35 protein-coding genes and 1 tRNA gene are annotated in these 52194 nt (G+C 39.0%); 21 read left to right on the top strand and 15 right to left on the bottom strand.

What is annotated here, in order from left to right; genetic code table 11:
- Positions 1-1636 precede the first annotated feature (1636 nt).
- On the bottom strand, positions 1637-2317 hold the full coding sequence (locus tag LB450_RS13250) for an SCO family protein (RefSeq protein ID WP_224489720.1): 681 nt from the start codon (positions 2315-2317) through the stop codon (positions 1637-1639).
- Positions 2318-2466: 149 nt separating this feature from the next.
- Between LB450_RS13250 and rseP the strand changes: the two genes are divergently transcribed.
- Entirely contained in the window at positions 2467-3831 is a 1365-nt protein-coding gene (rseP, locus tag LB450_RS13245; RefSeq protein WP_224489719.1) for an RIP metalloprotease RseP, read from the top strand.
- 93 nt (positions 3832-3924) lie between these two features.
- A tRNA-Asn gene (locus LB450_RS13240) sits at positions 3925-3998 on the top strand.
- 375 nt (positions 3999-4373) lie between these two features.
- On the opposite strand, the gene LB450_RS13235 is transcribed toward LB450_RS13240, so the two are convergent.
- Positions 4374-4880 (bottom strand): hypothetical protein, encoded by a 507-nt coding sequence (locus LB450_RS13235; protein ID WP_224489718.1) that lies wholly within the window; start codon positions 4878-4880, stop codon positions 4374-4376.
- 422 nt (positions 4881-5302) lie between these two features.
- Here LB450_RS13235 and LB450_RS13230 point away from each other — a divergent pair, with 422 nt between their 5' ends.
- The 7 genes from LB450_RS13230 (at position 5303) to LB450_RS13200 (ending at position 20200) form a co-directional block, all read left to right on the top strand.
- Complete coding sequence (locus LB450_RS13230) at positions 5303-5722, top strand: DUF2141 domain-containing protein (protein ID WP_224489717.1); 420 nt, start codon at positions 5303-5305, stop codon at positions 5720-5722.
- Positions 5723-5852: 130 nt separating this feature from the next.
- A complete protein-coding gene (locus LB450_RS13225; RefSeq protein ID WP_224489716.1) occupies positions 5853-6299 on the top strand; it encodes a ferritin-like domain-containing protein in 447 nt (148 codons plus the stop codon).
- A gap of 165 nt (positions 6300-6464) precedes the next feature.
- Positions 6465-7739 (top strand): metal-dependent hydrolase family protein, encoded by a 1275-nt coding sequence (locus LB450_RS13220; protein ID WP_224489715.1) that lies wholly within the window; start codon positions 6465-6467, stop codon positions 7737-7739.
- Positions 7740-8029: 290 nt separating this feature from the next.
- The gene (locus tag LB450_RS13215; protein ID WP_224489714.1) at positions 8030-10903 is read left to right on the top strand and encodes a glycine-rich domain-containing protein; all 2874 of its coding nucleotides are present in this window, start codon (positions 8030-8032) and stop codon (positions 10901-10903) included.
- A gap of 42 nt (positions 10904-10945) precedes the next feature.
- Complete coding sequence (locus LB450_RS13210; protein WP_224489713.1) at positions 10946-14809, top strand: glycine-rich protein; 3864 nt, start codon at positions 10946-10948, stop codon at positions 14807-14809.
- Between the two features lie 440 nt (positions 14810-15249).
- Complete coding sequence (locus LB450_RS13205) at positions 15250-15981, top strand: DNRLRE domain-containing protein (RefSeq protein ID WP_224489712.1); 732 nt, start codon at positions 15250-15252, stop codon at positions 15979-15981.
- Between the two features lie 376 nt (positions 15982-16357).
- On the top strand, positions 16358-20200 hold the full coding sequence (locus tag LB450_RS13200) for a T9SS type A sorting domain-containing protein (protein ID WP_224489711.1): 3843 nt from the start codon (positions 16358-16360) through the stop codon (positions 20198-20200).
- Between the two features lie 205 nt (positions 20201-20405).
- Here LB450_RS13200 and LB450_RS13195 read toward each other — a convergent pair whose 3' ends face one another.
- The 6 genes from LB450_RS13195 to gldJ form a co-directional block, all read right to left on the bottom strand.
- Positions 20406-20582: a hypothetical protein gene (locus LB450_RS13195; RefSeq protein ID WP_224489710.1), complete on the bottom strand. Its 177-nt coding sequence runs from the start codon at positions 20580-20582 to the stop codon at positions 20406-20408.
- A 117-nt stretch (positions 20583-20699) separates the two neighbouring features.
- Positions 20700-22163, bottom strand: a complete 1464-nt coding sequence (locus LB450_RS13190; protein ID WP_224489709.1) for a magnesium chelatase — start codon at positions 22161-22163, stop codon at positions 20700-20702.
- 1 nt (position 22164) lies between these two features.
- Complete coding sequence (locus LB450_RS13185) at positions 22165-23274, bottom strand: vWA domain-containing protein (RefSeq protein ID WP_224489708.1); 1110 nt, start codon at positions 23272-23274, stop codon at positions 22165-22167.
- Positions 23275-23352: 78 nt separating this feature from the next.
- Positions 23353-24699, bottom strand: coding sequence for an MATE family efflux transporter (locus tag LB450_RS13180; protein ID WP_224489707.1), 1347 nt, complete (start codon positions 24697-24699; stop codon positions 23353-23355).
- Positions 24689-25972 carry a UDP-N-acetylmuramoyl-tripeptide--D-alanyl-D-alanine ligase gene (locus LB450_RS13175; RefSeq protein ID WP_224489706.1) on the bottom strand — a complete coding sequence of 428 codons (1284 nt, stop codon included), beginning with the start codon at positions 25970-25972 and terminating at the stop codon, positions 24689-24691. Before LB450_RS13175 ends, LB450_RS13180 begins: the two co-directional genes overlap by 11 nt.
- Before the next feature lie 60 nt (positions 25973-26032).
- Entirely contained in the window at positions 26033-27685 is a 1653-nt protein-coding gene (gene gldJ, locus LB450_RS13170) for a gliding motility lipoprotein GldJ (protein ID WP_224489705.1), read from the bottom strand.
- A gap of 170 nt (positions 27686-27855) precedes the next feature.
- Here gldJ and porU point away from each other — a divergent pair, with 170 nt between their 5' ends.
- From porU to LB450_RS13120, 10 genes are all read left to right on the top strand, one after another.
- Positions 27856-31689: a type IX secretion system sortase PorU gene (gene porU, locus LB450_RS13165; RefSeq protein ID WP_224489704.1), complete on the top strand. Its 3834-nt coding sequence runs from the start codon at positions 27856-27858 to the stop codon at positions 31687-31689.
- 31 nt (positions 31690-31720) lie between these two features.
- Positions 31721-32887 carry a type IX secretion system outer membrane channel protein PorV gene (gene porV, locus LB450_RS13160; protein WP_224489703.1) on the top strand — a complete coding sequence of 389 codons (1167 nt, stop codon included), beginning with the start codon at positions 31721-31723 and terminating at the stop codon, positions 32885-32887.
- Between the two features lie 78 nt (positions 32888-32965).
- Positions 32966-33448, top strand: coding sequence for a cytidine deaminase (gene cdd, locus LB450_RS13155; RefSeq protein ID WP_224489702.1), 483 nt, complete (start codon positions 32966-32968; stop codon positions 33446-33448).
- A gap of 90 nt (positions 33449-33538) precedes the next feature.
- Positions 33539-34537: a pyruvate dehydrogenase (acetyl-transferring) E1 component subunit alpha gene (gene pdhA / locus LB450_RS13150; RefSeq protein WP_224489701.1), complete on the top strand. Its 999-nt coding sequence runs from the start codon at positions 33539-33541 to the stop codon at positions 34535-34537.
- A gap of 4 nt (positions 34538-34541) precedes the next feature.
- Positions 34542-36287: a pyruvate dehydrogenase complex dihydrolipoamide acetyltransferase gene (locus LB450_RS13145; RefSeq protein WP_224489699.1), complete on the top strand. Its 1746-nt coding sequence runs from the start codon at positions 34542-34544 to the stop codon at positions 36285-36287.
- Between the two features lie 79 nt (positions 36288-36366).
- Positions 36367-37335: a M20/M25/M40 family metallo-hydrolase gene (locus tag LB450_RS13140; protein WP_224489698.1), complete on the top strand. Its 969-nt coding sequence runs from the start codon at positions 36367-36369 to the stop codon at positions 37333-37335.
- Entirely contained in the window at positions 37335-38018 is a 684-nt protein-coding gene (locus LB450_RS13135; protein WP_224489697.1) for an SDR family NAD(P)-dependent oxidoreductase, read from the top strand. Before LB450_RS13140 ends, LB450_RS13135 begins: the two co-directional genes overlap by 1 nt.
- 136 nt (positions 38019-38154) lie before the next feature.
- Entirely contained in the window at positions 38155-38751 is a 597-nt protein-coding gene (locus LB450_RS13130; protein WP_224489696.1) for a SprT-like domain-containing protein, read from the top strand.
- Positions 38752-38755: 4 nt separating this feature from the next.
- Positions 38756-39838, top strand: a complete 1083-nt coding sequence (locus LB450_RS13125; protein WP_224489695.1) for a mannose-1-phosphate guanylyltransferase — start codon at positions 38756-38758, stop codon at positions 39836-39838.
- 3 nt (positions 39839-39841) lie between these two features.
- Positions 39842-41284: a DUF389 domain-containing protein gene (locus tag LB450_RS13120; RefSeq protein WP_224489694.1), complete on the top strand. Its 1443-nt coding sequence runs from the start codon at positions 39842-39844 to the stop codon at positions 41282-41284.
- Here the strand turns inward: LB450_RS13120 and LB450_RS13115 are convergent.
- Entirely contained in the window at positions 41281-42045 is a 765-nt protein-coding gene (locus tag LB450_RS13115; protein ID WP_224489693.1) for an ABC transporter ATP-binding protein, read from the bottom strand. The two genes, LB450_RS13120 and LB450_RS13115, sit on opposite strands and share 4 nt — an antisense overlap.
- A 1-nt stretch (position 42046) precedes the next feature.
- The gene (locus tag LB450_RS13110) at positions 42047-42790 is read right to left on the bottom strand and encodes an MlaE family ABC transporter permease (protein ID WP_224489692.1); all 744 of its coding nucleotides are present in this window, start codon (positions 42788-42790) and stop codon (positions 42047-42049) included.
- A gap of 121 nt (positions 42791-42911) precedes the next feature.
- Between LB450_RS13110 and pafA the strand changes: the two genes are divergently transcribed.
- Positions 42912-44543, top strand: coding sequence for an alkaline phosphatase PafA (pafA, locus tag LB450_RS13105; RefSeq protein ID WP_224489691.1), 1632 nt, complete (start codon positions 42912-42914; stop codon positions 44541-44543).
- On the opposite strand, the gene LB450_RS13100 is transcribed toward pafA, so the two are convergent.
- From LB450_RS13100 to gcvP, 5 genes are all read right to left on the bottom strand, one after another.
- Positions 44535-45383: a glycosyltransferase family 2 protein gene (locus tag LB450_RS13100; protein ID WP_224489690.1), complete on the bottom strand. Its 849-nt coding sequence runs from the start codon at positions 45381-45383 to the stop codon at positions 44535-44537. The two genes, pafA and LB450_RS13100, sit on opposite strands and share 9 nt — an antisense overlap.
- The gene (locus tag LB450_RS13095; RefSeq protein WP_224489689.1) at positions 45383-45910 is read right to left on the bottom strand and encodes a class I SAM-dependent methyltransferase; all 528 of its coding nucleotides are present in this window, start codon (positions 45908-45910) and stop codon (positions 45383-45385) included. The genes LB450_RS13100 and LB450_RS13095 overlap by 1 nt, the downstream gene beginning before the upstream one ends.
- 7 nt (positions 45911-45917) lie before the next feature.
- Positions 45918-46979, bottom strand: coding sequence for a 3-oxoacyl-ACP synthase III family protein (locus LB450_RS13090; protein ID WP_224489688.1), 1062 nt, complete (start codon positions 46977-46979; stop codon positions 45918-45920).
- 106 nt (positions 46980-47085) lie between these two features.
- Entirely contained in the window at positions 47086-47814 is a 729-nt protein-coding gene (locus tag LB450_RS13085; RefSeq protein WP_224489687.1) for a hypothetical protein, read from the bottom strand.
- Positions 47815-48041: 227 nt separating this feature from the next.
- Complete coding sequence (gcvP, locus tag LB450_RS13080; RefSeq protein ID WP_224489686.1) at positions 48042-50885, bottom strand: aminomethyl-transferring glycine dehydrogenase; 2844 nt, start codon at positions 50883-50885, stop codon at positions 48042-48044.
- 126 nt (positions 50886-51011) lie between these two features.
- On the opposite strand from gcvP, the gene LB450_RS13075 reads away from it, so the two are divergent.
- Positions 51012-51824 (top strand): UbiA prenyltransferase family protein, encoded by an 813-nt coding sequence (locus LB450_RS13075; protein ID WP_224489685.1) that lies wholly within the window; start codon positions 51012-51014, stop codon positions 51822-51824.
- Positions 51825-52194: the final 370 nt, after the last annotated feature.

Here is a 52194-nt window from a genome sequence, read left to right as displayed (position 1 = left end):
GGTGATTATCTCAAGGGCGATATACGTAATTGTTATCAAGGGAAGAACCATACTCTTATTGAGACCCTTTATAATTGATTCTTTAAATTTATAAATCTATATTTATATGAAATCAAACATACGAGGGGAGTGATAATTCCCCACCTAACCTCCCCCGAGGGGAGGGATGGTTCCCCACCTAACCTCCCCCAAGGGGAGGGATGGTTCCCCACCTAACCTCCCCCAAGGGGAGGGATGGTTCCCCACCTAACCTCCCCCAAGGGGAGGGATAATTGTAAATACCTCAAATAAAAATGTGGTGCTTAAAGATTTATTCTGATCCTGCCTTTTAAGGAACGTATGCAGGTTTATACGTATTAATTCAACATGTGATGATATCCAGCTTAGATCTAAAAGTCAGCTTCATGCCATTGTCCTGAGTGTTAAGATTCAACTTCAGCTAAACAGTTTCTCCTGCTTGCCGGCATAATGCCTGAGGACTTTTGAGATTGTAAGAGTTTAAAATAAATTGTGCAAAGATTATCTATATTGTTGATTTTTTACACTTAACAGGTTAATATGTTTTATTTTTTTTAATAATTTTATATTAACCTAAACATCTGCTAATGAGATAGTTAATTAATTTAAAAAGAGAAAGCTCCTGCTAGGCAGAAGCTTCTCCCGTAAAGGCATGAACGCATATACTTCAGTGTGGATTGCAAATGTATTGGTTTTCATGAGATATAACTTCTGAATTATAACGTCTGAATATATATAAGGGAATTCTAATCATATAGGGGATTCCAGATGCGATGCGATATATGACGAATCAGGAAAAAATTTAAAGGATAACGCTAAATAATATGAAAAATTTTTTAAAGTTCATCGGAATATATTTATTGGCTTGCTTAAGCTGGGGAAAATATATGTGGGATAAAAGTCAGGAAGTGTATTCACCCTTTTTTAAATATCTCGCCATAGCAATTGTTGTCTTCTCCTTTTTTTATTTGTTTTATCTTTTAATCCAAAGGAAGAAAAGATCGTGAAATTTTATTAATGGCTCTACGATTGAACCGGAAACACGCTTAATCATTTTTAGCAAATGAAAAAACCCTCCATGTTTTGGAAACAGGGAGGGTTTTATGATTAAAAAACCGACAGAGCATTCTGAAAAGTGTTTTCAATCTCAGGGCTACTATAAAAGCCCCACCTTTCCCATAGTCCCGATATTTATCGGGATCGGAACCCTCAAGGGGAGGAGTAATTCCCCTCCTAACCTCCCCCGAGGGGAGGGATAATTGTAAATACCTCAAATAAAAATGTGGTGCTTAAAGATTTATTCTGATCCTGGCTTTTAAGGAACGGAGGTAGGTTTATACGTGTTGGCTTTAAGTTTAACGATATCCAGCTACCAGTCTCAAACCTCACAGTCCCAAAACTTCGGGACTGTGAGGTCTGAGTGAGATCTGATTTTTTTGACTACCCAAAGTTTTCTCCAGCCTAAGAACACCCGGCTTCAGGTGAACGATGCTATTTATTTTTAACTCACGGTTTGAATCTTTCTCGACAACGGACGCTCACTTTTAAGCTAACTACGCCGTAAAAGTTTACTGTCGTATAACATTTAATTTGGCAGGGGCAAAGTCAGAAGAAAAATTTAGTCTTCAGGGAGGTACTCCAGCCTTAAGATATCGATATCCTTGATCAGCTTTTCGATTTCCTTGGAATTAGTGCCGTCATAGAAACCACGGATGCGTTTTTCCTTGTCGACCAGCACGAAGTTTTCGGTATGGATAAGGTCGTATTTGCCGCCATCGCCTTCGGTTTTGGAAGCCAAATACTCCTTTCGGGCCAGGTTGTAAATCTGTTTTTTGTCGCCTGTGACCAAATTCCACTTGCTGTCGATGACGTCTTTTTCCAAAGCATAGGATTTGAGTTGGGCGACATCGTCAATTTCTGGTGTAACGGAGTGGGACAGCAGCTTGATGTCGTCGTCCGTTTTAAACTCTTTTTGCAAAGTCTGCATGCTTTTGGCCATGTCTATGCATATGCTTTGACAGGTCGTAAAAAAGAAATCGGCCACATAAATCTTGTCCTCGTAATCTTTCTGCGTGATGGTATCTCCATTCTGATTCACCAGCTTAAAATCATCCACTTTATGGTATTTTCTAACGTATTGAACCGTGGTATCCACGAGCTCGGCCGTCACCATGCTGGGCTGATAAACGGGAAGTTGAGGCGTGGGTTTCAACTGATTGTAAATGACTGTGATGATAACTGCCGAAAGCAGGAGCATGACCACGAAAAAAAACTTGTATTTAGCGAAAAACTTAAGCATTTTGAATTTTTATACTGCAAAAATAAGCCGAATGTGGATGTTGTAGAGTCTCATGGGTTACAATTATTTGTTAAGTCTAAGCAGTAGCTTGTCAAAAATTTTTTATGCACCGATAAAAGATTACTTTTGCGGTTGAAAATTACTGATTAATGGATCCATTTTTTATAAAAGCTATTCAGCTCCTTTTGAGTTTGTCTATACTTATTGTTTTACACGAGCTTGGTCACTTTATCCCAGCCAAACTTTTCAATACCAGAGTTGAAAAATTTTACTTGTTTTTTGATGTAAAGTTTTCTCTTTTCAAAAAGAAAATAGGAGACACCGTCTATGGAATTGGCTGGCTGCCACTTGGGGGATATGTCAAAATTTCGGGTATGATCGACGAGAGCATGGATAAAGAACAGATGTCGAAACCGCCCGAGCCCTGGGAGTTTCGTAGCAAACCGACCTGGCAGCGGCTCATCATCATGCTGGGTGGGGTGACGGTTAATATTGTACTGGGGTTCTTGATCTATATGATGGTTTTGTTTGTGTATGGTGAAAACTACCTGTCTCCCAAAGTATTTGATGACGGGCTGGAAACCGCTGAGGTGATGAAAGACTATGGTTTTATGGATGGTGATAAGATTTTAACTGTAGACGGGGAACCGCTGCAAAGCCAAATCGACATCAATAAATACCTGTTGCTAAGAGATGTGAATACTGTAGAAGTGCAACACCCAACAGGTACTACAGAAACTATTGCTTTACCGGAAGATATCGGTCAGCAGTTATTCCAGTCTGGAAGCATGCAGCCTTTTTCTCCTGTAAAAGAACCTCTTATAGACAGTGTGCTGGCAGATTCTCCAGCTGCAAAAGCAGGTCTCAAAAAAGGAGATTTGATTACTTCGGTTAACGGCGAAAAAGTAAAGTACTGGCATGAGTTTAGAAAAAAAATCCAGGCCAGCCAGGGGCAGCCTGTTGAGCTGACTTATGACTCCACATCTGAAGCCAATCCTGGGCTTGATAAAGAATTGAGCGGTGATGGGTTTGGAAAGGTGAGCATCTCTACCAACGAAGACGGTAATATAGGGGTCTTTACCTCGTCGATTACTGCAGAGGATATCCTGACCAAGACTTACAGTTTTGGAGAAAGTATTGGGGCTGGTTTTGATTTTGCCTACTGGACGCTTCACGATTATGCAGCCCAGTTTAAATATGTATTTACCAAAAAAGGAGCCACACAAGTTGGTGGCTTTGGAGCGATAGGGAGTTTGTTTCCTGAGGCCTGGGACTGGAAAGCCTTCTGGACGACAACTGCTTTTATTTCTATCATTCTTGCGTTTATGAACATACTTCCTATTCCAGCCTTGGATGGAGGACATGTGATGTTTCTGCTTTACGAAATGATTTCTGGTCGGAAGCCCAACGAAAAGGTGATGGAATACGCCCAAATGATTGGTTTCTTTATACTTATAGCTTTGGTCTTGTTTGCTAATGGTAACGATGTGTACCGCTGGCTGACAGGCAGCTAAAAATTAATATTTTTTCCAGAAAATATTTTGTGAAACTAAATATTGGTTTATATTTGCAACCGCAAAACACGAGAGTTTTTGCATAACCTAAATTCCCCCTTAGCTCAGTTGGTTAGAGCATCTGACTGTTAATCAGAGGGTCCAAAGTTCGAGTCTTTGAGGGGGAGCATTAAGAGCCTGATACGCAAGTATCGGGCTTTTTTGTTTTGTGGGATTTGTGAAAAGTCCAAAGTTCGCTCTCCTGATAACTATCGGAGTTGAGGAGCTACTATCCAATGCGGGTTAAGATTTTTTAAGCCCCTTTTTCATGTGTGCATCACTGCTGAAACTGTTTCTTGTTTTATTTGAGGGAATAGTTTGACTTAAAGCAACTGTTGACTTACAAAACACATTTTCAAGTCATGATATTAAAAGCTGATGTCTGAATTCATTCGAAAAGTAAACAATGCTTGAAAAAACAGATGTTTTACATACCTAAAGTAGCACAACTGTAACGTATATAAAAGGTTTTCAGGGTTAAAGCAGTTTTAGATAAAAAACTCCTAGAATGAACTGATAGCTTTTTCTTGAGGATTCAATTCTTCCAATTTAAAATTTAGCCTATATCTACTTGTTGACTGGTCGCTGGTTCTATTGAATAGCATCGTGTATTGTCCGGAACTCGAAAAGGCTGACATTATCTCAGTAAAATTTTCTTCATCAAAATACAGGCTTCCTTTTTTGGTAAAGGAAACATCATTAATAGTTACAACGTTACAGTTGGGTTGTTTTATTTTGACTGTTACAGTCCTATGTTCTAATGATGTAGCTAAATTATACCCAAACTCATAGACTTTTACTCTAAAGGCATTTTCTTTTTTGATAAACTCAAAAACCGCATCCCGATCTGTGCTCACTGAGTTTGTAAATGTACCGGTGACCATAAAAGACTCATAGGTTTTGTCAGTTTTGTCTCCAAAATCATCGACATAATGCTTTTTCTCCCATTGTGCATAAATACTTCCGTAAGTGAGAAATGTAAACAGGAATAGTAATTTCATTTTTTTCATAAAGGCTTGGTTTTGTAATCGATATCCAAGTTAAGTCTCTTTATCTATAATAGCTTTATTTTCTTAAATATTGCTAATTTATTAACATTTATTCATGAGTATAAACATCATGTTTTCATTCGTTTGGCTTATAAGTTGCTTTGTAAACCATTGGAGTTGATTTGTTTTTAAAATAAAACCCTAACAATTACGGGTTTTTAAGCATACCACACTGCTATTTCAAAGTATTTACGTTAAAATCATTTCCGAAAACGATAAAACCACCTCTACAGATCAGAATATTTTTTTAAATAGGACTTAAAGACAGCTCATATGATTTAAATTGTTAACAACATAAAATTCCAGGACGAGGCAGGTTAGGGTTACTCTGGTAATAGTCATCCGTAATGCCTTGGTTTTTTGGATCCAAAATCGATATTCTCATGAAAACAATTGTATTCACAGTATTAGTAAGTATGGCGAGCTTTACAGGATTTTCTCAGGACCTCAGTTTAAAGGTGAGTATTCAGGATATAGAGAAAAGTGAAGGGGTGATATACCTTTCTCTACATGACAATGAAAATAGTTTCCCTAGTGGAGATAAGGATGCTCTGCAAACGGGTAAAATCGAAAATTTTGACTCCAAAGCTGAGTTTAGGTTTACAGGCTTAGCACAAGGCGAGTACGCGGTTTCTGTTTTTCAGGACTTGAATGGAAATGCTGAGCTCGACACCAATTTTTTAGGAATTCCTAAGGAACCCGTTGGTGCTTCAAAAATGACTTCCTTTGGCAGACCTAAATTTGCGAAGTGTAAGTTTTTGTTGAGTGAAGATTCGACGATTAGAATTGAATTTATGAATTGATATCGGAGATGTTTTTATAGGTTCATCAGGCCGTTTATTTATAACTCACCTAAGGGTTAAATTCTGTTAACCAGGATGAATTTGAGCGATGTATATGTTATATTAAGGCATAATTTTTAAAAAAATCATTATGAATTATACAGAAAACGTCTCTAAAAAACTCAACGAACTATTAGAAAAGAATTACGATGCAGAAGCCGGATACATAGCAGCCAAGGATAATGTAAAAAGCAGTAGTCTCAAAAATTTCTTTAAGGAACGGGCAACCGATAGATATGATTTTGGACATGAACTTAAAGAAGAAATCAGATCTTTTGGCGAAAAGCCAGATAAAGGAACAAGTTTAAAGGGGGATGCCCACCGCGTTTGGATGAACCTTAAATCTACATTTTCCAGCGATAGTGATGAAGTTGTCCTGAAAGAAGCCATCAGAGGAGAAAAAAAGGCTTTGGAAGATTACAATGAAATCTTGAAAGAAGTCGACCTTCCTGCTTCTACCAGATCACTACTCGAAAAACACCGCAGCAGCGTACAAGCAGCTCTTGACTATGTGAAAACCATTAAGGATTTTGCTTAAATGTTACCAACACACTATTTTAAGTTAAAGGCTGTCATTTGATAGCCTTTTTTATTTTAAAAAACTGATTTATGGCTAGTCGATTATGTGAGTCAGTCATTAATTTGTTGCGACTGTGTTCAGGATCGATTTATTTTCCTATTTTTAATCCAAATATAACTTCCTATGAAATCACTACTAGCCCTTAGCGTATTATTACTGAACCTAACGCTTTCAGCTCAACAAACTTATATTTATTGTGGAAATCTGGTAGATGTCAATAAAGGGGAAGTGGTTTCTGAAAAAACCATCATTGTCGAAGAGGACCGTATTGTTGAGGTTAAAGATGGTTTTGTGGATGTTCCCGAAAATTCGAAATTGATAGACCTCAGTAGTTCAACAGTTCTTCCGGGTTTATTCGATATGCATGTGCACTTAGAATCAGAGACGTCTAAAGACAATTACATCAAACCTTTTACGCTAGATGAAGCCGATGTGGCTTATGAAGCGCAAAGCCACGCCAGGACAACCTTAATGGCGGGGTTTACCTCGGTGAGAGATTTGGGGGGAACGGGTGTCAATTCGAGTTTAAGAGATGCAATCAACAAGGGTTTGGTGATGGGGCCAAGGATTTATTCTGCTGGTAAATCTATTGCGACTACCGGAGGCCACGCCGATCCAACCAATGGGTACAAAGCAGATTTAATGGGAACTCCCGGGCCAGCCGATGGGGTGATTAATGGAACAGCTGCAGCCAGAGAAGCCGTGAGGCAACGTTACAAAAACGGCTCAGATGTGATTAAAATCACTGCTACCGGAGGCGTGCTGAGTGTGGCCAAAAGCGGTCAGAATCCTCAGTTTTTTGAAGATGAAATCAGAGCTATTGTAGAAACGGCCAATGATTATGGTATGCTAACCGCCGCCCATGCGCATGGCGATGAAGGCATGCAACGCGCCATTAAAGCGGGCATCAAAACCATTGAGCATGGAACGCTGATGTCTGAGGAAACCATGGAGTTGATGATAAAACACGATACTTACCTTGTGCCAACCATCACAGCAGGGAAAAGTGTTGCGGAGCTAGCTGAAATCGAAGGTTATTATCCGGATTTGGTAGTCCCTAAAGCAAAGGCTATTGGTCCAAAACTCCAAAATACCTTTGAAAAAGCTTATAAAAAAGGAGTCAATATTGTGTTTGGTACGGATGCCGGCGTGTTCAAGCATGGAAACAATGCTAAAGAATTTGGGTATATGGTAGAAGTGGGGATGCCTGCAATGGAAGCTATACAATCCGCGACTTTGATTCCTGCAAAACTACTGAATGTCGAGGATTTATATGGATCGATTGAGGAAGGTAAAATGGCAGATCTTATTGCTGTTGAAAAAAATCCAATCCAGAATATTTCTACACTTAGAAATGTCATTTTCGTCATGAAAGGTGGCGAAGTCGTGAAACCATAGTTTTAAATTACTCCTGGTTTTTTTAACAAAGCATTTTATCACTTATAGCAGCAAATTTTCAAAACACCCTAGGTGATTTCAAATCAAGGTGTTAGAGATGAATTGAGTTCAATCTTTCAAAATTCGGAGGCTAAAAAGCTTATTCTGCCTGTTAAAAATTACATTTTAATACCTTACATCTATTAAAGTAATGTTAAAATAGCAATTGTCGCTTATCGGTCGCAATTATTAAAATTTCTCTTTTTTGTTTATAGTTAATATTATACTAAACAAGTAAAGAGCTCCACATTTTGATTAGTCATTTTAATTACCAAAGGCTAAGATTTGCGTTTTCAGTGATTCTATTCTTTGGCTTTTTTTGTTTTGCTAGTTACGCCCAGGAAGTCACAACATTCGATACCCCAGGAACCACGACATTCACCGTGCCCGAAGGGGTTACAAGCATAGAATATCTGGTCATTGCCGGTGGCGGTGGCGGTGGTGCCTGGTTTGGTGGTGGTGGCGGTGCCGGCGGGTTGCGACAGGGCATCCTGCCTGTTACGCCTGGTACTGTTCTTACAGTAACAGTGGGAGCCGGTGGTGCGGGTGCCCCAGGTGGTTTAGATAACACGCGAGGAGCAAACGGACTAGATTCTGAATTTGGCTCTGTTCTTGCTACTGGCGGCGGCGGCGGCGGTATAGGTCAAGATTCAAACAACAGAGGAGGTAATGGCGGCTCTGGTGGCGGTGAAGGTGGCGCAGTAGATAGTGGATCACTAGGACCAGGCGATCCCATTCCGGCAGGTCAGGGTAATGCGGGTGGCAATTCATTTAACGCTAACAATACAGTCCGAAGAGGCGGGGGCGGAGGCGGTGGAGCTGGTGCTGCCGGAGGTGACGGTTCTGATCGTCAAGGCGGAACTGGAGGAACCGGCATTCAAAATGCTATAACTGGTACATCTACATTTTACGCTGGTGGCGGTGGCGGCGCTACAGAATCTGAAACGGATGGTACAGGCGGCTCAGGCGGTGGCGGAACAGGCAATACTTTTGGAAATGCGCAGGATGGAGAAGCCAATTCCGGAGGCGGAGGTGGCGGTGCCGGAGGAGGTATTAATTCTGTTTTCGCAGGTGGCGACGGGGGTTCCGGGGTTGTGATTTTGAGGTATTCCCTGGATACCGATGGGGATGGAATTGCCGATGAAAACGATTTCGATAATGATAATGATGGCCTTGCAGATCTTAATGAGGGGTCTACCTGTTATATAACCAAAGCTATTTCCGGAGTTACGACAGAGCTTACATCCTTTAATGATATTGCTACACTGTACGATGGTATTCTTACTCAGGAAAACTTCTTTTTTGGCAACAATCAAACTTACCCTGGTACTGAAACAGAGATTTTTAATATCTCATTTGTAGAACCCCTGGTCATCACCGAATTAAAGGTGCTTTTGAATACAGATGACTTAACTAATACCCAAAATAACTCATTTCTGGGGAACAATGTGGCCTATCAAATACAGGGCTTTAACGGAACATCCTGGGATCTTTTAGGTTCAGGCACTTCAGATGGCGTGGTCTCCGGTGAGCAGGAAGTATTTAGCCTGAGTGCCAATACAACAGCCTATAGCAATTATAGAATTTTATGGGTAGGTGGCGGTCAGGTTCTATGGGATCCCTGGATCGAAGAAATTTTATTTAAAGTAGCTCCGTGTGCTGAAACCTCCTTAGATACAGATGGCGATGGTATTCCAGATTACCTGGACTTAGATTCAGATAACGATGGGATTTTGGACTCTGATGAACTCACCATTGGACAATTAAGTTATGAATTTTACGATAGTGTTCCTGCCGGCAATAGCGTGGATAACATTCCTACAACAACTCCTGATTACTCAGGTAATGTATCAGACTTTGATGTCACGAGCTTAAGTACCAGTTTAACTGGTAACGCTGACACCTTTTCAATTCGTTACAAGGGTTCGATAAACATAGCCACAGCGGGGGCTTATACCTTCTATACCAATTCAGACGATGGCTCCAAGTTATTCATTGATGGGATAGAGGTGGTTGATAATGACGGTCTTACTGCCCCTAGAGAACGATCTGAAAATATCACGCTAAGTGCGGGAGTCCATAGTATAGAAATCTTATTTTTTGAAAATGATGGTGGGCAAATTCTTGAAGTAAGCTATGAAAGCAGCCTAATAACTAAAAGATCAATTCCTTTCTCAATCTTATCTTCTGACCTCGATTCAGATAACGATGGCGTTCCCAATCGTTTAGATTTAGATTCTGATAATGACGGCTGTTCCGATGCTAACGAATACTACTTTAGTGGCAATGCCGATGGAAATATAGATGGAGATGATGATTTAGAGTATGGAACCTCCAGTACACTTACGGTGGATGCTGACGGACGGGTAGAACAGGCGGACTATAACGGCACAACCTATGCCGATGCTATCGACAACACGATCACAGAAGCCTGTAACGCGTGCAACCCAATATCGTCAGGAAATACAGATACCGATGGGGATGGCATTGCAGACTTGTGTGATCTGGATGCTGATAATGATGGGATTTTAAATGCAGATGAAGCAAATGGATCTGGATCAGCGGTTTTTGATGCTAGTCCTGAACCTGAAGCTTTCTGGACGTTTGATAATACAACAAATGATAGTTCTGTGAATAACCACGATGCAGTCGCTGGCGGCACTATTGCTCCTGGTTATTCTACAACCGATGTTATAGAGGGAACTCATTCTGCTAGTTTTAACGGAACGGATCAGGAAATAAGATATAGCGTGGACGGTGGCTTTATGGAAAGTGCTTATACACAAATCAGTTTTTCCGCCTGGATTAAACCGGATAATGTAAGTGGAAATCGAATTATTTATGAAGAAGGGGGCAATAGTAACGGATCTGCTTTATGGCTTAATGATGGCCTATTAACATACACCACAAGGGCGGCTAGTTCTAGTTTCAATCAGATTGATGTCACTGTGGGTGATGCTTTAACGGTGGACAACAAGTGGCATCATGTAGCAGCCACATTTGATAGTGGAACATTAACGGTTTACTTAGATGGAGCTTCAAATTCAGTAGATGCAGATTATAATACAGTCCCGGCACATGGGGACGCTGGAGGCGTTGGTGGAACCATAGGTAATGGTTCATAAGCAGTTGATGATGGAGTAGCAGTTTCAAATTACTCAGGATTGATGGATGCAGCCAGGTATGATAATACAGTGGCATGGTCGCTAAGCAGAATCCGGTATGAAGCCACTTTATTTCTAGATACAGACGGTGATGGCATTCCTAACCATTTGGATTTAGACTCCGATAACGATGGTATTTACGATGTATTGGAAGCTGAGCCAGGTTTTGCTGGAACTATAACTGCAGAAGGTCGCATTGATATTAATACTAATGAGATAACGGCAAATGGTGTCCCAACTGCTGCCAATACAGGAAATGGATTTACCCCTGTGGATACAGGCAATGATGGAACCCCAAACTTCATTAATTTAGACTCCGATGCTGACGGCTGCTCAGATGCCAACGAATACTACTTTAGTGGCAATGCCGATGGGAACCTTAATGGCGATGATGATTTAGAATATGGAACCTCCAGTTCACTAAAGGTGGATGCCGACGGACGGGTAGAACAGGCAGACTATAACGGCACAAACTATGCCGATGCAATCGACAACACGATCACAGAAGCCTGTAACGCGTGTAATCCTGTAGCCTCCGGAAATACAGATACCGATGGAGATGGGGTTGCAGACCTGTGTGATTTGGATGCTGATAATGACGGAATTTTAAACGAGGATGAGTGTGGTATTCCTAAGCAGAAAACAGTCTTAGCCTATACTGGCGTAGACCAGACCTATAATGTGCCTGCAGGAGCCTCCCACCTTAAAGTCAAGATCTGGGGCGCCGGAGGTCGTGGAGATACACAAGGTGGAAGAGGCGTCGGCGGTGCCGGGGGATTTACAGAAGTGATGATATCTGTGTCCTCCCTAACGAGTACGTCTCTCACGGTCACCGTTGGACAGGGAGGGGATTCTTCGACAGGTTCCAGGACGTATGGGAATGGAGGTGCTGGGGATAGTGATGGTTCTAGAAATTTTGGTTCAGGCGGAGGTATGTCCGCTCTAACTTATGCTTCGCTATCCAATCCAGCCTCAGTCTCTATTTCAGATCTAATAGCTATAGCAGGTGGCGGTGGAACATCGCCAGCCTTTACTAATCCAGGATCTCATGCTGGTGAGGGTGGAGGCCTGTCTGGTGGTGATGCCGATAGTGGTAGTGCGTCAATAAATGGACTTGGTGGAGATCAAAACTCTGGTGGGGGAAGCCCGCCTAATGGTAATCCCGGCGACTATTTAGTTGGCGGAAATGCGGTTTTAAATGGAGGCGCAGGGGGTGGTGGCTATTATGGCGGTGGCTCAGGTACGATTGCAAGCAATAATGAAGGTAGCGGTGGCGGTGGTTCAGGCTATATCTCCATAACGAGCACGATTGATGGTGAGACGATACGCGGAAGTGTACAGACGCCGCCGCGTACGACCGATCCGGATTATGTGGCGGGTGTAGGAACCGGAGGGAATTTCAATGCTGTACCTGGCGGTAACGGTTTAATCGTCATTGAAGCCCTGTTTTTGAATTGTGATACGGACGGTGATGGCCTTCTAAATTACCTGGACACTGACTCCGATAACGACGGGATTTATGATGTGCTGGAAGCTGATCCGACCTTTACGGGGACCATATCTGCAGAGGGCCGTATTAGTGGGACAACCACAAATGGTGTTCCGGATGCAGCCAATACAGGAAATGGCTTTACGCCTGTGGATACAGATGCTGACGGAACACTCAACTTTATGGATTTAAACTCTGACGGCGATGCCTGTCCCGATGCCAATGAATATTACAACAATCCCTCTGCCGATGGCGGAGATGATCGTATTTTTGGTAACGGTACACCAGCTGTAGATGCTAATGGTCTTGTGGTTGGGGCCGGCTATGACGGACCAAATCTGGCTAATGTTATTGATAATACTGTATTTCTGGGATGTGAGCCCTATATATTTGAAGGAAGCGCCGGAGACACAGGTTTAGGTGGGGCCTGGGGTACTGCATCCAACTGGAATTTTAACCGGCTTCCTACGGCCATTGATACGGCTGAAGTAAGAGCTAATACCAATGTAACTATTTTACAGCAAGTGGGGGAATTGATCATTGACTCTCCTTTTATTGTGTCTATCGATACGCTGCAAACGCTCAGCATCAAAGAAAACCTGACCAATAATGGAATTGTTCAAGGTTATGGTTATTTGGTCTTTGACGGAGATGCTCCTCAACAAATTATAGGCAATGGCCTGGTAGGGAATTCGAGTGCTGGAAGTTTTAGCAATATACGGCTAAACAATGCGGCCGGCCTAACACTCACCGATGATGCGGATGTACTGAATGTGTTAGACCTGGATGCCGGAACATTTACGATTGAAGCTGATAATTTCTTAACCTTTAAAAGCACTGAAAATCAAACGGCTGTTTTAACCGAGGTGGCTTCAGGAACTACTGTTTCCGGTTGTGTCATCGTGGAACGTTTTATACCTCCCACCAATCGATCGTACAGATACATCGCTTCTGCAGTGAGCACGACGAACTGCGGCAGGCCAACCATTCAGGACAATCTTCAGGAAGACCAGCAAGTTACCGATTATACGAACTATCCCGGAGTGAGTGAGACCCCTGGTTTTGGGACGCATATCACAGGTTCTAACGCCGTTGCCAATGGGTTTGATGCCACGCAAACGGGCAATCCGTCCATGTTTTCCTGGAATGTTACAACGCAGCAGTGGAACGCCATTCCTAATACTAACACAAAACAATTGAATGTTGGAGAAGCCTATGCCCTGATGGTGCGCGGGGGGCGTGAACTCGATTTAAACCTCAACAACACACAACTCGGCTCGGCAACCACCTTGCGTTTCACAGGGGAACTGGTCACGGGTAATTTCCCGGCAGTTGGTGTGGCTGCAAATAATTTAGAATTCAGTTTAATCGCTAATCCTTACCAGGCTCAGGTGGATATTGAAACGCTTTTAATTGATGCTGATGTATCAAACATCAATATTGCTCATGTCTGGATTTACGATCCCAACCTGGGGGTTCACGGGGGCTATGCGGCTTTAGACATGCAAGGCCCTGATTTTGATCCGGTGCCTTTAGGTTCAAGAGCAACTAAATTCCTGCAGCCCAATCAGTCTATGTTTGTCCAAAATACAGGAAATACTCCTGCTTTAATTTTTAAAGAAAGTCATAAAAAAGGTTCAGATAAAGAATTCACCAACGGGACCTTCAGTGTGGATAATACCGGTAAACTGGATATCACCTTAAGGCGTTATCATCAGTCGGATTATACCCTTGTGGATGGGGTAAGGTTATATTTTGAAGATAACTTCAGCAAGGCCGTACAAGGCAACGATGCACTTAAACTCTGGAACTCGGGTGAGTCACTGGCCATCAACCAGGCTGGTACCTATTTATCCATCGAAAGGCGAAACTATCCTGAAGCAGAGGAGTCAGTTCAGTTGAGTCTGTTTAACTATTCCAGCGCCGAATATCAGTTTGAATTAAAGGCGAAAGATTTAGATAAAACAGTCTATTTAAAAGACAAGTATACAGGCCAGCTTCAGAAACTGGAACAGGATGCGGTAACTACCTATGCGTTTACAGCGAATAAACAAATCCCGGAAAGTGTGTCGAGTACTCGCTTTGAGCTTGGGTTTGAAGCAGTGACGCTTGGTACCGAGGATATGGAAAGTGAAGGCATAAGCGTCTATCCCAATCCCGCTTCAGAACTCCTGCACATTCAGCTGCCTTACCTGAGTGCTGAAAAGGCGGAGCTGCAAGTGATAGACATGGCTGGTCGACTGCTGTTCAGAGAAACGCTAAGTCCTGAAAACGGTATCCTATCGACCCGACAAATAGAGCAGGTAGGAAGCGGGGTGTATCTGGTTAAAATTAAGATTGATACGCGGGAATACACCAAAAAAATTATAATCGAATAGTGTTCTTAAGGATGCTGTATTTAAAATTAACGGTTCTTCATCAGGATAGGGAAGCAAAAAAAGCACTAAAATGGTCTAATGCAAATGCCTTCAGACTTTGACTAAAAAACGCAGTATTTTTTTAAGAAATAGGATTTTTGAAAAGCAGGTGGTGCGTAGTTATTCCGGATTTGATCATGACTGAAGGTTGTAAGCATTACTTACAGTCGTTTTATAAATTTCACTTAGGGCCTTTGTTATCAGGAGGTTAATCTTTAAATTCAAACTCAGGCAGGTTAGTCTGTCGTTTTCGATATAAAAAACACACCTTATTTTTCATAAAAAAATCATAAAATTTTACTAAAAAAGCAATTGCTCGTAAGCAGCCGCAATAATTAAAATCGGTTAACTGTGCTATTACATATTTTTGTTCCTGAATTTAAATTTAATCCGTTATTAAAATGCAATTTTATTGTAACCTGAATAAGTTTAAGCTTTTACTATTGATACTCCTCGTAGTGTTCAGTAGTGATGAAGTTTTTTCTCAAATCAGTAATACAATCACGTCTTCCAAAGTAACTTCTAATTATGAAATTAGAAACGAATTCAATAACGGTGCTTGTCCTGATGTATTTTTAGAGTCTAAATCTGGAGAACAGGAAAATATCTTTATCGAGTTTGACCTTAGTAATCTGGAGTCCGATTATAGTATTACAGATGCCAATTTAAGGTTGGTACAGGGCGAAGGCACCGGAACAAACGGAACTATTGCTTTTGATGTGTATCGGGTCACGAAGCCTTGGATTGAAGGCAACGGAAGCTATTATGAAAAAGTTGCCGGACTTAACTGGAATTCTTCCGGTATTACAAACTGGGAAACCCCTGGTGGAGATTTTTCAGGGACGGTGTATGCCTCAGCCACTGCAAATTATTCCAATCCGGAGGGCACGGTTTACAATATAGACATTACTACTTTGGCCAATGAGTGGTTATACGGTATTTATCCAAATTACGGGATTGTTTTAGTGCCTCAGACTAAAGATAATCCCTGGTTTAGCATACATTCTGATGATGCTAAAAACCCAAATCACAGACCGAGTTTAGAAGTGATTCAGGAAGCTTACAATTCCTCAACCAGTGTTGTGGATATCAATTTCCCCTCACCCGTAGAGTTAACTATCGACGACCAGTAACATTTTAATTATTAAAGTCATTCTATCCAGGATATCCAAGCCTGGGTAATTTCAATTTCGTCAGAACGCTTGCTAAGCAATTTAATCAGTGATGGGAGTTTACAGGATTAAGCTTTATGTAATTCTTAAATAAGAGCAGTATTTTATCTAATCAGTCCCGGTTTAACACAGCTAACATCAACCTGTTATTCCTTAGTCCTAATCATCAAAAAGCCCGTTTTTTTAATTAAAAATAACTTTTTAATGCCTTTTTTAAAAAAAATATTGCCCAAAAAGCAATTTCGATTAAGTCTTCACAATTATTCAAAGTCACTTGTTTTCTAAGTTTTTTAGTTTTACACCACCAATCCTAAGTTAAAATTAAATTTTAAGTTAAATGAAATTTTACATCCCCAGAATACCATTCCTTTTCCTATTTACCTCATTGTTTTGCTTTTATGGTCTGAGTACTTATTCTCAGCAAGTAGATGATACTCCTGGGTCTAATAAGACCTTTGAGATCCCAGCAGGTGTAACTCAAATTACAGTTGAAGTCTGGGGTGGTGGTGGACGTGGTGGTAGCAGAACTGGAAATAAAACTACTGGTGGTGGTGGTGGTGGTGGTGCTTATTCTCTCCAGATAGTGAATGTATCTCCAGGGCAGGTAATTAACTATACAGTAGGTGCCGGTTCAAATGATACAAATCCTGGAGGAACGTCTGAAGCTTCATTAGAAGGCAACGTTTTTGTAAGAGCTGTTGGTGGTAATTCAGTTCCAAATGATTCAAATATTGGGGCAACTGGAGGTGCTACTACTAACGGTATTGGAGATATTAAGTTTTCAGGTGGAACAGGATCAAATTCTGAAGATGGTATTTATGCGGGGGGTGGCGGTTCCTCTGCAGGAATAAATGCAAATGGTACTGATGCAATTGATGGACGTATTGGAGCTGCAGCCCCAGATGGTGGAGGAAATGGAGGAAATGGTGCACTTAAAGGGGACAACGGATTTCCAGGCCTTGTTCCTGGTGGCGGCGGTGGTGGAGGATATTTTCAAGGGAATAATGGTGGTGCTGGAGGTGCTGGAGCAAACGGAAGAGTCAGGTTTAGTTTCCCTTCTCTTGAACTTTCAACTCTCGGAACAAATCCCACGGGGCAAGGACCTGCACTTTCCGCAGCTGTACAGTTATCTGAAAATACAAATAATCCATCAGCTAACAATTTTGTTACCTACAGTCCATCTCTAGAAGCAACGGTCACTTTTGATAATCAGCCCTATGATTTTGATGGAGCTGATTTCAGTGGTTTTACAGAAAATGCAGCGGTGGTGTTTGGTTATGAGATAAATCTTGCTACTCCTATATACACAAGTTTTAATGTTTTTGGTAATCCATTAGATTCTTACTTTACATCCACATCATCAGCAACAGGAACAGGTATTTCTGTTACAGAAAATAGTGGTTTATCTATTTTAACTAACACAGCGGCATTAATTGGTTCTGGTGTACTTACAGACGCTACGGTAAGAATGGCTGATATGCTGATTGAATTTGACACGCCGCTTACAGACCCTATAATCCACATAGCTGGATTAGGCGGGACTGGTGGAACTGGACAATTAGTTTCAACTGAATTTGAATTAGTTGATGCCGATAAAAGTTTAACGAGACTTTCGGGAACTTCAGCATTTGTTGTTGTAAATGGTAATGAAATTATACATAACCAGGCATCACCTGGTAATACTGGCGATGATTCTGCTCAGGGGTCTGTCCGTTTAAACGGTGAAAATATTACAAGTGTTAAGTTTAAAGTTTTCATAAAAGGCGACGGAGGAGGTCCTTGGGCAGATTCCAGTACTGAATCTGCAGGAGATGGTTGGCAAATTTCATTTTCTTCCCAACTTCCGGATTCAGACAAGGACGGGGTTTTAGATAAAAATGATGACGACATTGATAATGACGGGATTTTAAATACTGAGGAAGGCCTTGGTAGTAATCAGGATACAGACGGCGATGGTTTACGAGACTTTTTAGACCTGGACTCCGACGGCGATGGCTGTTCCGATGCCAATGAATATTATAACAATCCCTCTGCAGATGGAGGCGACGACCGTATTTATGGGGCTGGTGTCCCAACTGTGGATATTAATGGACTGGTTGTTGGAGCAGGCTATAATGGTACAGGTTTAGCCAATGTTACTAACGCATCTATAAGTTCTGGATGCGAGCCTTATATTTTTGAAGGAAGCGCCGGAGATGTGGGCCTAGGCGGAACCTGGGAAACTCAAGCCAACTGGAACTTTAACCGACTTCCAACTGCCTTAGATACAGCTATTGTGAAGGCTAATGCCAACGTCACTATTAGTCAGGAAGTAGGTGAATTATCCGTTGATGCACCTTATACAGTGTTTATTGACACGCTTCAAACACTTCATATAAAAGAAAACCTGACCAATAAAGGTGATTTTAGGGGTGAAGGTTTTGTGGTTTTTGATGGTACTGCTGCCCAACAAATTATTGGAAATGGTGCAGCTACAGACCCAGATGCCGGAAGTTTTGAACATATTCGGGTGAATAACTCTGCTACTGCTCCTGCTGGGGTTACACTTACAGACAATGCAGATTTAATTCATATTTTAGATCTTAACCTGGGTACATTTACAATAGCTCCTGGTAAGTTATTAACTTTCAAAAGCACTGAAGTTCAAACCGCGGTGCTATCACAAGTTGGCAGTAGTGCTGGTATTTCAGGTTGTGTGGTGGTAGAGCGCTACATCCAACCGAATAAACGCGCCTTTAGATACATAGCTTCTTCTGTAAAAACTTCTGCGTGTGATAAAAAAACCATTCAGGCCAATCTTCAGGAAGGCAATCAAGTTACCGATTATACGAATTATCCAGAATCGGTTCAGACCCCTGGTTTTGGGACGCATATCACCGGGTCTACAACGGGTGATAATGGTTTTGATGCTACCCAAACGGGTAATCCTTCCATGTATACTTGGAATGAAGCATCTTCTCCTCAGCGATGGGATGCCATACCTAATACAGATACAAAAACTTTAAATGTTGGAGAATCCTACGCCTTAATGATACGTGGGGGGCGTGAGCTTAACTTAAATATCAATAATAATGTAGCGTCACAAGATCCCACAACCCTGCGTTTTACGGGTGAACTCGAAACTGGAGATGTTGTAGTACAAAATCTTGCCCCTGATGTTGGAGAATTCAGTCTAATAGCCAACCCTTACCAGGCTCAGGTCGATATCAAAGAGCTTTTGGCCAGTGCTAATGTGACTGGCGTTAATACTGAAACTATTTGGATTTATGATCCCACCATTAACCTAAGAGGTGGCTATGCAACTGTTGATTTAGCATCAGGAACTCCTGTACCTACATACTCAAAAGCAAATAGATTTTTACAGCCCAACCAGTCCATGTTTGTTGAAAATACCGGGCCTTTACCTAGTCTAACCTTTAAGGAAACACACAAAAAGAATTTGAATCAGGGATTTACTAATGGAACTTTTAGTGTGGACAACACGGCCAGCTTAGATGTAACTTTGAAGAGGAATGACAATTCAAATTATATTGTAGCCGATGGGGTTAGGTTATATTTCAAAGAGAGTTTTGACAACGCCATACTCAATAACGATGCGCTTAAATTCTGGAATTCTGATGAGTCGTTTGCCATTCGTCATAAGGATAAGTACTTATCCATCGAGAGGCGAAATTATCCTGCTCCGGAAGAGACGGTCCAGTTTAACTTATTCAACTACAAGAACGCTGCATATCAATTAGAAATGGATGTGCAGGATTTTGAAAAAACAGCCTACCTCAAAGATAACTATACAGGAGATCTTCAAAAACTAGAAAATAACGCTGTGACTACCTACGCCTTTACGGCCAATAAACAAATTCCTGAGAGTGTCTCGATCACAAGATTCGAACTGAAGTTTGAACAGGAGACCCTTGGAGTGGAGGAGATCAATACCAAAGACATCAGTGTGTATCCAAATCCAGCTTCAGAGATTCTGAACATTCAACTGCCAGACTTTAGCGGTAAGAATGCCAGCTTACAGTTGATGGATATGGCGGGAAGACTGATTTTTACTGAATCTGTAAACGTAGAAAACGGTTTAATGACGACTCGAAAAATAGAGAATCTGGAAAGCGGAGTGTATCTTATTAATATTGAGGTGGATGATAAAGAGTACACCAAAAAAATCATCATCAACTAGTTCTTGTACTTATGATGCTTTTGCAAAAAAAATACTACATGATACTGTGAAGCATTTTAAAATGCCACATTAATAAGTGGTAAAATCTCTTACAGACTTAGACTATAAGTCAGGTTTTATCTTAACGGAGTTTTTAATTAGTTGCTTAAAGGTAGAATGCCTTTTGAAGAAAACATTTCCTTCTATGTTAACTACTCTTAAAGGTTTATTTTTCTTTATTCTTTTTTCTCTCCTTTAAGATTTTGTAATACATCACAACAATGTAAATCATAACGATGACGATGACCAGGTAAATCCAATTGTCGTAAAAGAATTCAGTGAATTCATCAGGTCTATAAGTTTCACTATGACTGCCTTCCGGGTTGGGAATATTGCTTTGCATGGTCTTGTTTTATGATTAAAGTCTTTAAATATAATAGATTTAATCACATAAGCTTTGAACTCCTGGACTAATTCTCAAAAACAACCCCCAGATGCAGAGCAACCAGGGGTGTTTAAATTAAAGTCCTTTGATGAAATTCCCGAGGGAGTCTCCAAAATTAAGTTGTGTGTCTACCTGCTTTCTGTCTAATTTCTTATGAACAGAAAGACCCCAAAGAATAAATTCCATCCAAAAGAATTTTTCATCGGGCTCATAATTGGAGACATGGTTGTCTAACATTTTTTCAAGGGGTTTGATTTTTGACAAGGCAGATTCATATTCAGCATTGGAATCATCTTCAAAAAATTGAATATCGTCATTTTCCAAAAACCATTTCAAAATCTCATCGTAAGATTGTATTTCATCCTGCTTTTCAAGTTTTTTGATCTCAGGGAAATAAACCGGGTAAAGGTTTAGGATGGCAGACTCAATAAGTTGTTGGGCAACAAATTCAGCACCCTCTTCTTCACCTTCATAAACAAGTTCAACCTTCCCTGTAATAGCTGGAATAATACCACTAAAATCACTTAAGCGTAAACAGGTCTCTTCATCACCATTTACCAGTGCTCTGCGTTCTGCAGTACTCATTAAATTCTCGAAGGCTGTGATGCTTAATCTGGCACTTACACCACTTTTGGCATCTACATAATGGCTCTTTCTGGCTTCAATGGAAATTTGTTCCAAAAGCGTTCTGGCCAAATCTGGAACCTTGATGTGATCTTTTTTGAATTTAGACAAGTTGGCTTCCTGTTTAGTGATTTGTTTGGCGATTTCGATATCTTTTGGATAATGTGTCAAAATTTGAGAACCAATTCTATCTTTTAAAGGGGTAACAATACTGCCTCGGTTGGTATAATCTTCGGGATTGGCCGTAAATACAAATTGTAAATCAAGTGGTAATCTCAGGTTGAAGCCTCTTATCTGTACATCGCCTTCCTGAAGTATATTGAATAAAGCCACTTGGATTCTCGCCTGTAAATCGGGTAATTCATTTATGACAAAAATACACCGGTTGGCTCTGGGAATCATACCATAATGAATCACTCTCTGGTTGGCGTAGCTCAGTTTAAGGTTAGCTGCTTTTATAGGATCGATATCTCCTATAATATCTGCAACGGTGACATCGGGTGTAGCCAGTTTTTCTGCAAAACGTTCACTTCTGTGTAGCCAGGTAATTGGTGTTTTATCGCCTTCCTTTTCGACAAGCTCCTTGGCGTAAACTGAAACAGGCTGAAATGGGTCATCATTGATTTCAGAACCCTCCACCACAGGAATATATTCGTCTAGTAAATTGAGAAGCTGCCTTGCAATTCTTGTTTTAGCCTGTCCTCTCAATCCTAAAAGATTAATATTATGTCTGGACAGGATAGCTTGTTCTAACTGAGGAATAACGGTGTGTTCGTAGCCAAAAATACCCTCGAAAGAATTTTTATCATTTTTTAAGTTGAAAATGAGATTATCTCTCAATTCATCTTTTATAGGTTTAGTGGTGTACTTATTTTCTTTTAAATCTCCAAGCGTCTTCAGTGCAGTTAATTGCATGTTATAGTTTTTTTCTTTTGTTATTTTCGTAATCTTCAAAAATCATTTCTCCTAAACCTTTCAGTCCTGAAAAGTATGCTCTCCCCTGATTTGATTTGGTGAATTGTCTTACAAACTGTTGTAAGTAGGGATCAGATGCTATCATAAAGGTGGTGATGGGTATGTTTAATTTTCTGGCCTGAGCCGCCATATTGTAACATTTCCCGGTGATGGTTTCATCAAGGCCAGCGCTGTTTTTGTAATAGCTTCCGTCAGCTAGTTTCAAACAACTCGGCTTCCCATCGGTAATCATGAAGATTTGCTTATTGGCATTTCTTTTCCTGCTCAAAATTTTCATAGCCAGTTGTAGGCCTGCTACAGTATTGGTGTGGTAAGGACCAACTTGTAAGTAGGGCAGATCACCAATTTTTACAGGCCAGGAATCATTTCCAAAAACAATAATGTCCAGGGTGTCTTTAGCGTATTTAGTGGTAATCATTTCAGCAAGAGCCATCGCCACTTTCTTGGCGGGGGTGATTCTGTCTTCCCCGTATAAAATCATACTATGACTGATGTCTATCATGAGTACTGTGCTCATTTGGGTTTGGTGATGCGTATCGTTGACGACCAGATCATTTTCTGACATTTGAAATTCATCAATTCCATGATTGATTTGTGCATTCTTAAAACTTTCAGTCATAGAGACCTGATCAAAGCCATCTCCAAACTGAAAATCTCTCAAATCACCAGTTTTGTCTTCACCTATACCTGTCTGTTTTGTCTTGTGTTTTCCAGAACCACCTCTTCTAAGCTTTCCAAAAATTTGCTCCAGGGCATGCTTTCGAATCGCCTGTTCTGTTTTATTGGTGATTTTCACCCCGGAATTCCCATCAGGTTTTATCTCTTCTCGGATATAGCCTTTCTTTTTGAGATCTTCTATGAAATCATCTATGGTGTAGTCTTCATTTGTAATCTCGTAAGCTTTGTCCAGTTCCCGCAACCAGTCAATAGCTTCATCGAAGTCTCCAGAGGTGTGCGTAATCAATTCCATAAAGATATCCAAAAGCTTATCGAACAAGCTGGTGTTTTCCTGATAGGTTTTAAATACGATTCCTTTTCTATAATTTGCCATAGCTTAAAAGTAGTAGAAATAAGAGGAGAGAAGGAATAAGTTTGTGTTAAACTGTTTTTAAAATAAAACCCAATACTTTTAAGAAGTGGATAAGTATTTTTTTCTGAATTTGATAACGAGAGCTATACTTCTGATAAGCATCCACACAAAAAAAGCAATCCAAATCGCATAAAGTTTTAGCCCTAAATAATCAAACAAAATCAGCGTGGGCCAAAAACCGAGGAAAGTAGCGATGAGTAATACATTTCTGAGGTATTTAGCTTCGCCAAGGCCCTTAAAAATGCCATCAAACATAAACGCAATAGCATTGATGGGTTGCATAAGCAAAACCAGCCAAAAGACTGAAGAAAACAGAAACAGGACCTGTTCATCTTTGTTGAAAATAAGACCGATTTCATCATAAAGTAAAGCACAAATCCCCGCTAATAGAAGAGCGATGATAACCGCATACTTACTGATGTCTTTACTCAGATTCCAAAGTTTAGTATATGCTTTCGCTCCAAGAAGTTTGCCGCCAATGGCATTGCCTGCATTGGCATAGCCATCGATAAAAAATGAGAAAAACAACCAGATATTCATCAGGATGCTTTGGGCAGCGATATAGTTTTTCCCATAATCAGTAGCATAGGAATTTGCAAGATAGATGGCAATATTTAGTGCCAGCGTCCTCAGAAACAAATTGGATGCCATGGAGATAAGAGGCTTTAAACTTGGGTTGAGTTTGAGACTGAGCTTAAGGTGAAAAGGGGTTTTTTTAATAAAAAAGTATAAGGCCATGACAAGCATTACTGCCTGTGCAATTACACTGGCTATGGCTGCTCCTTCCAGGTGCATGGCAGGAATAAAACCATCAATGCCATAAACCAGTAAAAAATCCAATCCAATGTTTACAGCCCCTCCCGCAAGACTGCACTTCATCGCCCATAAGGTATTCTGCAAACCTCTGAAGACCCCAAATATGGCAAAGGTTACAAGTGTGAAAGGATAGCCCAAAGCTCTTATGCGGTAATAGCTTTGGGTGTAATCTAAAATCAGGCCCTCTGCGTTGTAGGCACTAAAAATAAGTTCAGCAAAAAAAGCCGTGACAAAGTAGATGATTAAGCTTAAAATGAAATTGAGCAAAATCGTTTGTGGAACCAGGGTTTTTACCGCATTAAGCCTGTTGGAGCCCAAATGCTGTGAGACAAGAGCGGAAATAGCTGTTTTGGTTTGAGCTAAGATCCAAATGATAGCAGACAAAAAAGAACCCACTATACCTGCAGCAGCCAGGGCTTCTACAGCATTTGTTTCCACATTTCCTATGATGGCAATGTCGCTTAAAGAAATAAGGGGTTCTGCTATTCCAGCTATTATTGCAGGAATAGCAATGGTATTGATCTCTTTAAAAGATACTTTGGGTGTTTTTATGGACGATTTAGAGGACATCCAAAATGCTTTCCAATTGCATTCCTCTGGATCCTTTTATTAGAATATAAGAGGTGAGCTGAGAATTGTTTTCCTTCAGGTGATCTTTTAAATCCTTTGTGGTTTTAAAACCTGCCACATTAGTAAATTCTGAAGAAGCTTCCTGAAATTGCTCGCCGCAAACCCAAATAGTTTCAAATTTCAACTGTTGACAAATGTCCAATATATGAGCATGTTCTTTTGAAGCCTCATCTCCAACTTCAAACATATCTCCTAAAATTACGGTTTGATTGTCGGGATGCATTTGCTTAAAACTTCTTAATGCTGCTTCCATACTTGTAGGGTTTGCATTATAAGCATCCAGTAAAATCTCTTTGCCATTTTTTGTAATGATCTGAGATCTCATTTTCTCGGGTTCAAAGTCTTCTATAGCTCCTTTAATCTTTTCTTTATATACACCAAAATATCTTCCAATACCAATAGCCGCAGAAATATTTTTGAAATTGTAGCTGCCAATTAACTTGCTTTGGATAATTTCATTTGAATATTCAACAGAAACAAAGGGCTTAGCTTCCTTAAAAATAACCTGACAGTCTGAAAGTGATTTTTCTCCTATGCTATAATTTTTATGCTGAATTGCTTTTTCAACCTGCAATTCATCATCACGATTGAAAAAAATGAGACCATCTTTTTCAATTAAGTAATCGTAAAGTTCAGATTTCCCTTTGATGACACCTTCAATACCTCCAAAGCCTTCCAGATGTGCCTTCCCGAAATTGGTAATTAACCCGTAATTGGGTTGTGCAATTTTACAAAGCGCTTCAATCTCTTTCTGATGATTAGCTCCCATTTCTACAATGCCTAAATCCAATTCAGCAGTGAAGGAAAGTAATGTTAGTGGGACGCCGATATGATTGTTTAAGTTGCCAGCAGTAGCTTTAACTTTAAATTCTTTGGAAAGGACGTCAAGAGTTAATTTTTTAGTAGTGGTTTTTCCATTGCTTCCGGTAATCGCTATAATTGGAATTTCAATTTGGTTTCTGTGGTAGTTAGCTAGCTCTTGAAGGCTTTCTAAAACATTGTCCACAACTATTTTTGATTCTCCTTTTTGGTCTTGGTCATCGATCACAGCCAGTAGAGCACCACTTTCAAGGGCTTTATCGGCGTAGGCATTCCCATCAAAATTATCTCCTTTTAAGGCAAAGAAGATAGAATTCGGTTCAATTTTCCTGGTATCTGTGCAGACACCACTGCTTGCCAGGAATTTTGAATACAGGTTAGATATATCTTTCATACTAAGAAATAAAAAAAGCTCTAATACAAAATTAGAGCTTTTTAGTTAGATTCAACTTTTTTAATTTCTTGTTCTTCTCCCTTTATTGGATTTAGAACCAACTTTGGACATGGCGTTTCTAAAACCGATGTCATTTGTTGCCATGTCTTGTGGGTAAAACCTTCTCTGAGCAGGATCCAGCCAGTAGGCTCTGTCTTTCCAGGACCCGCCTTTGTACACCCTTACGTTGTCATCTATAAGTGTTGTTCTTGAAGAAGAATTATCCATTGTTCTGTTTATTTCTCCGTCTTTTAAGGTCACTGAGTTTTCAGGTGAATCGTACATAAGCTGTTCTCCTGTACCTGTGTCGGCTTTATTATAATATCTAGAAGAAGATTTATCTCCGTCTCTAAAGTTTTTATTATCGCTTTTCGAGAATTGAGTTCTTAAATACGTCTCTTCTTCACCAATTCTTTCCTGAGCAATTTCACCTGGAATAGTTCTGGCTAAAATTTTACCATTGCTTAAGGTATCGTAAACAACCTCATCTGGACCTAAAACCTTTACTGTTCCATCCTCAGTGATAGCGTTTTTAGTGTAGACATTACCTCTGAAATAGTTGAAGTCGTTGTAATCATTAGCCACTTTTGGCCTGTAAACATCTGCCACCCATTCAGATACATTTCCTGCCATATCGTATAGACCATAATCGTTAGGATCAAAAGATTTTACCTCTGCAGTAATATCGGCTCCATCACTACTCCATCCGGCTATCCCGCCATAATCCCCTTTTCCTTGTTTAAAATTGGCGCGTTGGTCACCTACGGTGTTTCTATCTCCAGACCTTGTGTATTGTCCATCCCATGGGTATTTCTTTTTCCCTCTGTACATATTGTATTCTCTTACAGAGCTTTGACCTAAAGCAGCGTATTCCCATTCAACTTCTGTGGGCAGTCTGTATGAAGGAAGGAGTTCCCCGTCTTTTCTCTGGACGTAAACATGGGTACTATCCGGATTGTTTCTTAAAAGTCTGTCACTTTGTTTTCCACCTCTGGTTATACTGTCGCTACCGCCATAAACTAAACTTGGTGAATTGAGGTAGGTTTCGGTACTGAAAACACGTTCTGCACTGGTATTTTTGTAAGCACCTCGTGAAAAGTAGCCTTTCTCTTCAAGCCGTTTTTCGTTTACACGGTCTGTTCTCCATTGGCTAAACTCGGTAGCTTGAATCCAATTGACACCTACGACAGGGTAATTATGGTAAGCAGGATGTCTAAGGTAATTATTCACCATGCTTTCGTTAAATCCTAAAGGGTTTCTCCAAACCAAAGTGTCAGGTAAAGCGCCAACATAAATGTTTTTATATTTCTCTTCTGAGGGCGGAAAAATTTCCTTCAGCCAATCCAGGTATTCTAAATACATGACATTGGTGACTTCAGTTTCGTCTATATAAAAGGATTGAACGTGTTGCTGATTTGGACTATTGTTCCAATCATGCATCACATCATCCTGTACTCTTCCCATTGTAAATGTGCCTCCTTCTACAAATAGAAGTCCTGGTCCAGCTTCCTGTTCTTCATAATCCGTTTTGTAGCTTACACCTCCATCTTTTCCGCTCAGATCCCAGCCAGTAGCTCTTGAGCTGCCATCGTAATCTCTGGAGTTGTTACAACTTATCATTGCTAATGCTAAAGAAGCAAGTAAGCCTGATTTAACGAAGTTTCTTATAATCATAATTTCGATTTTAATCCAAATTTTGTTTGCAATATAATGATTAACGCTGTACTAACAAGTATATTTTCCTTTGCTAGAATTAAATTTTTTTAAACTCATTTCTATTTTATTCAATATATACTATCATTGTACACTTTACGTTATATCTTAACGATTGTCAAGATTTCACCATGAAAATTTTACCGATTTTTTTTTATTTATGTACCTGCCTCATCTCTTACGGGCAAGGCGGTAAAGTTAATTTAAATTGGGTTAATAACAATAAAATTGCTATTAAATCTCTCAATGAGACTTATTTTTCAAGATTGGATCCTGTTCACTTTCAGTTCAATGAGAATGAAGGACATCTTTTATACACTCGTTTTTTCGAAACGAATGCGACTGATCTTGTTCTAAAAAATATCCAATCTGAAAAAGTTTCCGGGGAACTCAAAAATTATATTCGTGTAGTTTCTCAAACTGTTGATTACCAGTTTACCGAAGTCAACTATCAAAACCAACGAAAACTGATTTTAAAGTTGAATCCCTATTTTTATAAAAACAACGCAATTCATAGAGTTATTTCTTTTGAAACAGCTGAATCAAAGCTTTTAAAATCGACGTCCAATTCACCTGTGTCAACTTCCAAAACCAATGCCACTCAACTGGCGAATTCTATATTTAGTTCCGGTCAGTTTTCAAAATTTTATGTTGAAGAGACGGGTGTTCACCGTTTAGACTTTTCATTTTTAAGAAACCTGGGCATTGACGGATCAAGTATTCCTTCTGCTAATCTGAAAATATATGGACATGGTGGTGAAATGCTGCCTTTAAAAAATGAAGACAATCTTTATTATGACCCTCCGGAGCTCGCTATTCAAGTTTTCGATGGGGGTGATGGAGAATTTAATCCCGGGGATTATGTGTTGTTTTATGCCACAGCTACACAAGGTTGGAGCGAAGAAAACGCCACAAACCTCAACCTGTACGCTAATCGTTCTTATTATTATGTGTCTGTAAATTCTGGTGGAGGAAAACGAATGGCGGTCCTAAATCAGCCTGTAGGATCGGCAACAACAACATTTACTGAGTTTGACGATTACCAATTTTATGAAGTAGATGAGGTAAGTTTATCCTTAGTTGGAAGACGTTGGTTTGGCGATAGGTTTGATATAGAAACAGAAAAAACCTACGAGTTTAATTTTCCAAATTTGGTGCAAAATACACCCCTTCAACTTGAGTTAAGACTAGGGGCTATTTCACCAATACGTTCCTCTTTCAACCTTTCAGTGAATGGTCAGGCTCTGGATAATCCAGTCAATATTTTAGGAAGTGCACCAAATACTCCGTCCCGAGGGGCAGAGTTGAGATCGCAGGTAAACTCAAATTCTGATGAGGTAACTTTACAATTGACTTATAACAAAAATGGAAATCCGGGAGCCAGAGGATTTCTGGATTTTATTTCAGTTGAAGCCAAAAGAGAATTAATTGCTGGTGATGAACAATTCAAATTCAGAAATAAAGAAACCGCAACCACAAGTGGTATTGGAGAATATGTCATTCAAAATGCTGCTGAAGTCACACAGGTGTGGGACATCACAGACCCCATCGACCCAAGGTTTATTTCCAATCAAGATCTGTCGCCAACTTTTTCTTTCAAAAGTCCGTTAGGGTCTGTTAGAGAATTCCAGGCGGTAACGTCTGCCTATTTGCAGCCACAAGTTGAAACCGGAAACATACAGGTGCCAGGGCAAAACATAAAAGGAACTATTTTGACCGATGCTCAAGGTCAATTTCAGGATTTAGACTATTTGATCATAACTCAATCTTCATTTATGTCTGCAGCCAACAGGCTGGCTCAGTATAGAAGAAATAAGGATGGCCTGGTGGTAAAGACTCTGGCGGTTGAAGATATTTATCAAGAGTTCAATTCTGGTAAGCAGGATATTGGGGCCATAAGAAATTTGGTTAAATATATTTACGACAATGCCTCTTCTCCACAGAATAGGATAAAATTTTTAGGCATCATTGGAGATGCATCTGTAGATTATAAAAACAGGCTACAGGGCAACACCAATATAGTTCCAACTTTCCAGAGCCTGGGTAGTTTTTCTACTACGGTATCGTCTTTTATGTCCGATGATTATTTTGTGATGATGGACCCTGGCGAGGGAAGAATGCGACAAGGTGAGTTAATGGATTTGGCCGTAGGAAGGATTTTGGCAGACACTCCTCTTCGCGCAAATGCGATGATAGATAAAATCATTTCTTCTGAACAGAAAGAAGCTTATAATGAGTGGCGAAATAATTTCATACTAATATCAGACGATGTCGATGATTCCAGAGACTTTAGCTTACAGGTGGATCTGGATAATCTGGGAGATCGGATTTCAGAAAATAAACCAACTGTAAATGTAAAAAAAATCCATTCTGATGCTTTTCAACAGATAGCAGGAGCAGGCGGTGACAGGTATCCCGATGTGAATACTGCGATCACTAATTCTATAGAAGTTGGCGCGGCTGTGGTCAATTATTTTGGGCATGGTGGCGAGGATGGTTTGGCTCAGGAACGCATTGTGACACAAACCAATACGCAGAACTGGAGCAATCCAGATCGCTATACCTGTTTTGTTACCATTACCTGTGAGTTTACTAAATTTGATAATCCACTTCGAATGACGGGCGGTGAGCTTACCTTCTGGAACGAAAATGGTGGGGCTTCTTCTCTTGTAACGACCACTAGAGCAATAAGTGTTTTTGCAGGAGTCCAGTTTAATAACGTTTTTGCCCCTTACCTTTTCGATTTTGATAATTATGATGAAACTATTGCTCAATCGGTAGCGAGGGCAAAGCGAAATATTTCTGGAAATGGAAAACGAATTGTATTTTTTGTTGGGGACCCTGCTATGAGATTGCCGCTGCCAAAGTCCAGGGTTCAGCTTACAGCTATCAACGATGTCCCTTTTTCTCAATTTAATGATACTTTACAGGCCTTAGGTAAATATAAACTGCAAGGACGAATAGTTGATGCTAACAGCCAGGAACTTCAAAACTATCAGGGAAATTTGTCTGCTGTGGTTTTCGATAAAAGAATTGACAGGCAGACGTTGGGGAATGACGGAACAAGAATTAATGGGGAACTGGCTATTATGGATTTTACAACTTTAGGTGAGAATTTATTTAGAGGTCAGGCTAGTGTGGTAAATGGGGAATTTGAATTTGAATTTGTTCTGCCAAAAGACACACGTCTTCCAGTAGATAAGGGCAGGGTGAGTTTTTATACTTCAAAAGAGAACCAGCTCGAAGAATACAGTGGTTTTAATACTGATATTCTCATAGGAGGCTTAAATGAAAATGCTCCTGAAGATAATGAAGGACCGATTATCAATCTGTTTATGAACGATGAAAACTTTGTGAGTGGAGGAATAACCGATAATCAGCCTTATATTTTAGCACTGCTTGAAGATGAAAATGGAATCAATACAGCTGGAGGTATAGGTCACGATATTGTAGGTATTTTGGATGGAGATGAAGCCAACCCTATAATTCTGAATGAATATTATGAAGCAGAACGTGATGACTACACTAAGGGTAAAGTGTATTACAGGCTTCGAGACCTGGAAGATGGAGAGCATACCTTAACCCTAAAAGCCTGGGATGTCTATAATAATTCTCAAACTCAAGATATCCATTTTGTTGTTGCTGGAAATGATGAGCTTAAAATCACCCGTGTCCTTAATTATCCGAATCCTTTTATAAACTATACTGAATTTTGGTTTAATCACAATCGTCCATTTGAACCCCTTGAGGTTATGGTGCAGGTGTTTACAGTCACAGGTAAGCTGGTCTGGACTCAAAATCAAATTGCCAATACCGGCGGTTTTCTTTTTAGAGATATGAGCTGGAATGGGAGAGATGATTTTGGAGATAAAATAGGAAAAGGGGTCTATGTGTATAAGTTAACCGTAAAATCTACGTTAACCAATCATAAGGTTGAAAAATATGAAAAACTTGTCATTTTATAATTTATATATATTTGCTAACTCAAATTTATCTATGAAATCTATTCTGTTATTAATACTGGCTTTTTTGTTTGTTTCAAAAACATCATATTCACAAGACGACCGGCGAGTCATCACTACGGGAGTTCCATTCCTCCTTATTGCTGCAGATGCGAGATCTTCCGGATTGGGGGATCAGGGTGTCGCCACACCTGTAGATGCATTCTCTCAGCAGTGGAATGCTGCAAAATATGCGTTTTCTGAAACTAAAACAGGAATTGGTTTGTCATATACACCGTACCTTAGAGAATTGGTCAATGACGTTAATATCGCCAACCTTTCTTATTTCAACAGGATAAATGAAAGAAGTGCTGTGGCCGCTAGTATTCGGTATTTTGATCTTGGAGAAATAGAATTAAGACAAACGGCAGACCAGGTTCCAAGCATTGCAAATCCGAATGAATTTGCCATAGATTTAAGTTATTCTCTAAGGTTAAGCGAAGAATTTTCTATGGCTGTTACCGGTCGTTATATAAATTCCAATTTAAGAATCCCTACAGGAATTGCAGAGGCAGATGCAGCCAGCAGTTTTGGGGCAGACATCTCTATGTTTTACAGAGGTGAAGAAAAATTTTATAAAGATTTCAATGGCCGCTGGAGAGGTGGATTAGCTATAAGTAATATAGGGCCTAAGATTAAGTATGATGATGTGGGACAAGAAAATTTTTTACCTACCAATTTTAAAGCAGGAGCAGGATTTGATTTTATTTTAGATGCTTCCAACACTATAGGCGTTCATCTTGAGTTCAATAAACTGCTGGTACCAACGCCTCCCAGGTTTGAAACTGAAAACGGACAACTGACACCAGAGGGTCAGCAAGCTTTTCTAGACTATTCAAATCAAAATGCAATAGGAGCTATTTTTTCTTCCTGGGGCGATGCCCCCGATGGCTTTTCTGAAGAGCTAAAAGAAATCACCTGGGCTCTTGGAGCAGAGTACTGGTTTGAAGATAGTTTTGCTTTAAGGCTGGGATATTTCAACGAATCCAAAGACAAAGGCTTTAGAAAATTTCTAACCATTGGTTCTGGGTTTAAATATTCAGCAATCGACATCGATGTATCCTACCTGTTTTCAACTTCAACGGTGCAAAATCCATTGGAAGGAACACTACGATTTGGCTTGACCTTTAATATTGGAGATAATACCTATGTTGAATATTAACTCTATATTTGTTTAATATATTTTCAAAAAGTATCAATCACAATTGATGCTTTTTTTGTCTCTAAGAAGCTCAATATTATGATAGAAAAGCAGATAAGTACTACTATACAATTATTTGATTCGGTTTCAGAACTCCCAGAGCAAATTCAAAAGTTGATGAATAAAGCTGTGGAAGCAAGACATACGGCCTATGCTCCTTATTCCAAATTCAAAGTCGGCGCAGCCCTTATTTTAGAAAATGGAGAAGTGGTGATGGGCAGCAATCAGGAAAACGCCTCCTATCCTTCTGGTCTTTGTGCAGAGCGAACCGCAATTTATGCTGCAGGAGCCAATTATCCCAACCAGAAGATTAAAACTATAGCCATTACGGCTACTTCTGAAAAGCAGGAGGTTTTAGAGCCAATTGCACCATGTGGGGCATGTCGACAGGCCATTGCAGAATATGAGCAAAAACAAAAAGAACCTATCGAAATTTTCTTTACTGGTTCCCGGGGAAAAGTGATGCACGTTAAATCCCTTTTGGATATTTTGCCTTTAGCCTTTGATAATAAGTTTCTTTAAAGTTAATAAGCCTAAAGTATTTTCAATTCTTACATAAAGTATTACTTTTGTAATTCTGTTTTATAATTTAGACGATAAATAAAGTTGTACATGAAAAAAATAACGAAAAAAACCTATTTGAAATGGTATGAAGATATGCTGTTTTGGAGAAAGTTTGAAGATAAATTGGCTCAAGTTTACATTCAACAAAAGGTAAGAGGTTTTCTTCACCTTTATAATGGACAAGAGGCAATTTTAGCTGGTGCTTTGCACGTGATGGATTTGAAAAAAGATAAAATGATTACTGCCTACAGAAATCATGTACAGCCTATAGGAATGGGTGTGGATCCCAAGAGAGTCATGGCAGAGCTTTATGGTAAAAAAACAGGTACTTCTCAAGGTTTAGGTGGGTCTATGCATATATTTTCAAAAGAACATAGATTTTTTGGAGGTCACGGAATTGTTGGAGGTCAGATTCCTCTTGGAGCCGGCTTAGCTTTTGCAGATAAATATTTTAATACTAATGCAGTAACCCTTTGTTTTCTTGGAGATGGAGCAGCTAGACAAGGTTCTCTTCATGAGACTTTAAACATGGCTACCAACTGGAAATTGCCAGTTGTATTCTGTGTGGAAAACAATGGTTATGCTATGGGGACTTCTGTGAAAAGAACATCCAGCCATGAAGATATCTGGAGACTTGGTTTAGGTTATGAGATGCCTTGTGGTCCTGTAGATGCTATGGATCCTACTAAAGTTGCTGAAGCTTTGGATGAAGCTATTTCAAGAGCAAGAGCAGGAAAAGGCCCTACGTTTTTAGACCTAAAAACTTACAGGTATAGAGGGCACTCCATGAGTGATGCTCAAAAATATAGAACAAAAGACGAAGTAAAAGAATATCAGGAAATAGATCCTATTTCTCAAGTCAAGAAGGTATTACTAGATAAAAAGTATGCCTCTGAAGAGGATATCAAAAAAATTGATAAACAGGTAAAAGACAAAGTTAGCGAGTGTGAAAAATTTGCTGACGAGTCCGATTTCCCAGACAAAAACGTCATGTATGACGTAGTGTACGAGCAAGAAGATTATCCTTTCATTTCTCACAAATTATAAGTAGATGGCTGAAGTAGTAAACATGCCCAGATTAAGCGACACCATGGAAGAAGGTGTTGTGGCAAAATGGTTAAAGCAAAAAGGAGATAAAGTAGAAGAAGGAGACATTTTAGCTGAAATCGAAACCGATAAAGCGACTATGGAATTTGAGTCTTTTCACGACGGTGTGCTTTTGCATATTGGAGTTGAAGAGGGTGAAGGTGCTCCTGTTGATTCACTTTTAGCCATTATTGGTGAAGAAGGTGAAGATATCGAGGAATTGATTAACAAAGCTAAAAGCGACGATTCTTCTGAAGCGGATAAAGATGAAAAATCTGACTCCAAAGAAGAGAAAGAATCTGAAGAAAATTCTTCTGAAGATGATAGTTCCGATCACGATGATGACGAATCCGATGGAGGAGATGGCGAAATGCCAGATGGTGTTGAGGTAGTAACTATGCCTAGATTAAGTGATACCATGGAGGAAGGAACCGTTGCTACCTGGTTAAAATCTGTTGGTGATGATGTGGAGGAAGGTGAAATCCTGGCTGAAATCGAAACCGATAAGGCAACTATGGAATTTGAGTCTTTCTATTCAGGAAAGTTACTTCATATTGGTATAGATGAAGGAGAATCTGCTCCTGTAGATGATATTCTGGCGATTATAGGACCAGAGGGCACAGATGTAGACTCAATTCTGAAGTCTATAAAATCGGGTGGTAAATCTTCATCTGATTCCAAAAAAGAATCTAAAGGCACCAAGTCTGAAGAAACTAAATCAGAAGACAAATCTTCAGATGCCGGTTCAAACGACATATCTGGTGATGAAGATGCTGATAACACCGATGAGGAAGGCAGAATATTAGCCTCGCCATTAGCCAAGAAAATTGCTGAAGATAAAGGCATTGATCTTAAAAAAGTAAGTGGTTCTGGAGACAATGGTCGAATCGTCAAAAAAGACGTGGAAGACTTTAAACCCTCTGCAGAGTCTGCTCAAAAAGAGACTTCAGAAGCAAAATCTGAAGCTCCAAAAGCTTCTAAGAAAGAAGAAGCTGCACCAGTTGCAGAGTTATATACTCCTGCAGGAGAAGAGTCTTTTGAGGAGGTGAAGAATTCTCAAATGAGGAAAACAATTGCTAAGCGCCTGTTAGAATCTAAGAATTCTGCGCCGCATTATTACCTAAATATTGAAGTTGATATGGAGAATGCGATGGCATCCAGATCTCATATCAACGAGATGCCAGATGTGAAGGTTTCTTTTAATGACCTTGTGATCAAAGCTTCTGCAATGGCGTTGAGAAAACATCCGCAAGTCAATTCATCCTGGAATGGTGACGCTACAAAGATTGCGAAACACATTCATGTAGGTGTAGCCGTGGCAGTAGAGGAAGGACTTCTGGTTCCTGTCCTGGAATTTGCAGACCAACAGAGTTTGACTCAAATTGGCAGTAATGTGAAAAATTTAGCCGGAAAAGCTAAAAACAAAAAATTACAGCCTAACGAGATGGAAGGCAGTACATTCACAGTATCTAACCTTGGCATGTTTGGAATTACAGAATTTACAAGCATTATCAACCAACCGAATTCTGCTATTCTTTCTGTAGGAACAATTGTTGAAAAACCTGTAGTTAAGAATGGAGAAATCGTTGTTGGAAATACGATGACGCTTACCCTGGCTTGTGACCATAGAACAGTAGATGGGGCAACTGGAGCTAAATTCCTTCAAACTTTAAAAACATATCTGGAGAACCCTGTAACTATGTTAGCATAGTTATCATATAATGTAATAATCTACTGCCTTTTTAGACCTTTAATGGGTCTTTAAAGGCAGTTTTTTATATATTCACTTTATGAAAAAAATTATTATAACGCTTTGCATAGGTTCACTTTTAACCTTCTCTTGCAAGAATTCAGTTCAAGATCAGAAAAAAGAAATATCAGAAACCTCTCAAAAGTCAGATTTTCAATATTCAGCAAAATCAGCGCTGAAATATTTAACATCAGATGAGCTTAATGGAAGAGATACGGGCTCTGAAGGCATTGATAAAGCAGCGATCTATATTGAAAATGCTTTTGAAAAATTTGAAGTTGAACCTTATTTTGAAACCTATAGAGATTCATTCAAACTGAAAGAAGCAGACGGTTTTAATGTCGTAGGTGTTTTGAAAGCTGAAGAATCAAATGACTTAACACCCTTAGTCATCGGTGCACACTATGATCATGTGGGAATTATTGAAGCTGTCGAAAAGGATAGCATTGCTAATGGAGCCAATGATAACGCCTCAGGTACGGTTGCAGTTCTTGAGCTGGCAAAATATTTAGCAAGTCAAGACTTAAAAAGAGACGTGATTTTTGCTTTATTCTCTGCCGAAGAGAAAGGTCTTGTGGGGTCTAGACATTTAGCTACCAAAATGAAGAGTATGGAGGTGGAACCTTACCTGGTGTTTAATATTGAAATGTTAGGCGTTCAGATGAAAGATAAAAATTATCGTGCTTATATCACAGGTTATGAAATGTCTAATCTTGCTGAGGTTTTTAATGGGTTTTATGAAGATGAAACTGAATTTTTAGGATTTTTACCTCAGGCGGCTCAGTATGGTTTGTTTAAAAGAAGCGATAATTACCCTTTTTACGAAACCTTTGGCGTGCCCTCACACACCATTTGTACTTTCGACTTCACCAATTATGAGTATTACCATCATGTGAATGATGAATTTGAAGAACTGGATGTCGAAGCTTACTTAAAATTGGTGAATGACTTAAAACCTGGTGTTTTAAAATTAGTTAATTCAACAGAAACCACAGTAAATTTAAATTAATGTCAAAAACAATTGTTATAACAGGAACAAGCCGCGGTATTGGTTATGAACTTGTAAAGCTTTTTGCTGCTGAAGGCCATACGGTATTTGCTTTGTCCAGAAACGACAAACCCGTAAGTGACCTTAATCTTGAAAATGTATTCTCTTATTCCTGTGATTTGAATGAGAGTTCAAAAGTTTCAGAAGTTGCCCGAAAAATACAATCTGAAGTTAAATCAATTGATATTTTAATCAATAATGCCGGTCAATTTCTGAAGCAGGATTTTAAGGATACTAAACTCGAAGATGTAAAAAGCGTTTATGAAACCAACGTCTTTTCGGTGTTTGATTTAACGCACCAACTGCTCCCCTTGATGACCAACAACAGTCATGTGGTGACAATCAGCAGCATGGGTGGTGTTCAGGGCAGTATGAAATTTCCTGGCTTGGCTGCTTACAGCTCAAGCAAAGCAGCGGTTATTACGCTAACTGAATTACTTGCTGAAGAATATAAAGAAAACGGACCATCCTTTAATGTATTAGCATTGGGTGCGGTTCAGACTGAAATGCTTGAAGAAGCATTTCCTGGATTACAAGCCCCAAATTCTGCATCTGAAATGGCCGAATATATCAAAGACTTTTCAGAAAACGGAAATCGTTTTTACAACGGTAAATTGCTACAAGTATCAAGTTCTACACCTTAAAATTGAATGAAACCGACATGATTAAAATAACTATTAAATAAACAGTGTAATGATTATTTTAATCATCAAAAGTTACACCTGCCAGATTGAGTCATTCAGGCCGGTGTGACTATTAAAAAACAATAGAAGGTAATACATGAAAGAAACGCTTCAAAAATATTTGCCTGAGCGAGCAGTCATTCCTGTCATGGGTATGGTCAAAGCTTATCAAATTCAATTGAAGATCGTTAGCCAACGACAAACTAAACACGGGGATTACAGGTTGAAACCAGATGGATTTCATCAGATTACTGTTAACTCCAATTTAAATAAATACCGATTTTTGATCACCACGGTTCATGAGGTTGCTCATTTGCTGGCCTTCAAGACCTACGGATTCTCGATTTTACCTCATGGAGCAGAGTGGAAACATAGCTTTCAGAAGTTGATGTTGCCTTTTTTGAATCCGGAAATTTTCCCCAGTGATCTTCTACCTGAGCTAGCCAGGCATTTTAAAAATCCAACGGCAAGCAGCGATACAGATGCCAGACTGAGTGTAGCTCTAAAACAATACGACACACCTAATGAGAAAAATTTTATATTTGAGCTTCCCTTTGGAAGTATTTTTCAAATTCCCAATGGGCGTCGATTTAAGAAAGGTAGAAGAATTCGGAAAAGATACGAATGCCAGGAAGTGAGTACAGGGAAAATTTATGCATTTCAGCCCAATGCTGAAGTTGATTTTTTAAAATAATAACATGAATAAGAAGGATAATTATGCCGTGATTATGGCTGGAGGTGTGGGTTCAAGATTTTGGCCAGTAAGCAAAACTTCCTTTCCAAAACAGTTTCATGACATGTTAGGAACAGGTAAAACATTACTTCAACAAACTTTTACTAGATTAGCTAAAATTGTTCCAGAAGATCAAATTCTCATCCTTACCAATTCCGATTATGTGGACCTTGTCAATCAGCAGCTGCCAGATATCAAGAGTGACAGAATTATTGCAGAGCCGGCCATGAGAAATACTGCACCTTGCATTTTGCTGTCTGCTTTAAAGATCAATAAAGAAAATCCAAAAGCAAGAATGATTGTAGCTCCAAGCGACCACTGGATCGAAGATGAAGATGCTTTTGCCAGGGATGTCAATCTTGCATTTGAGGCCAGTACTCAAAAAGATCTTTTGATGACTCTAGGCATTACACCTACTTTTCCAAACACAGGTTATGGTTATATCAAGTATGAAAAAGAGGATTCCGGTAATGTAAAAATAGTGGAAACCTTTACAGAAAAGCCCGATTATCCAACCGCTCAATCCTTTTTAAAAGAAGGGAACTATTTATGGAATGCGGGGATTTTTATATGGAAAACGTCTTTTATTATAGACCAGTATCAGGAATTTCTTCCAGATATGTTTTCGGTCTTTGAAAAGTCCTGGTCCAAATTGAATACAAATAAAGAAGAGTCATTTCTAGCAGACTATTATCCACAATTCGAAAACATATCTATAGATTATGGAATCCTGGAAAAAGCAAAGCAGGTAGGTGTGATTGAAGCGAGTTTCGACTGGAGTGATTTAGGTACCTGGGGCTCACTCCACAATGAATTGCCTAAAGATGAAAATAATAATGTGAGTGTAAATGCTCAGTCTGTTTTTATAGATACGACCAATACTATTTTAAGAACTTCTGAAGATAAAATAGCGATTATCAAGGGTCTTAACGACTATATTGTTGTTGAAAACAAAGACAGTCTTGTGATTTTGCCAAAAAAAGATGAACAAGAAATCAAAACTATACGTAACTTGGTTATGGAAAAGTTTGGTAAAAATCATGGCTAACTTATGACTGAAAACGCTTCAAATCCATCTGATCATAATTCAAATTCTGAATCTTCTAAACAAGTAAAGACAAGCTTGAGGCATTCTTATGGAAGCATCAAAAGTTTTTTATATGATCTTTTGGACATTTCACATGATACCGACAGAGAAGCTACGGCAGAAGCTATCTTAAACGACATTCCTTTTAAAGGGCATAGTGCCTGGATTTTGATCTTCTCTATTATCGTAGCATCTATTGGTTTGAATGTGAGTAGTACTGCCGTCGTTATCGGAGCTATGCTTATTTCGCCACTTATGGGACCTATCGTTGGCTTAGGTTTTTCCGTAGCCATTAACGACATCGATACACTCAGGAGGTCACTTGTCAATCTTGGAGTTATGGTTGGCCTGAGTTTGATAACAGCGTTTTTATATTTTCAATTATCACCTCTTACTGAGCTTACACCAGAGCTGGAAGCCAGAACTTATCCCACCATTCTTGATGTTTTGGTAGCTATTTTTGGTGGCTTAGCACTTATTATTGCTAAAGCTAAAAAAGGAACCATCATTACTGTTATTGCTGGTGTTGCTATTGCAACAGCTTTGATGCCTCCCCTTTGTACAGCTGGTTATGGCTTAGCCGTTTGGGATATGAGTATCTTCGGTGGTGCTATGTATTTGTTTACCATCAATACCATATTCATAGCCTTATCCACTTTTGTGGTGTCCAAGTTTTTGAGGTTTCCCCTTGTTAAATATGCGAACTCGCTAAGACGAAGGCGTATTGCTCAAATAGCTTCATCCATCGCTATCATAGTGATGATTCCAAGTGTTTATTTGTTTTATAATTTACTGAAGGAATCCTACTTTACAATTGATGCTAATAAGTTTGTGCTTGAAGAATTGCAAAGCTATAAACAATCGTTTCTTCAAAAAAATGCGACCAATATCTCTTACCACTCTGGTGTTACACCTGTCATAGAAGTTTCTTTTTTAGGTAAAGAAATTCCAAGGGAAGTGATTAGGTTATGGAAGGACAAGATAAAAACCTATGAATATTTAGAAAACACGGAGCTTAGAGTACTTCAAAATGAAAATTCCGAAAATTTCAATCAGTTACAATTTATGGCTGAACTTAGAAAACGCGACTCTCTTGAATTGACCGAGTCCAGAGCAGAAATTGAAAAGTTACAGTATGAGCTGAGAACCATGCAAAAAAGCAACAGAATCATCCAGTTTGATCGTCTGGCAAAGGAAATTCAGTTGAATTACAATACTGTAGCTGAAGTGAGTTTTGCAGACGTTATTAAATCGAACTTTGAGAATATGGACACAATTCCGACGTTTAGCATTAAGTGGAAACCAGAAACAGATTCAGAAGAAAAAGAAACTAAACTCGATCAACTTGAAGATTGGTTAGCTTATAAGTTGAATCTGGATAACATTAGCGTACTGTCCGTAAATTAAAGGCCCTCCTTTTGAGCGATTCTCACTTTTTTAAATAAGTTGGAAGCATAAACAAAGTCTGTCAGTTTTTGATTGTCTGTTTTATAGATGTTGTTTTTGTTGCCTTCCCAGGCTTTAACACCGTCCTCCAGATAAATGATATTTTCACCGATTTCAAATACCGAATTCATATCGTGTGTATTGATTACGGTTGTGATGTCATTTTCATGAGTGATTTCCTGAATGAGGTTATCTATGACAGAAGCTGTTCTAGGGTCTAAGCCAGAGTTGGGTTCGTCACAAAACAAAAAATTGGGTTTATTGACTATTGCTCTTGCAATGGAGACTCTTTTTTGCATTCCTCCACTTATTTCTGAAGGTAGCTTATGATTTGTATCGACTAAGTTTACACGGTCAAGGACTTCTTCAACCCGATTCTGCATGTCCTGCCTGCTCATCTTGGTAAGCATTTTCAGAGGGAACTTTACATTTTCTTCAACTGTCATAGAATCGAACAATGCACCTCCCTGGAAAACCATCCCCATCTGCTTACTGATTTCTCTTTTTTCGTCTTTAGAAAAGTTTTTATAAGACTTCCCATTATATTCTATTCTGCCCGAGTCAGGTATTATTAATCCGAGTAAACATTTTAAAAACACGGTTTTACCAGAGCCAGATTGTCCGATGATTAAATTGGTTTTACCCTTTTCAAATTCGGCATCTACCCCTTTAAGGACGTCCAGATCGTCAAAGGATTTATGTAAATCTCTAACTTTTATCATACTAGCTTAGTAATAATTGGGTGATGAAATAGTTCATAAAAATAATAATAACACTCGTCCATACAAACGAAGTTGTCGCGGCATGCCCTACTTCCAAAGACCCCCCTTTCATATAATATCCATGAAAAGAAGGAACAGTAGCGAGTATCAATGCAAAAATGAAACTTTTAAGGAAAGCATAGAACACCTGAAAAGGAACAAAATCTTCCTGTAAGCCCGTTAGAAACGCTTCTGAACTCAAGAACCCACCATAGACACTGGCTATATAAGCACCAATTATACCTACAAACATAGAGATGGCGATGACAAACGGGAATAAGCACATCGCAACAATCTTTGGAAAAACCAGGTAATTGAGAGAATTAATTCCCATCACTTCCAAAGCATCTATCTGTTCTGAAACTCTCATGGTTCCTATACTCGAAGTGATGTATGAACCCACTTTTCCCGCCATGATGATGGCGACAAACGTTGGAGCAAACTCCAGAATAATCGATTGCCTCGCTGCAAAACCAATAAGGGACTTTGGTACAAATGGATTTGAAAAATTGAGGGCCGTCTGAATAGCAATAACCGCTCCTATAAAAAACGATATAAATACAACGATCCCCAAAGAGCTTATAATAAGGTCATCTATTTCCTGAAGAATGAGCCTTCTCAATTCAGAAGTTTTGGTCATTCTTTTAAAGGTATCGTAGATCATTATAAAATACTGACCAATACTTTTTATATAATTTGATAGCATTTGCTTGAAGCCTTTTTGAAATTTTTATAAAAATAGAATAAAAACTTGAAGATATGATTTAACCGAAGCATAAACTTGAAACTAACCTAAGTCTTTATATTTGCAATAAAATATAAAACTCATGAAATTCAAAATTGCTATTTTATTTCTATTACTTGTTCAAATTCAGTTGTTTGCGCAGGATAATGAAAAAGCCACAAAACTGGTTGTGGGTGTCGTCGTCGATCAGATGCGCTATGATTATTTAACCAAATTCCAAAAACATTATTCAGACGAGGGTTTTAAGCGTCTGCAAAGGGAAGGTTTTGAAATGAAAAACTTCCATTTTGATTACGTTCCGACCTATACAGGGCCTGGTCATGCCTCTATATTTACAGGAACAAGCCCTATGAATCACGGTATTGTTGCCAACAACTGGTACGATAAAGTAATTAAAGAACGTGTGTATTGTGCTTCAGACCCGAGCGTCTCTGGTTTGGGATTGGATCCAGAGGATAGAGCTGGGAAAATGTCGCCACAAAGAATGTTGTCTACCAGTTTTGCTGACCAAAATCGTCTTCACACGCAGTTTAAGGGCAAAACCATAGGGGTTTCCATAAAAGATCGGGGAGCTATTTTACCTGCTGGACATACGGCAAATGCTGCGTATTGGTTTGTTGGAGGAGATGAAGGGCACTTTATAAGCTCAGATTTTTATATGGAAAAGTTGCCAAATTGGGTGAATAAATTCAATTCTTCTGATGTGGCTAAAAGTTACCTTAAAGAATGGGATACGTTTAAAGATATTTCTACTTATGAAGAAAGCGGCTCTGACCTTAATACTTACGAAAATGGATTCAAAGGAAAAAAAGAAGCCACATTTCCTTATGATCTAAAGAAACTTGCCAAAGAAAATAACAACTACAGTATCTTAAGACCAACACCTTATGGAAACGATTTGCTTTTGGATTTTGCAAAAAAAGCTATCCTCAACGAGAACCTAGGTCAGGATGAATTTACAGATGTGTTTACCCTGAGCTTTTCCAGTACCGATTATCTAGGGCATAATTTTGGAGTTAACTCCAAAGAAATTCAGGATACTTATATTCGTTTAGACAAAAATGTAGCTGATCTAATGAAATTCCTGGACAAGCAGGTTGGAAAAGGAAATTACACCTTGTTTTTAACAGCAGATCACGGAGCTGTTCATGTGCCTCAGTTTTTAAAAGATGAAAAAATTCCTGCAGGTTATTTTGAGGTAGACGACATGCGTGATGCTTTAGAAGAGCACTTAAGCACTAATTTTGGTTTAGAAAATGTCATTGAAAGCATCTATAATCATCAGATTTTCCTGGACTACTCTAAGTTCAACACTTATTCTGAATTTGTTACTGCTCAAAATGAAGTCAAACACTTTTTGATTCAGTATAAACATATAGATAAAGTATATACCAGAGAAACACTGGAGAACACTGATTTCAGCGGAACTCCAGCAGAATTAATTTTAAGAGGATTCCACCAGAAACGAAGTGGGGATATAGCTTATGTATTAGATAACGCCTATATTTCTTACTCTAGGAAAGGTTCTACACACGGAAGTGGAAACAATTACGACACTCAGGCTCCATTACTGATGTATGGAAACGGAATAAAATCAGGGAAGACCTACAACCGCTATCACATTCCAGATATCGCTCCGACAATTTCTGCCCTTTTAGGGATAGAACTTCCCAACGGAGCTACAGGAACTGTTATTTCTGAAGTCTTAAAATAGACGTTCTTTAATTTTAGACCATCTATAGGTTCTTATAAAGGCACCTTCCTGTTCAGTAACCAGGAAGGTGTTTTTTTTGGAATGACTTGTTAGAAATGATCTCATAGATTTTAAAAAAAAGGCAAAGCTTGATTTGTTTTTTGCCATCTTCAAACAAGTCAGTAGAGCCAAAGACCAGCTGTATCTCATTCGGAATAAAGAAATTCCGAAAAGCTTTGGCAGGTTTTTTTTGTATTGCTGTCCGGTAGCTTTAAGATGCTTGACTAGCAAATTCGGATTGGTTTTGACTTCCCAGTACTGAAATCGGGCCTTCATTTCATCGATGGTGTCCCAGCCCATGGCTGGAATCAACCCATGGATGTCTTCAAAACATGCTTTTCTATAAGCTTTTACAGCGCCTCGTAAATGATCGGGATTGGTGAGTTGCTCTACGCGCCAGGTCTCGTTTTTCTTGACCGTACAAAAGCCACCATACATTCCAAGTTTAGGATTGTCCTGGAAAGCTTTGGTTAACACTTCTAAATAATTCGGTGGAAAAATCAAGTCAGCATCAAATTTGCAAATCACATCGTAATCAACATCTAAGTTTTTAAGTCCGGCATTGAAGGTTTCAATAATTTTGCCTCCCGGTTCATGACTAAAGCTTTTAGGTCTAGACAGCAGGTTTAAGTTTTCGTGGGAATTAGAAAGTCTCTTTACAATTTCGGGAGTATCATCAGCAGACCCATCATCAACGACAAGTATTTTTTTGGCAGGATGTGTTTGATTCAAGAGTGAATCCAGGCAGTTTTTTATGAATTTTTCTTCATTATAAGCCGGTATGATGATAGCTATGTCCACTACGTAGATTTTCTTTTACAGAATACAAGATAGTATCTGGGCGTAAATAATCTCAAAACAGGTCTCAGGCCGATTTTTTTTACTGGATGCGTAAAACTTTTAGAATCTACAATTTCCCATCCTGCTTTGTCAAGTAGCCAGTCAAATTGCCACTGCTCAAACTCATGGTAATGTCTATCCCAGGGATCGGTTTTGCTTTGATAAGCTTTAGCGAACCAAAGTTTGAGCGGAACACTGGCAAACAAATACTCACTTTGAAGACTTTTCAACACTTCCAAAGGCGACAATAAATGTTCGAAAATTTCAAACGCTGTCGTAATTCCTGCTGAGGAAGCCTTAAGCTGACTCAAATCGACATCTAAATCTTGACCTTCCGTATTTTCAACGGTATACCCTTCCGAAGAAAGCAATTTAGAAAAAGGGTTTTCTACGCCAAGATCCAAAATTTCAGATGGAGGAGGAGCGTGGGTTTTTAAAAACTCTAAGGTGATTCGAAATCGCTTTTCAGGATAGGTGTTTTCGTACATAGATAGTCTATATTTCGTAGACTATGGCGTTGATGTTCATGCCAGCCCCGACACTTGCAAACATGATGGTATCTCCGGGCTTTAAGCTTTCATGTTCAAATTCACCATTCAGGAACATGTCATAAAGCGTAGGGATTGTAGCCACACTGCTATTCCCCAGTTTATCTATGCTCATGGGCATAATGTCCTTAGGCATTTCTCTGTCGTAAAGTTTATAGAACCTTTGGGCTATAGCCTCATCCATTTTTTCGTTGGCTTGATGTATAAAGATTTTCTTTAAATCATCAATAGATTTTCCACTTTCTTCCAGGCAGGTTTTCATCGCTTCAGGCACTTTAGACAATGCGAAATTGTAAATCTTTCTGCCATACATTTTGATGTAAGCCCTGTCGTCTTCTCTATCTGGAGAAAAGGATTTATCAAAATAAATATAGTTAGCTTCAGTTTTGGCGTAAGTAGCCGTTTTATGAGATAAAATACCACCGCTAGATTCTGTCAATTCAAAAATGGTGGCACCTGCACCGTCAGCATAAATCATGCTATCTCTGTCATTGGGATCAACCACCCTCGAAAGAGTTTCGGCTCCAATAATCAAACAGCGTTTCGCCATTCCCGCTTTCATAAAAGCAAATGAATGTATACAGCCTTCTATCCAGCCCGGGCAACCAAATAAAATATCATAACCCACACAACTAGGGTTGTCGATTCGCAATTTTTCTTTCACTCTGGAGGCGAGACTTGGAACGGTATCGGCCTGTTGAGCATTGTGAGTGACATCTCCAAAATTATGAGCGACTATAATGTAGTCTAAAGTTTCTGGATCTATCCCCGCATTTTTGATGGCTTTCTCGGCAGCCAAAGTTGCGATATCAGAAGTTTTAAGATCGTCATCAACATATCGTCTTTCTTCAATACCAGTAATGGCCTTAAATTTTTTGATGATCACTTCCGGTTCTGCATCAAAAGCAGTTTCATCCTGATTGAAGAATTTGTTTTCCAAAAAATCTTCATTTTTTTTAATCATTTCAGGGATATAACTCCCAACACCAACGATTTTTATAGCATTCATGTTCCGTATAAATTTTTTGCAAGGTACTGTTAATGTAATTAAATTGTAAAATAAGATTCAAAATTAATAGTTTTTAAATCGTTTTGAAACTTATTCTGAATCTGATTTAGATAAGTTCAAGTTTGTGGTCCAATTTTTCAGACAAATAGTTGTCTTTATACTCCTTGAGAAGTTGAAATCTGTTTTTATACAGCTTGAAATAAATCAAATAGAAAGCAATAAATGAAATCGTGGTAAAAAAGGCTAAAATAGCCATAGACCAATTTTCATTTTCAGTCAATCTTCCAATATGAGGAGCCATCATTAAAGGTAAATAAGTGAATGGAAAAAGTATCGAATTATTTGAGACTAAAAGCTGATCCAAATAATAGTAGTTATCATTTTTCTTTAATTCTTTAATTTCATTATGAAGCTTTCGAAAATAGAAAATAAAACCAAGAATAATTAACACAAGAAAACCACCAGCAAGAACAAAAGGCATAGTAATAAGTGAGGTTATTATGGAATAAATAATTAAAAAACTCAATATTGCTAGAAGCCAAAATCGAAGTGACGATGCCTCATTTTTTACTACCTTAAAAATCACTTTTTTATAAAAGTATGTATTGATTTTCTTCATGTAGTCTTCAGAAACATCCGAAAAACCAATAACACCGTATTTTTTATAAGCCTGTTTAAGCGCATCTTCAAATGAAAGATCTTCATCTTTATCCATCTGTTTTGCGATGTCCTCTTCAAGATCTTTAGCGATGAGCAACCTCACATCATGATAATCGACATAATGCGATTTTATAAAGTCTAAAAGCTGTTCTTTTTTATCTTTAGATAAAGCCATGACTATTTAATTGTATATGTCCTTAATGATCTAAAAGTCTAAACTGGACTAAAGGTGTCACATCGAGCGCAGTCGAGACGTTTTTGTTTACCCTATCGAATTTGCTCTGGGAGACAAAAATTATTTATAGGTTACAAAAACGGACAGGCATATAAATTTATTTTCTGCATAAAAATAGCCTCAAATTATAAACTTGAGGCTATTAGAATAACTAATTTTGGATAAATCTATATGTACGCTTCAATCGGAGCGCAGGTGCAGGTTAGATTTCGATCTCCAAAAGCTTCATCAACTCTACGGGTTGAAGGCCAGAATTTGTTTTCAGCTACAAAAGGCAGAGGAAAGGCAGCTGTTTGTCTGCTATACTCAAATTCCCAGTTTTCAGCTGTCAGCATCGCCACCGTATGTGGTGCGTTTTTAAGCACATTGTTAGGATTGTCCTTATCGCATTGCTCTACTTCCTGCTTAATAGAAATCATCGCTTCACAAAATCTATCGAGTTCAGCTTTGCTTTCGCTTTCTGTAGGTTCAATCATCATGGTTCCGGCAACGGGGAAGGAAACCGTCGGTGAGTGGAAGCCGTAATCGATTAGCCTTTTGGCGATGTCTTTTACTTCAATACCAAATTCTTTGAAATCTCTACAATCAATAATCATTTCGTGAGCGGCTCTTCCTTTTTCTCCAGAATAGAGGGTTTTATAATGTCCTTTTAGACTTGCTTGGATATAATTAGCATTCAAAATGGCATATTCTGTAGATTCTCTCAAACCTTCCTCACCCAGCATTCTGATGTAGGCATAAGAAATCAAACACACAAATGCAGATCCAAATGGTGCTCCTGAAATCGAAGAAATGGCTTCCGTTCCTCCAGTTTCAATCAAAGGATTGTTGGGTAAGAATGGTGCCAGTTGCTTAGCTACACATATAGGACCAACGCCTGGTCCACCACCGCCATGGGGAATAGCGAAGGTTTTATGTAAGTTTAAGTGACATACATCTGCTCCAATTCTGCCCGGACTGGTTAACCCAACCTGTGCATTCATATTGGCTCCGTCCATATACACCTGGCCACCGTGTTCGTGGATAAGCGCAGTTATTTTTCTGATATCAGATTCAAATACACCATGTGTAGAGGGGTAAGTTACCATCAATGCAGCTAAATTATCACTGTGTTTTTCAGCTTTAGCTTTTAAATCGTTAAAGTCAATATTTCCTTTATCAGTTGCTTTTACCACGACGACCTTCATGCCAGCCATAACTGCACTTGCAGGGTTTGTGCCGTGAGCAGAAGAGGGCACTAAACAGATATCTCTATGTGATTCATTTCTGGACTTATGGTAAGCTCTTATGACCATCAAGCCAGCATATTCTCCCTGTGCACCAGAGTTTGGCTGCAAGGAGGTTGCGGAGAAACCTGTGATTTCAGTTAAATAATCTTCAAGGCTTTTAAGTATCTCCTGATAACCTTGTGCTTGATCTTTTGGCACAAATGGGTGAATATTTCCCCATTGTGGATTAGAAAGTGGCAGCATTTCTGAAGCTGCATTCAACTTCATGGTACAAGAGCCCAATGAAATCATGGAATGGTTCAAAGCCAAATCTTTTCGTTCCAGTCTTTTGATGTAGCGCATCAGTTCTGTTTCAGAATGATAACTGTTAAAGACATCGTGAGTTAAAAAATCGCTTTCTCTTTTTAATTCAGAGTTTGCAATAATACCATCTTGCAGATCTTTTATCGCTTCAGTATTTTTTTCTGAAATGCCTTCAAACAGATTTAAAATCTCGTTTACATCCTCAATGGAAGTCGTTTCGTTAATAGAAATAGAAACGCTTTCAGCATCAGGGTAAAAGAAGTTGATTTCTTTCTCTTCTGCCAGAGTTTTGATTTTATCTGCATCAGCTTTGACTAAAATCGTGTCAAAGTACAATTCATTGACCTGAAAAAAGCCAAGTTTCTCTAAACCTTCGGCAAGACTTACCGTTTTTTTATGGATTTGATTTGCGATAAACTTCAGTCCTTTTGGGCCATGATACACAGCATACATGCCGGCCATCACAGCAAGTAAAACCTGAGCTGTACAGATGTTTGAGGTTGCTTTATCCCTTTTGATATGTTGTTCACGGGTCTGGAGTGCCATTCTTAAGGATGTATTGTCATCCATATCTTTGGTAACTCCTATTATTCTACCGGGAATATTTCTCTTATATTCCTCTTTTGTAGCAAAATAAGCAGCGTGAGGTCCGCCGTAGCCTAATGGAATCCCAAAACGTTGCGTCGTTCCTACAACTACATCCACACCCCAATCTCCAGGCGCTTCAAGCAAAACCAGACTCATTAAGTCAGCAGCAACTGCTACTTTTATATCGTTTTCTTTAGCTTTCTTAGTAAAGTCTTCAAAATCATTAATCTCACCATATTTGCCAGAGTATTGAACTAAAGTTCCAAAGTAACTTTCATCGAAATCGAAGTCTTCATGCTTACCAACAACTAATTCAACATCAAGTGGCTCTGCTCTGGTTTCCAGTAAAGCCAAAGTTTGAGGGAGTACATTTTCTCCAACATAAAACTTAACCACTTTATTTTTCTTTTGTTCTTTTGAACGAACAGCAAACAGCAAAGTCATCGCTTCGGCAGCGGATGTAGATTCATCGAGTAAAGAGGCGTTTGCCAATTCCATCCCAGTTAAGTCAGAAACCATGGTTTGGAAGTTCAATAGCGCTTCCAGTCTGCCTTGAGCGATTTCAGCCTGGTATGGAGTATAGGCTGTGTACCATCCTGGGTTTTCCAATACATTTCTTTGAATGACTGCTGGAAGTATGGCCTGGTGGTAACCTAAACCTATGTATGACTTAAAAACTTTATTTTTAAGCGATAAAGCCTGAATGTGATTTGAAAATTCAAATTCAGTTAAAGGTTCTGGTAAATTTAATTTATCATTTAGCTTGATATCATCTGGTATGGTCTCATAGATCAGCTGCCCGAGGGACTCTACGCCAACCTTGTTAAGCATTTCTTTTATTTTCTCACCACGAGGACCGATGTGCCTAGATGCAAATGATTGTGTATTCATTGAAGAATTTTTAAAAATTTGCTTACAAAAATACATATTTTATAATGAAACAAGCCTTTAAGATGCTTTGACTATCGTTAACTTTCTTAGAAAAAAAATCCTAGATAAAGCTCTATTTTTGTCAGTATGAATTTTATTTCCAAAATTTTAACGCTATACATTAACTCCAGCATGCATGTTGCTCTGGCAGTGGTTTCATTTGCTTGCATTACGTATTTAGATTTTGACTTAGAGATTAATAACAGCATTCTTGTTTTTGTATTTTTTTCAACACTAGTAGCCTATACATTTGTAAAGTATATCCCTTTGATAAAACATGATCGTTTAAAATTGACTAATCGTCTCAAGTTTATTTTTATCTTATCAGTGGTTTCAATACTACCAATTTTTATATCTCTATTTTATTTTGAATTAGAAGTCATAGTTTTTATTCTTTTGTTAGGTGTTTTCACATTGCTTTATGTGCTTCCATTCCTTCCCGAAGCTAAAAACTTAAGAGATGTAAGCGGTCTTAAAATATTCATTATAGCATTCGTCTGGACAGGAACCACCGTGATTCTCCCTTTTCTTTCTGCTGAAATTGAATGGAGTTCACTTGATGCGGAGAAGACCTTATATATAATGAGCCGATTTTTAATTGTTGTCGCGCTTATTATTCCTTTTGAAATTAGAGATCTAAAGCTTGATGAAATTTATTTAAAGACACTTCCGCAGGTTTTAGGGGTGTTTCAAACCAAGATATTAGCTATAGGTTTAATCTTGATGTCAATGATTTGTCTGAGTTTTGTTATGACCGATACCTATATATATCTATACATACATATATTGGTAGTTATGCTTGTTTTGTTTTCAAAGCGTCGTGATGCCTTCCTTTATACAGCGCTTTTGGTAGAAGCGGTTCCCATCTTATGGTTTTTGCTAAAATATTTTGTTGGCTAAAAGATATAATGCCAGTCAGTTAAGGGGTTCTTGAGAATTTTTTTCAAAAAACCTCTTAAAAAGTTTGGATTGAAGAGGGAAAGAGTTGTAGTTTTGCACCCCGCTAATTGAGGTACTGAGAAGATAACGCAAGGATAAAGTAGGGATAACGTTAAGTTGTTTTTACTTGTGAGATGAGGAATTAAGTTGTAGGTTTGCGCTCTCAAAAAAAAAAGATTAGTTTTCGTTCTTAAAAAAGTTTTATTTTTTTCAAAATTATCACTTGTTGAATCAAAAATAAGTATTAGTTTTGCATCCGCTTAGAGAAACAGGCGTACGGGTTTAAGTATCTTTGGTTAGATTTTAAACGACAAGAATTTCTCTTCATCCC

The sequence above is a fragment of the Psychroflexus curvus genome (genome assembly GCF_020164585.1).
In the GTDB taxonomy this organism is placed as follows: Bacteria; Bacteroidota; Bacteroidia; order Flavobacteriales; family Flavobacteriaceae; genus Psychroflexus; species Psychroflexus curvus.
This window is presented reverse-complemented; position numbering and strand designations above follow the sequence as displayed.

Coding starts and splice junctions, on each gene's coding strand:
- LB450_RS13110 (WP_224489692.1), bottom strand. CDS start 42,790: ATGCTATCAAATTATATAAAAAGTATTGGTCAGTATTTTATAATGATC.
- LB450_RS13180 (WP_224489707.1), bottom strand. CDS start 24,699: ATGTCCTCTAAATCGTCCATAAAAACACCCAAAGTATCTTTTAAAGAG.
- LB450_RS13200 (WP_224489711.1), top strand. CDS start 16,358: ATGAAATTTTACATCCCCAGAATACCATTCCTTTTCCTATTTACCTCA.
- LB450_RS13095 (WP_224489689.1), bottom strand. CDS start 45,910: ATGTACGAAAACACCTATCCTGAAAAGCGATTTCGAATCACCTTAGAG.
- gldJ (WP_224489705.1), bottom strand. CDS start 27,685: ATGATTATAAGAAACTTCGTTAAATCAGGCTTACTTGCTTCTTTAGCA.
- LB450_RS13145 (WP_224489699.1), top strand. CDS start 34,542: ATGGCTGAAGTAGTAAACATGCCCAGATTAAGCGACACCATGGAAGAA.
- porU (WP_224489704.1), top strand. CDS start 27,856: ATGAAAATTTTACCGATTTTTTTTTATTTATGTACCTGCCTCATCTCT.
- LB450_RS13115 (WP_224489693.1), bottom strand. CDS start 42,045: ATGATAAAAGTTAGAGATTTACATAAATCCTTTGACGATCTGGACGTC.
- LB450_RS13230 (WP_224489717.1), top strand. CDS start 5,303: ATGAAAACAATTGTATTCACAGTATTAGTAAGTATGGCGAGCTTTACA.
- LB450_RS13085 (WP_224489687.1), bottom strand. CDS start 47,814: ATGGCTTTATCTAAAGATAAAAAAGAACAGCTTTTAGACTTTATAAAA.
- pafA (WP_224489691.1), top strand. CDS start 42,912: ATGAAATTCAAAATTGCTATTTTATTTCTATTACTTGTTCAAATTCAG.
- rseP (WP_224489719.1), top strand. CDS start 2,467: ATGGATCCATTTTTTATAAAAGCTATTCAGCTCCTTTTGAGTTTGTCT.
- cdd (WP_224489702.1), top strand. CDS start 32,966: ATGATAGAAAAGCAGATAAGTACTACTATACAATTATTTGATTCGGTT.
- LB450_RS13235 (WP_224489718.1), bottom strand. CDS start 4,880: ATGAAAAAAATGAAATTACTATTCCTGTTTACATTTCTCACTTACGGA.
- LB450_RS13220 (WP_224489715.1), top strand. CDS start 6,465: ATGAAATCACTACTAGCCCTTAGCGTATTATTACTGAACCTAACGCTT.
- gcvP (WP_224489686.1), bottom strand. CDS start 50,885: ATGAATACACAATCATTTGCATCTAGGCACATCGGTCCTCGTGGTGAG.
- LB450_RS13125 (WP_224489695.1), top strand. CDS start 38,756: ATGAATAAGAAGGATAATTATGCCGTGATTATGGCTGGAGGTGTGGGT.
- pdhA (WP_224489701.1), top strand. CDS start 33,539: ATGAAAAAAATAACGAAAAAAACCTATTTGAAATGGTATGAAGATATG.
- LB450_RS13250 (WP_224489720.1), bottom strand. CDS start 2,317: ATGCTTAAGTTTTTCGCTAAATACAAGTTTTTTTTCGTGGTCATGCTC.
- LB450_RS13210 (WP_224489713.1), top strand. CDS start 10,946: ATGGATGCAGCCAGGTATGATAATACAGTGGCATGGTCGCTAAGCAGA.
- LB450_RS13185 (WP_224489708.1), bottom strand. CDS start 23,274: ATGGCAAATTATAGAAAAGGAATCGTATTTAAAACCTATCAGGAAAAC.
- LB450_RS13195 (WP_224489710.1), bottom strand. CDS start 20,582: ATGCAAAGCAATATTCCCAACCCGGAAGGCAGTCATAGTGAAACTTAT.
- LB450_RS13190 (WP_224489709.1), bottom strand. CDS start 22,163: ATGCAATTAACTGCACTGAAGACGCTTGGAGATTTAAAAGAAAATAAG.
- LB450_RS13075 (WP_224489685.1), top strand. CDS start 51,012: ATGAATTTTATTTCCAAAATTTTAACGCTATACATTAACTCCAGCATG.
- LB450_RS13140 (WP_224489698.1), top strand. CDS start 36,367: ATGAAAAAAATTATTATAACGCTTTGCATAGGTTCACTTTTAACCTTC.
- LB450_RS13130 (WP_224489696.1), top strand. CDS start 38,155: ATGAAAGAAACGCTTCAAAAATATTTGCCTGAGCGAGCAGTCATTCCT.
- LB450_RS13135 (WP_224489697.1), top strand. CDS start 37,335: ATGTCAAAAACAATTGTTATAACAGGAACAAGCCGCGGTATTGGTTAT.
- porV (WP_224489703.1), top strand. CDS start 31,721: ATGAAATCTATTCTGTTATTAATACTGGCTTTTTTGTTTGTTTCAAAA.
- LB450_RS13205 (WP_224489712.1), top strand. CDS start 15,250: ATGCAATTTTATTGTAACCTGAATAAGTTTAAGCTTTTACTATTGATA.
- LB450_RS13225 (WP_224489716.1), top strand. CDS start 5,853: ATGAATTATACAGAAAACGTCTCTAAAAAACTCAACGAACTATTAGAA.
- LB450_RS13175 (WP_224489706.1), bottom strand. CDS start 25,972: ATGAAAGATATATCTAACCTGTATTCAAAATTCCTGGCAAGCAGTGGT.
- LB450_RS13090 (WP_224489688.1), bottom strand. CDS start 46,979: ATGAATGCTATAAAAATCGTTGGTGTTGGGAGTTATATCCCTGAAATG.
- LB450_RS13120 (WP_224489694.1), top strand. CDS start 39,842: ATGACTGAAAACGCTTCAAATCCATCTGATCATAATTCAAATTCTGAA.